The sequence below is a fragment of the Methylosinus sp. R-45379 genome (assembly GCF_001644125.1).
Taxonomy (GTDB): Bacteria; Pseudomonadota; Alphaproteobacteria; order Rhizobiales; family Beijerinckiaceae; genus Methylosinus.
Genome location: NZ_LUUM01000255.1, coordinates 1 through 57,218 on the forward strand (window position 1 = coordinate 1; position 57,218 = coordinate 57,218).

The 57,218-nt window shown below is 65.8% G+C and carries 46 protein-coding genes (1 of these 46 running past the window's edge); 20 read left to right on the plus strand and 26 right to left on the minus strand.

Features of this window, described 5'->3' with window-relative positions; translation table 11 throughout:
* Positions 1-60: 60 nt before the first annotated feature.
* Genes fusA through rpsL form a run of 3 tightly spaced genes read right to left on the minus strand, consistent with a single transcriptional unit; the run spans position 61 to position 3,026 of the window.
* Positions 61-2,136 (minus strand): elongation factor G, encoded by a 2,076-nt coding sequence (gene fusA, locus A1351_RS13210; protein WP_026599371.1) that lies wholly within the window; start codon positions 2,134-2,136, stop codon positions 61-63.
* 35 nt (positions 2,137-2,171) lie between these two features.
* Positions 2,172-2,642: a 30S ribosomal protein S7 gene (rpsG, locus tag A1351_RS13215; RefSeq protein ID WP_018266642.1), complete on the minus strand. Its 471-nt coding sequence runs from the start codon at positions 2,640-2,642 to the stop codon at positions 2,172-2,174.
* A 12-nt stretch (positions 2,643-2,654) separates the two neighbouring features.
* A complete protein-coding gene (gene rpsL / locus A1351_RS13220; RefSeq protein ID WP_003610013.1) occupies positions 2,655-3,026 on the minus strand; it encodes a 30S ribosomal protein S12 in 372 nt (123 codons plus the stop codon).
* Positions 3,027-3,517: 491 nt separating this feature from the next.
* Here rpsL and A1351_RS13225 point away from each other — a divergent pair, with 491 nt between their 5' ends.
* A complete protein-coding gene (locus A1351_RS13225; RefSeq protein WP_026599372.1) occupies positions 3,518-4,561 on the plus strand; it encodes a CoA ester lyase in 1,044 nt (347 codons plus the stop codon).
* A 108-nt stretch (positions 4,562-4,669) separates the two neighbouring features.
* On the plus strand, positions 4,670-5,002 hold the full coding sequence (gene hspQ / locus A1351_RS13230) for a heat shock protein HspQ (RefSeq protein WP_024881014.1): 333 nt from the start codon (positions 4,670-4,672) through the stop codon (positions 5,000-5,002).
* Between the two features lie 242 nt (positions 5,003-5,244).
* Here the strand turns inward: hspQ and A1351_RS13235 are convergent, their stop codons facing one another.
* Complete coding sequence (locus A1351_RS13235; RefSeq protein WP_024881015.1) at positions 5,245-5,970, minus strand: invasion associated locus B family protein; 726 nt, start codon at positions 5,968-5,970, stop codon at positions 5,245-5,247.
* 310 nt (positions 5,971-6,280) lie between these two features.
* Here A1351_RS13235 and A1351_RS13240 point away from each other — a divergent pair, with 310 nt between their 5' ends.
* Both A1351_RS13240 and A1351_RS13245 read left to right on the plus strand, forming a co-directional pair.
* Positions 6,281-8,101: an extracellular solute-binding protein gene (locus A1351_RS13240; RefSeq protein WP_064033202.1), complete on the plus strand. Its 1,821-nt coding sequence runs from the start codon at positions 6,281-6,283 to the stop codon at positions 8,099-8,101.
* Positions 8,098-9,126 (plus strand): AMP-dependent synthetase, encoded by a 1,029-nt coding sequence (locus tag A1351_RS13245; RefSeq protein ID WP_245267391.1) that lies wholly within the window; start codon positions 8,098-8,100, stop codon positions 9,124-9,126. Before A1351_RS13240 ends, A1351_RS13245 begins: the two co-directional genes overlap by 4 nt.
* On the opposite strand, the gene A1351_RS13250 is transcribed toward A1351_RS13245, so the two are convergent.
* Genes A1351_RS13250 through A1351_RS13260 form a run of 3 tightly spaced genes read right to left on the minus strand, consistent with a single transcriptional unit; the run spans position 9,120 to position 10,989 of the window.
* Complete coding sequence (locus tag A1351_RS13250) at positions 9,120-9,548, minus strand: DUF1810 domain-containing protein (RefSeq protein ID WP_024881018.1); 429 nt, start codon at positions 9,546-9,548, stop codon at positions 9,120-9,122. The two genes, A1351_RS13245 and A1351_RS13250, sit on opposite strands and share 7 nt — an antisense overlap.
* 38 nt (positions 9,549-9,586) lie before the next feature.
* Positions 9,587-10,648, minus strand: coding sequence for a quinone-dependent dihydroorotate dehydrogenase (locus tag A1351_RS13255; RefSeq protein WP_064033203.1), 1,062 nt, complete (start codon positions 10,646-10,648; stop codon positions 9,587-9,589).
* Positions 10,645-10,989, minus strand: coding sequence for a DUF952 domain-containing protein (locus A1351_RS13260; RefSeq protein WP_024881020.1), 345 nt, complete (start codon positions 10,987-10,989; stop codon positions 10,645-10,647). Before A1351_RS13260 ends, A1351_RS13255 begins: the two co-directional genes overlap by 4 nt.
* Before the next feature lie 203 nt (positions 10,990-11,192).
* Between A1351_RS13260 and A1351_RS13265 the strand changes: the two genes are divergently transcribed.
* Positions 11,193-12,422 carry a multidrug effflux MFS transporter gene (locus A1351_RS13265; protein ID WP_024881021.1) on the plus strand — a complete coding sequence of 410 codons (1,230 nt, stop codon included), beginning with the start codon at positions 11,193-11,195 and terminating at the stop codon, positions 12,420-12,422.
* Positions 12,419-12,706: a hypothetical protein gene (locus tag A1351_RS13270; protein ID WP_024881022.1), complete on the plus strand. Its 288-nt coding sequence runs from the start codon at positions 12,419-12,421 to the stop codon at positions 12,704-12,706. Before A1351_RS13265 ends, A1351_RS13270 begins: the two co-directional genes overlap by 4 nt.
* A gap of 106 nt (positions 12,707-12,812) precedes the next feature.
* Here the strand turns inward: A1351_RS13270 and A1351_RS13275 are convergent, their stop codons facing one another.
* Positions 12,813-13,802 carry a bifunctional riboflavin kinase/FAD synthetase gene (locus A1351_RS13275; protein WP_024881023.1) on the minus strand — a complete coding sequence of 330 codons (990 nt, stop codon included), beginning with the start codon at positions 13,800-13,802 and terminating at the stop codon, positions 12,813-12,815.
* 344 nt (positions 13,803-14,146) lie between these two features.
* Between A1351_RS13275 and A1351_RS13280 the strand changes: the two genes are divergently transcribed.
* Positions 14,147-14,677 (plus strand): restriction endonuclease, encoded by a 531-nt coding sequence (locus tag A1351_RS13280; RefSeq protein WP_024881024.1) that lies wholly within the window; start codon positions 14,147-14,149, stop codon positions 14,675-14,677.
* Here the strand turns inward: A1351_RS13280 and A1351_RS13285 are convergent.
* The 4 genes from A1351_RS13285 to A1351_RS13300 form a co-directional block, all read right to left on the minus strand.
* The gene (locus A1351_RS13285) at positions 14,652-15,539 is read right to left on the minus strand and encodes a transglutaminase family protein (protein WP_024881025.1); all 888 of its coding nucleotides are present in this window, start codon (positions 15,537-15,539) and stop codon (positions 14,652-14,654) included. The genes A1351_RS13280 and A1351_RS13285 overlap by 26 nt on opposite strands.
* On the minus strand, positions 15,536-18,055 hold the full coding sequence (locus tag A1351_RS13290; protein WP_064033204.1) for a circularly permuted type 2 ATP-grasp protein: 2,520 nt from the start codon (positions 18,053-18,055) through the stop codon (positions 15,536-15,538). Before A1351_RS13290 ends, A1351_RS13285 begins: the two co-directional genes overlap by 4 nt.
* Positions 18,045-21,380 carry a DUF2126 domain-containing protein gene (locus A1351_RS13295; RefSeq protein WP_064033205.1) on the minus strand — a complete coding sequence of 1,112 codons (3,336 nt, stop codon included), beginning with the start codon at positions 21,378-21,380 and terminating at the stop codon, positions 18,045-18,047. Before A1351_RS13295 ends, A1351_RS13290 begins: the two co-directional genes overlap by 11 nt.
* Before the next feature lie 177 nt (positions 21,381-21,557).
* Positions 21,558-22,751: a GGDEF domain-containing protein gene (locus tag A1351_RS13300; RefSeq protein WP_024881028.1), complete on the minus strand. Its 1,194-nt coding sequence runs from the start codon at positions 22,749-22,751 to the stop codon at positions 21,558-21,560.
* Positions 22,752-22,894: 143 nt separating this feature from the next.
* Between A1351_RS13300 and A1351_RS13305 the strand changes: the two genes are divergently transcribed.
* From A1351_RS13305 to metH, 3 genes are read left to right on the plus strand one after another with little or no spacing between them, the layout of a single operon-like run.
* Positions 22,895-23,908, plus strand: coding sequence for a metalloregulator ArsR/SmtB family transcription factor (locus A1351_RS13305; RefSeq protein WP_024881029.1), 1,014 nt, complete (start codon positions 22,895-22,897; stop codon positions 23,906-23,908).
* Entirely contained in the window at positions 23,908-24,804 is an 897-nt protein-coding gene (metF, locus tag A1351_RS13310) for a methylenetetrahydrofolate reductase [NAD(P)H] (RefSeq protein WP_157096305.1), read from the plus strand. Before A1351_RS13305 ends, metF begins: the two co-directional genes overlap by 1 nt.
* A complete protein-coding gene (gene metH / locus A1351_RS13315) occupies positions 24,801-28,523 on the plus strand; it encodes a methionine synthase (protein ID WP_064033206.1) in 3,723 nt (1,240 codons plus the stop codon). Before metF ends, metH begins: the two co-directional genes overlap by 4 nt.
* Positions 28,524-28,543: 20 nt before the next feature.
* Here the strand turns inward: metH and A1351_RS13320 are convergent, their stop codons facing one another.
* Both A1351_RS13320 and A1351_RS13325 read right to left on the minus strand, forming a co-directional pair.
* A complete protein-coding gene (locus A1351_RS13320; protein ID WP_064033207.1) occupies positions 28,544-29,626 on the minus strand; it encodes a hypothetical protein in 1,083 nt (360 codons plus the stop codon).
* A gap of 370 nt (positions 29,627-29,996) precedes the next feature.
* Positions 29,997-30,446, minus strand: a complete 450-nt coding sequence (locus tag A1351_RS13325; protein ID WP_024881032.1) for a GatB/YqeY domain-containing protein — start codon at positions 30,444-30,446, stop codon at positions 29,997-29,999.
* A 135-nt stretch (positions 30,447-30,581) separates the two neighbouring features.
* On the opposite strand from A1351_RS13325, the gene carA reads away from it, so the two are divergent.
* From carA to A1351_RS13340, 3 genes are read left to right on the plus strand one after another with little or no spacing between them, the layout of a single operon-like run.
* Positions 30,582-31,772, plus strand: coding sequence for a glutamine-hydrolyzing carbamoyl-phosphate synthase small subunit (gene carA / locus A1351_RS13330; RefSeq protein WP_064033208.1), 1,191 nt, complete (start codon positions 30,582-30,584; stop codon positions 31,770-31,772).
* A gap of 16 nt (positions 31,773-31,788) precedes the next feature.
* The gene (locus tag A1351_RS13335) at positions 31,789-32,082 is read left to right on the plus strand and encodes a nucleotidyltransferase family protein (RefSeq protein WP_064033209.1); all 294 of its coding nucleotides are present in this window, start codon (positions 31,789-31,791) and stop codon (positions 32,080-32,082) included.
* Positions 32,082-32,444, plus strand: coding sequence for a DUF86 domain-containing protein (locus A1351_RS13340; RefSeq protein ID WP_064033210.1), 363 nt, complete (start codon positions 32,082-32,084; stop codon positions 32,442-32,444). The genes A1351_RS13335 and A1351_RS13340 overlap by 1 nt, the downstream gene beginning before the upstream one ends.
* Positions 32,445-32,466: 22 nt before the next feature.
* On the opposite strand, the gene pgeF is transcribed toward A1351_RS13340, so the two are convergent.
* The 7 genes from pgeF to A1351_RS13375 form a co-directional block, all read right to left on the minus strand.
* A complete protein-coding gene (gene pgeF, locus A1351_RS13345) occupies positions 32,467-33,255 on the minus strand; it encodes a peptidoglycan editing factor PgeF (protein ID WP_083967317.1) in 789 nt (262 codons plus the stop codon).
* Entirely contained in the window at positions 33,252-34,334 is a 1,083-nt protein-coding gene (locus A1351_RS13350) for a class I SAM-dependent methyltransferase (RefSeq protein ID WP_064033211.1), read from the minus strand. The genes pgeF and A1351_RS13350 overlap by 4 nt, the downstream gene beginning before the upstream one ends.
* Positions 34,331-35,152 (minus strand): prolipoprotein diacylglyceryl transferase, encoded by an 822-nt coding sequence (lgt, locus tag A1351_RS13355; protein WP_064033212.1) that lies wholly within the window; start codon positions 35,150-35,152, stop codon positions 34,331-34,333. Before lgt ends, A1351_RS13350 begins: the two co-directional genes overlap by 4 nt.
* Before the next feature lie 137 nt (positions 35,153-35,289).
* Positions 35,290-36,336 carry an aldo/keto reductase gene (locus tag A1351_RS13360; RefSeq protein ID WP_064033213.1) on the minus strand — a complete coding sequence of 349 codons (1,047 nt, stop codon included), beginning with the start codon at positions 36,334-36,336 and terminating at the stop codon, positions 35,290-35,292.
* Positions 36,336-38,543, minus strand: coding sequence for a 3-hydroxyacyl-CoA dehydrogenase NAD-binding domain-containing protein (locus A1351_RS13365; RefSeq protein ID WP_064033214.1), 2,208 nt, complete (start codon positions 38,541-38,543; stop codon positions 36,336-36,338). The genes A1351_RS13360 and A1351_RS13365 overlap by 1 nt, the downstream gene beginning before the upstream one ends.
* A gap of 25 nt (positions 38,544-38,568) precedes the next feature.
* A complete protein-coding gene (locus A1351_RS13370) occupies positions 38,569-39,777 on the minus strand; it encodes an acetyl-CoA C-acetyltransferase (RefSeq protein WP_064033215.1) in 1,209 nt (402 codons plus the stop codon).
* Between the two features lie 92 nt (positions 39,778-39,869).
* On the minus strand, positions 39,870-41,660 hold the full coding sequence (locus A1351_RS13375; protein WP_064033216.1) for an acyl-CoA dehydrogenase C-terminal domain-containing protein: 1,791 nt from the start codon (positions 41,658-41,660) through the stop codon (positions 39,870-39,872).
* A gap of 402 nt (positions 41,661-42,062) precedes the next feature.
* Between A1351_RS13375 and A1351_RS13380 the strand changes: the two genes are divergently transcribed.
* The 6 genes from A1351_RS13380 (at position 42,063) to A1351_RS13405 (ending at position 52,468) form a co-directional block, all read left to right on the plus strand.
* Positions 42,063-46,247 (plus strand): SEL1-like repeat protein, encoded by a 4,185-nt coding sequence (locus A1351_RS13380; RefSeq protein WP_064033217.1) that lies wholly within the window; start codon positions 42,063-42,065, stop codon positions 46,245-46,247.
* 290 nt (positions 46,248-46,537) lie between these two features.
* The gene (locus A1351_RS13385) at positions 46,538-46,936 is read left to right on the plus strand and encodes a DUF2946 family protein (RefSeq protein WP_157096302.1); all 399 of its coding nucleotides are present in this window, start codon (positions 46,538-46,540) and stop codon (positions 46,934-46,936) included.
* Positions 46,937-47,054: 118 nt separating this feature from the next.
* Complete coding sequence (locus tag A1351_RS13390) at positions 47,055-47,555, plus strand: RNA polymerase sigma factor (RefSeq protein ID WP_024881044.1); 501 nt, start codon at positions 47,055-47,057, stop codon at positions 47,553-47,555.
* Between the two features lie 78 nt (positions 47,556-47,633).
* A complete protein-coding gene (locus A1351_RS13395; protein WP_064033219.1) occupies positions 47,634-48,581 on the plus strand; it encodes a FecR family protein in 948 nt (315 codons plus the stop codon).
* A gap of 160 nt (positions 48,582-48,741) precedes the next feature.
* Positions 48,742-51,288: a TonB-dependent siderophore receptor gene (locus A1351_RS13400; RefSeq protein ID WP_064033220.1), complete on the plus strand. Its 2,547-nt coding sequence runs from the start codon at positions 48,742-48,744 to the stop codon at positions 51,286-51,288.
* A 313-nt stretch (positions 51,289-51,601) separates the two neighbouring features.
* Entirely contained in the window at positions 51,602-52,468 is an 867-nt protein-coding gene (locus A1351_RS13405; protein WP_064033221.1) for an ATP-binding protein, read from the plus strand.
* Here the strand turns inward: A1351_RS13405 and A1351_RS13410 are convergent, their stop codons facing one another.
* The 5 genes from A1351_RS13410 to A1351_RS13430 form a co-directional block, all read right to left on the minus strand.
* A complete protein-coding gene (locus A1351_RS13410; RefSeq protein ID WP_064033222.1) occupies positions 52,469-53,539 on the minus strand; it encodes an ATP-binding protein in 1,071 nt (356 codons plus the stop codon).
* Between the two features lie 203 nt (positions 53,540-53,742).
* On the minus strand, positions 53,743-54,411 hold the full coding sequence (locus tag A1351_RS13415) for a hypothetical protein (RefSeq protein ID WP_024881050.1): 669 nt from the start codon (positions 54,409-54,411) through the stop codon (positions 53,743-53,745).
* A gap of 161 nt (positions 54,412-54,572) precedes the next feature.
* On the minus strand, positions 54,573-54,809 hold the full coding sequence (gene rpsR / locus A1351_RS13420) for a 30S ribosomal protein S18 (RefSeq protein ID WP_018266677.1): 237 nt from the start codon (positions 54,807-54,809) through the stop codon (positions 54,573-54,575).
* Entirely contained in the window at positions 54,809-55,255 is a 447-nt protein-coding gene (rpsF, locus tag A1351_RS13425; protein WP_024881051.1) for a 30S ribosomal protein S6, read from the minus strand. Before rpsF ends, rpsR begins: the two co-directional genes overlap by 1 nt.
* 216 nt (positions 55,256-55,471) lie before the next feature.
* Positions 55,472-56,686 (minus strand): S9 family peptidase, encoded by a 1,215-nt coding sequence (locus tag A1351_RS13430; protein ID WP_083967319.1) that lies wholly within the window; start codon positions 56,684-56,686, stop codon positions 55,472-55,474.
* A 185-nt stretch (positions 56,687-56,871) separates the two neighbouring features.
* Here A1351_RS13430 and A1351_RS13435 point away from each other — a divergent pair, with 185 nt between their 5' ends.
* Positions 56,872-57,218, plus strand: partial view of a L,D-transpeptidase gene (locus A1351_RS13435; protein ID WP_198022777.1) — the 5' portion only. Its footprint extends 232 nt past the window's final position; 347 of the gene's 579 nt are visible here — the first part of the coding sequence; it begins with the start codon at positions 56,872-56,874; its stop codon lies beyond the right edge, outside the window.

Here is a 57,218-nt window from a genome sequence, read left to right on the forward strand (position 1 = left end):
GAATTTTTCCTTGGCCATGGCCACACTCCTTTAGAGACTGATTCCGCGACGTTGAGACGATCAGGCGTATTTCGCCTGAACCTTCTTCGACTCCGCCTCGGGGACCTGGTCGTAGTGGTCGAATTGCATCGTGTAGTTCGCGCGTCCCTGGGTGAAGGAACGCAGCTGATTGACATAGCCGAACATATTGGCGAGCGGCACCATCGCATCGACGACGACCGCATTGCCGCGCATGTCCTGACCCTGGATCTGCCCGCGCCGCGAGTTGATGTCGCCGATGACCGAGCCCGTATATTCCTCGGGCGTCACCACCTCGACCTTCATGATCGGCTCGAGCAGCACCGAGCCGCCCTTCTGCAGCGCGTCGCGGAAGGCGGCGCGCGAAGCGATTTCGAAGGCGAGCACCGACGAGTCGACGTCGTGGAAGCCGCCGTCGATCAGCGTCGCCTTGACATCGACGACCGGGAAGCCCGCGAGAATGCCGGATCCCATCACGCTGTTGATGCCCTTCTCGACGCCGGGGATATATTCCTTCGGCACCGAGCCGCCGACGATCTTCGACTCGAAGACATTGCCGGCGCCGGCTTCGTTCGGCTCGAAAATAATGATGACGCGGGCGAACTGGCCCGTGCCGCCGGTCTGCTTCTTATGCGTGTAGTCGATCTCGACGCGCTTCGTCAGCCGCTCGCGATAAGCGACCTGCGGCGCGCCGATATTGGCGTCGACCTTATAGGTGCGCTTCAGAATATCGACCTTGATGTCGAGATGCAGCTCGCCCATTCCCTTCAGAATGGTCTGGCCGCTCTCCTGATCGGTCGAGACGCGGAAGGACGGGTCCTCGGCGGCGAGCTTCTGGAGCGCGATGCCGAGCTTCTCCTGATCGGCCTTCGACTTCGGCTCGATGGCGATCTCGATGACCGGCTCCGGGAACTCCATGCGCTCCAGAATCGCCGGCTTCAGCATGTCGCAGAGCGTGTCGCCGGTGCGGGTCTCCTTGAGGCCAGCGAGAGCGACGATGTCGCCCGCATAGGCTTCCTTGATGTCCTCGCGGTTATTGGCGTGCATCAGCAGCATGCGGCCGACGCGCTCTTTCTTGTCTTTGGTCGAGTTGAGCACAGTCGTGCCCGAGTCGATCTTGCCGGAATAGACGCGGCAGAAGGTGATGGTGCCGACGAAGGGGTCGTCCATGATCTTGAAGGCGAGCATGGAGAACGGCTCGCTATCGGACGGATTGCGCACCAGCTCGTCGCCCGTGTTCATATCGACGCCCTTGATCGCCTCGCGATCGACGGGCGACGGCAGATAGTCGACAACGGCGTCGAGCAAAGGCTGCACGCCCTTGTTCTTGAAGGCCGAGCCGCAGAACACCGGATGGAAGGCGGTATAACGCACAGCCTTGCGGACGAGGCGCTTCAGCGTCTCTTCGCTCGGCTCCTGGCCGTCGAGATAGGCGGCCATGGCGTCGTCGTCGAGCTCGACCGCCGCCTCGATCAGCGTGGTGCGATACTCTTTCGCCTTTTCGACGAGATCGGCCGGGATCTCTTCGTCGTGATATTTCGCGCCGAGACCCTCGTCGTCCCAGACCACCGCCTTCATGCGGACCAGATCGACAATGCCCTTGAACAGATTCTCAGAGCCGATCGGCAGCTGCAGGCAGACCGGCTTGCCGCCGACCTTGGTGACAATATCGTCGACGCAGCGATAGAAATCGGCGCCGATCTTGTCCATCTTATTGACGAAGACGACGCGCGGAACCGCATATTTGTCGGCCTGACGCCACACGGTCTCGGTCTGCGGCTCGACGCCCTGATTGCCGTCGAGAACGCAGACGGCGCCGTCGAGCACGCGCAGCGAACGCTCCACCTCGATGGTGAAGTCGACGTGGCCGGGCGTGTCGATGATGTTCAGGCGCTTGCCGTTCCAGAAGGTCGTCGTCGCGGCGGAGGTGATGGTGATGCCGCGCTCTTGCTCCTGCTCCATCCAATCCATCGTCGCGGCGCCTTCATGCACCTCGCCGATCTTATGGCTCTTGCCGGAGTAATAGAGAATACGCTCCGTCGTCGTCGTCTTGCCCGCGTCGATGTGGGCCATGATGCCGAAGTTGCGATAGTCTTCGATGGGATGGCTACGGGGCATTTGAGATGTCCTCGATCAGAGGGCGACGAAAAGGGTTACCAGCGATAGTGCGAGAAGGCGCGGTTCGCTTCCGCCATGCGGTGCGTGTCCTCGCGCTTCTTCACCGCATTGCCGCGGTTGTTGGAGGCGTCGAGCAGCTCCGCCGAAAGACGATCGACCATCGTCTTGTCGTTGCGGGCGCGCGCCGCCGTGATGATCCAGCGGATCGCCAGCGCCTGACGGCGCTCGTTGCGAACCTCGACCGGCACCTGATAGGTGGCGCCGCCGACGCGCCGCGAACGAACCTCGATGGCCGGCGCGACATTCTCGAGCGCCGATTTGAACACCTGCAGAGGATCGCTCTTGGCCTTGGCCTCGATGATGTCGAAGGCTCCGTAGACGATCGCCTCGGCGACCGACTTCTTGCCGTCGTACATGATCGAGTTCATGAACTTGGTGACGACGGAATCGCCGAACTTGGCGTCCTCGATGATTTCCCGCTTCTCGGCGCGATGGCGACGCGACATGTCTCTCGCTCCTTACTTCGGACGCTTCGCGCCGTATTTCGAACGGCGCTGCTTACGATCCTTGACGCCCTGCGTGTCGAGCACGCCGCGCAGAATGTGATAGCGGACGCCCGGAAGGTCCTTCACGCGGCCGCCGCGGATCATGACCACCGAGTGCTCCTGGAGGTTATGGCCCTCGCCGGGGATGTAGCCGATGACCTCGAAGCCATTGGTCAGGCGCACCTTGGCGACCTTGCGGAGAGCCGAGTTCGGCTTCTTCGGCGTCGTCGTATAGACGCGCGTGCAGACGCCGCGCTTCTGGGGGCAGGCCCCGAGATGGCGGGACTTCTCGCGGTAGGTCTTCGGTTGCCGCGGCTTGCGGATCAACTGGCTGATCGTCGGCATTCCAGTTCCTTCGCTCCAGATCCTGAGCGCTCGTCCTCGCGCGCCCGGCGAATTGGCGAATAATAGATACCCCGCTCGCATTCGCTAGAACGCAAGCGAGCTGAGCGCCCTCGGCCCTCCGGCCCAAGGCGCTCCTCATGCAGAGGACCCCGTTTCCGGGGTCGTGCCTTCCTGGAGGACGCTCGCGCGCCCCATGATTACCAACTGCTTGGCAGTCTCAGGTGAGGCCGACAGCGTTTAAGTTCGAAGGGTTGCGAGCGCGGCGCTTGCAACGACGTGAACTTACTGCCTGTCGAAAGTGGGCGGAACCTAATGGCGCGTTACCGCCGCGTCAAGCGCAGATTGTGTCATGTAGAAGAAAATTAGTGGTTCGCGGAAATCGAGGCGAAAGCCGCGCCTTAGAGAGAACGCGAGCGCAGGCGCGCCCTATTCCCTCCGCGGAAAAGACCGGCTATCGCTGCGGCCACTCCCTTACGAGAAAGAGCCGCACGATGAAACTCCCCAACCAATTCTATCGCCCGCTCGCCATTGGCGCGCCGGCGCCCTTGCGTGAGCTTCCGGTCAAGGTCGAGCGGATGATCCATTTCGTTCCGCCCCATTTGGAGAAGCTGCGCGCCAAGGTGCCCGAGCTCGTCCGCCAAGTGGACGTGGTGCTCGGCAATCTCGAGGACGCCATTCCCGCCGACGCCAAGGAAGCCGCCCGCAAAGGCTTCATCGAGATGGCGAAATCCACGGAGTTCGGCTCCACCGGCCTGTGGACGCGCATCAATTCATTGAACTCGCCCTGGATTCTCGACGATCTGATCGAGATCGTCGCCGCCGTCGGCAATAAGCTCGATGTGGTGATGCTGCCCAAGGTCGAAGGCCCCTGGGACATTCATTATCTCGATCAGCTGCTCGCGCAGCTCGAAGCCCGCAATGGCGTGACCAAGCCCATTCTCATCCATGCAATTCTCGAGACGGCCGAGGGCGTGAAGAATGTGGACGCCATCGCCGCGGCGAGCCCGCGCATGCATGGCATCAGCCTCGGCCCGGCCGATCTCGCCGCCTCGCGCGCGATGAAGACGACGCGCGTCGGCGGCGGCCATCCCGATTATCGCGTGCTCGCGGACGCCGATCCGGGCCAGGGCCTGCGCCCGTCCTATCAGCAGGATTTGTGGCACTACACCATCGCCAAGATGGTCGACGCCTGCGCCTCGGCGGGCATTAAGGCGTTTTATGGCCCCTTCGGCGATTTCTCCGATTCGCCTGCCTGCGAATCGCAGTTCCGCAACGCCTTCCTGCTCGGCTGCGCGGGCGCCTGGTCGCTGCATCCGACGCAGATCGCCATCGCCAAGCGCGTCTTCTCGCCCGATCCGGCGGAAGTGGCCTTCGCCCGCCGCGTGCTGGAGGCGATGCCCGACGGCACCGGCGCGGTGATGATCGACGGCCGCATGCAGGACGACGCCACCTGGAAACAGTGCAAGGTCGTCGTCGATCTCGCCCGTCAGGTCGCCGCCAATGATCCGGATTATGCGGCGATCTACGGTTTCTGAGCGCTGCGCGCGGGCGGCCGTCCGCCCGCGCTTTACAGCGTTGACGCCAATGGCGGCGCTGCGCTACCGTTTCTGTCGGTTTGAAGCGTAACAACGGCGTCGATCGATATGACGAGAGAATGTAGCGCCAAATTCACGATCGGGCAGGTCGTCAAGCACCGTCGCTATCCGTTTCGCGGCGTGATCTACGATGTCGACCCCGAATTCGCCAATACGGAAGAATGGTGGCTGTCCATTCCGGAGGAAGTGCGGCCGCGCAAGGACCAGCCCTTCTACCATTTGTTCGCCGAGAATTCGGAGACGGAATACGTCGCCTATGTCTCGGAACAGAATCTCCTGCCCGACAATTCCGGCGATCCGGTGCGCCATCCGCAGGTCGAGGAGACCTTCGAGCGCTCCTCCGACGGCTATTATCGCGTGAAGTCGGCCAAGCGGCACTGAGAGACGGCCGCTAGAGAGGCGTCGTTGCTCTGGATTCCCGGTCGGGCCTGCGGCCTGCCGGGCGTGACGGCGTCATCGCGATTTCGAACCCACTTCCGTCATTGCGAGCGAAGCGAAGCAATCCAGAGCCGCTGGGCGGCCCCTGGATTGCTTCGTCGCTGCGCTCCTCGCAATGACGGCCGAGGGGACGAGCCCCGGCGCTCGCCCCCATCGGGAGATCGAAACGCCGGCGCCTGCGAATGTCACTTCCCGGCGGGCGCGGCCGGCTTCTGCTGGCTCTCGAGCTTCTTGCGCTCTTCGTCGGCCTTCTTCTGCAGCTCTTCCTGCAGCTTCTTCTGCTGCTCCTCGAGCACCTTGGGGTCGACGGGCGGGCCGTCATAGGACTTGCCGAAACCCGTCAGCGGCAGAAGGAAGGTCACTTCATTGTTGACCTGATTCTTGACCACTATGGTCATCTTGTCGGCTTTCTTCATCTGGTCGATGAGCGCCGTCTTGACCTTGGCCTGCGCGAAGCAGCCATTGGGGAAGCAGATCTCGAACTCGCCGGCGTCCAGCGCGCCGGCGCCGACGGCGAAGCGGAAGCCCGGCTTCAGCAGCAAGCCCGGCGGCAGCAGCAGACGGATGATCTTGCTGTCGTCGCCCTTGGGGTCATAGACGGCGAGCGCCAGCAGAGGCTGATCGGCCTGAGCGCCGAAATCGCGCGTCGTGTAGCAGATTTCCTTCTTCGACTGCTGATCCGCGCCGCAGACCTTGGTCCACTCCGGCTGCACGGGGACGAGATCGGCCTTGATCGGCCCTTGCGGAGCCTGCTGCTGCGCGGGCGCGCCCGGCTGCGCCGGAGCGGTGGGGGCAGGGGCTGGAGCCGCGGGCCTTGGGGCCGGCTTCTGCTGAGCCTGCGCCACGCCCGCCGAAACGAGGAGAGCCCCCGTCAGAACCGCAGCGACGATCCGCGGAAATTGAATTGGCATAAGTCGTCCTTTCGAGTAGTGCACGATCGAGTGGGCGCACGGGGCGTCATTCGCGCGAGGAAAGAGCCTCTTACCTCCCCGTCCTCGGTCTTCGCCCTGGGACGGGGCGAAAGGTAGACGGCTAGCCTCATACAAAATCGACGCGCCGAATTCCAGCGGCCTGCGCGAGCCTCGAGCGAGACCGCCCCGCGCCGGGAGACGAGACGCCCAAGCCTATGCAGCCCTCGTATTTCCAAGAACATATGTGAATACCCCGAGTCCGTCGGAGACGTCTTGTCCCGGTCCACCCGCCCTGGAATATGGTCCACCCATGACGATTCGAGCGATTCGCGCCGCAATTCTCGCCACGCTTTTCCCCTTGTTCTTCGCAGGGGCGCAAGGCGCGAGCGTCATCGCCGCCGAGAGCCACGGCCTCGCCATGCATGGCGAGCCGGCTCTGCCGGCCGATTTCGATCATCTCCCCTATGCCGATCCGCAGGCCAAGCCGGGCGGACGGCTGCGAATCGGCCTGCAGGGCGCCTTCGACAGCCTCAATCCCTTCAACCTCAAGGCCGGCTCCACCGCGCAAGGGCTCGAGGGCAATGTCATTCAGCGGCTGATGGCGCGCTCGCTGGACGAGCCCTTCACCGTCTATGGCGTGCTGGCGCGCTCGATCGAGGTCGATGATTCGCGCGAGCATGTGACCTTTCGTCTCGACCCGCGCGCCCGCTTCTCCGATGGCGCGCCGCTGACCTCGGCGGATGTGCGCTTCTCCTTCGATCTGCTGAAGGCCAAGGGCCGCCCGCAGCAGCGCAGCGCCTATGGGCTGGTGAAGCGCGTCGAGACGCCGGACGCGCAGACGATCAGCTTCGATCTCACCGGCGCCAATGATCGCGAGCTGCCGCTGATCCTCGGCTTTTTGCCGGTGCTGCCGAAGCACGCGACCGATGTCGAGCATTTCACCGACGCCACGCTGAAGCCGCCGATCGGCTCCGGCCCCTATGTGGTCGAGGAGGTGGAGCCCGGCGCGCGGCTCGTGCTGAAGCGCGATCCCGCCTATTGGGGCAAGGACCTGCCCATGCAGCGCGGGCTCTATAGTTTCGATCAGATCGACGTGAATTATTTCCGCGACGCCAATTCTCTGTTCGAGGCTTTCAAGGCCGGCGTCGTCGATTATCGCGAGGAGGCGAACACCACGCGCTGGGCCAGCGGCTATGATTTCCCCGCCGTGCGCGACGGGCGCGTCGCCGTGGAGACTCTGCCGAGCCCCGGCCCCAAAGGCATGGAAGGCTTCGTCTTCAACACGCGGCGGCCGATGTTCCAGGACGCGCGGCTGCGCGAGGCGCTGGGCCTGATGTTCGATTTCGAATGGATCAACGCCAATCTCTATTCCGGCCTCTACACGCGCACCAAGAGCTTCTTCGACGAATCGGAGCTCGCCTCCACCGGCCGCCCGGCGAGCGAGGCGGAGCGCGCGCTGCTCGCCCCCTTCCCCGGCGCCGTGCGCGAGGACATTCTGGAAGGGCGCTGGCGCCCGCCCGTCCATGACGGCACCGGCCGCGACCGCGAGCCCGCCCGCCGCGCGCTGGAGCTGCTCGGCGAGGCCGGCTACAAGCTCGTCGACAATCGGCTGGTGAAGAACGGCGATCCCCTCTCCTTCGAGATCATGGTCGCCAATCGCGATCAGGAGCGTCTGGCTCTGTTCTTCGTCTCCTCGCTGCAGCGCATCGGCGTGACGGCGAGCGTGCGCCTCGTCGACGAGGTGCAATATCAGCGTCGCCGGCAAAAGTTCGAATTCGACGTGATGTTCGGAACCTGGACCGCCTCCGCCTCGCCCGGCAATGAGCAGCGCATGCGCTGGGGCTCCGCAAGCGCCACGCAAGAAGGCTCCTATAATCTCGCGGGAGCCTCCTCTCCGGCGATAGACGCGCTCATCGCAGCGCTGCTGTCTGCGCGCGGGCGCGAGGATTTCGTCGCCGCCGTGCGCGCCTACGACCGCGCGCTACTCTCCGGTTTTTACATCGTGCCGCTCTATCACTCCTCGACGCAATGGATCGCTCACTCGACGAAAATCGCGAGGCCGTCGAAATTGCCCCGCTACTCTCCCTTGTTTGGCGCCACGCTCGAAACTTGGTGGAGGACGGAGCCGTGACGCTCGCCGATAGTTCCGGCCGCGCGCTCTCCCGCGCGCATCCGCTGACCATGTTCGGCCTCGACGCGCTGATCGCCGGCGCGGCGCGGCTGCGCCCCATGCGCCTCGCCGCCGCCGACGCCTCGACCGGCGCGGCGATCGACCACGCCGAGCTCGACCGCCGCGTCGCCGCCTTTCGCGCCGATCTGCGCAGCTTCGATTTTCAGCCCGGCGAGCGCATCATGCTCTTCGCCGCGCCGACCAGCGCGACTCTGATCGCGCTCATCGGAATCATCTCCGCCGGCCTCGAGCCCGTGGCGGCGCCGCTCGGCCTCTCGGTCGGCGCGCTGGCGGCGGGCGCGCGCGCCGTCGCGGCAGCGGCGCTCATCGCGCCGGCCTCGATCGGCGGCGAGAGCCTCGAGGAGCTGGTCTTCGGCGTCGCCTCGCAAGCGCCTTCGATAAGGCTCATCGGCTCGCTCGACGGAACCATAGACGGCGCAGTCGATTTCGGTCCGCGCTCGCGCAGCGAGAATGATTCGTCCGCCTCGACGCGCGCCGCGCCGGGCAAAAAAGTGCTGATCGCCGCGCTGGACCAATATGGCGCGCCACATTTCCACGAGCAGGCGGGACTCGTCTCCAGCGGCCTCGGCCTCATCGCCAAGGCGCATGTCAATGGCTCGGCGCCTCTGCTGTCGCTGGTCTCCCCGGGCTCGATCGGCGGCCTCGTCGCCGGGCCGCTCGCCGCGCTGCTCTCCGGCGCAGCGCTGCATTTCCTCGCGCCTTTCGACGGCGCCGATTTCCTCGCGACGCTCGACGCGCTCGGCCCGCTGCGCCTCGTCGCGCCGCGCGCGGCGATGGCTGATCTCGATGCGGCCGGCCTGCTGACGAGCGGCGCGCTGCTCGCCTGCGTCGCCGTCCATCGCGCCGGCGAGGACGAGCCCGCCTTCGAGCCCTCGCATCCCTATTCCTGCCCGATCATCGAGATCGGCGCGGACGGCGCCCTCCGTGCGCCCGCGCGCCCCGTGGCAGGCCGCGCCGCTTACTGAGCGAGGCGGCTCGAGGTCGCCGCGTCCCGCGCGCCGCCGCAGCAGCGCGCGATCGCTTCCGCGAACAGCGTTTCCTGCGGCGCCGCTTCGGCGAAGAGCGTCATGGAGGATTTGAATTTGAGATCGTCCGGCGCGCCGAAAACCCCGGCGAGCGGACGCTTTGCGGCGAGAACCAGACGCGTGCAGGCGCGCAGCCTCTCGCCCAAAATCTCATGCGCGAGAAACGCGCGCGCCTCCGCCGCCGAGCGGATCGCATAGCGCATCGCCATAGGGCTGGAGCCCAGCCCCTCGATCTGCGGAAAGACGAACCACATCCAATGCGTTCGCTTGCGCCCGGCGGCGAGCTCCGCCATCGCCGCCTCGATGACGGGAGCCTGCGCCTCGATGAAACGGCGTAGATCGAAGGGATCGTCGTCCGACATGCTTCGCCTCCGTCGGCGCGGGAAGGCCCGCTCTCCCGCTATTTCGCGCGCGCCCGCCGCCCGACGAGCGCCGCCAGCGCTACGCCCTCGCGCTCCAGCGTCTCCAAAATCCCGCTCTTGATGCGCCCGACCAGCCCCGGCCCCTCATAGACCAGCGCGCTATAGAGCTGCACCAGGCTCGCCCCCGCCTCGATTTTGGCGAGCGCCGCCGCCGCCGAATCGACGCCCCCGACGCCGATGAGCGGAAACTGCCCCTCGACGCGCAAAAAGGTCTCGGCGAGCATTTTCGTCGAGAGATCGAAGAGCGGCGCGCCCGAGAGCCCGCCCGCCTCTCTCGCGAAAGGCGAGGCCAAACTCTCCGGCCGCGCCAGAGTGGTGTTGGAGACGATCATTCCGTCGATCTCTCGCGCGCGCGCGACGCTCACCACATCGTCGAGCTGCTCGAGCGAAAGATCCGGCGCGATCTTCAACAATACGGGGCGCCGGCGCCTGGCCCGCTCGCGCGCCGAGAGCACCCGCGCCAACAGCTCGGAGAGCGCCGTCTTCTCCTGCAGATCGCGCAGGCCTGGCGTGTTGGGCGAGGAGACATTGATGGTGAAATAGCTCGCCAGCTCGGAGAAGGCCGCAATGCCGCGCTCATAATCGGTGATGCGGTCGGCGGCGTCCTTATTGGCGCCGATGTTGACGCCGACGATTCCGCCACGCGAACGTCGGGCGAGCAGCCGCTCATAGGCGAGCGTATGGCCGACATTGTTGAAGCCGTAGCGATTGACGATTCCGCGATCCTCGGCCAGCCGAAACACGCGCGGGCGGGCGTTGCCGGCCTGCGGCTTCGGCGTCAGCGTGCCGACCTCCGCAGAGCCGAAGCCCATGGCCAGCATGGCGTCGGGAACCTCGGCATTTTTGTCGAAGCCGGCGGCGAGGCCGATCGGATTGGGAAAATCGAGGCCGAAGGCGCGCGCAGCGAGGCGCGGATCGTCGCGCGGGGGCTTCGGCGCCGGCATCAGCTGCAAGGCCGCGATCGTCGCCTGATGCGCCGTCTCCGGCGGCAGGCGGCGGAACAGCGCGGTGGCGAGATCGCCGAAGAAAACCTCGATCATTCGAGGAGCCCCGCGAAATCATGGCCGCCATCCTCGCGCATCGGCAGGGCCGCCACTCTGGCGACGCGCTCGACGGGCAAAGTTCCATAGAGGTGCGGGAAGAGATCGCCGCCGCGCGAGGGCTCCAATTTCAGCGCGTCGCCGAGAGGCTCGGCCTCCACGGCGACGAGCAGAAGATCGGCGACGCCGTTGAAGTAACGCGCCGCCGTCTCCTCGACCTGCGCGCTGGTCGAGAAATGAATGTAGCCGTCGGCAAGATCGATCCCGGCGCCGGCGAAAACGCCCGCCGCCTCGGCCTCACGCCAGAGGGAAGCGGGGAGGAGCTTGTAGATGAGTGTCATGTCGGAGAGATAGCAGGCGTTCGGGGCGCCGCGGTAGGGGGTCGAATGAAGGGCTTGACCGCCGCCGACACAAAGATATATCTTAGATCGATCAAAATATGAACGATCCTTCATCTTCAAACTTCGGCTCGATCCAATCCTCGAGCCTTCGAACCCGGCGCGAACGCAAAACGAGCGCCGAACGAACAGGTGAAACTCCACTCATGCAAGACACATCTTCCAGGCGCATCGCGCCCATTCTCGGAGCGCTCGGCGCTCTTGGGCCGCTGTCGATCGATATGTATCTGCCGGCCATGCCGCAGATCGCGGCGAGTCTGAATGTCGGCGAAGGACAGGTGCAATTCAGCCTCATGTCCTTCTTCGCCGGCCTCATGATCGGCCAGCTCTTCTACGGCCCGATCTCCGACTCCATCGGCCGCAAGCCGGTCATCTATGCCGGGCTCCTGCTGTTCATCATCGGCTCCATCGGCAGCATCACCGCCGCAACGGCCGAGCAGCTCGCCGCCTGGCGCTTCATCCATGGGCTCGGCGGCTCGGCCGGCATGGTGATGGGCCTCGCCATCGTGCGCGACCGGTACACGGGGCAGATGGCCGCCAAGCTCATCGCGATGATGATGCTCGTCTTCGGCGTCGCGCCGATTCTCGCGCCTCTATTGGGCTCGGCGATCATCGCCGTCGCGCCATGGCAGGCTCTGTTCGGCGCGCTGGCGCTGTTCGGCGTCGCCGATCTCGTCCTCGTGTGGATCGCATTGCCGGAGACGCGCATGGAAGAGCTTCGCGCCGCCAGCCGCCCGCTCGACGCCGCGCGAAACTACGCGCATCTTCTCGCCAGCCGCCGCTTTCTCCCCTATGTGGCGGTGACGGCATTCTCGCAGGCTGGATTTTTCGCCTATCTCGCCGGCTCGTCCTTCGTCTTCATTTCGCTGCATGGCCTGACGCCCGCCGCCTATAGCGCTATCTTCGCCGTCAACTCCATCGGCCTGATGGCGGCCGCGCAGACCGCGCCGTGGCTGATGGGCCGTTTCCAGCCGCAAACGATCGTGCGCGCCTCTGTCGTGATCTATGCGGCGACGGCTGTCTTGCTGGCGGCGGTCGATATGGCCGGCGGCGCGAGTCTCGCCATGCTCGCCGTGTCGCTCTTCATCATCATCGCCGCCAGGGCTGTCGTCATGCCCATTTGCAGCGTCATGGCGCTCGAATCCTATGGCGCGATTTCCGGCACGGCCTCGGCGCTGCTCGGAGCGCTTCAATTCGGCGCCGGAACATTCGCGTCCTTCATCGTCGGCGCAACGGCCAATGGCGCCGCACTGCCGATGATCGCCGCTATCGCCGCTTGCGGAATCGCCGCATGTATCGTGGCGTTCGCCGCCTTTCCCAAGCCGGCTTCCGCTCTTTCGCAGGAGCGGCGCCCGGAGCCCGCGTCGGCCCCATGACCCCAGCCCAATTCCACGCCTCCCTCGCCGCAGAGACGCCCCCTGCCCTCTCGCCGCCGCTGCTCGCGCTGTGGAAAAACGCCAAAGGCGATTGGGACGGCGCGCATAAATGCGTCGATAGCTCCGGCGAGGCGGACGCCATGTGGGTGCATGCGTTTCTGCATCGGGCGGAAGGCGATCTCGGCAACGCCGCCTATTGGTATGCGCGCGCTGGCAAGCCGTCCGCGACCGGCCCGCTCGGGCAAGAATTCGAAGCGATTCTCGCCGCTCTGCTAGGGCGATAAGGACCAGCCCCTCACCCTGAGGAGCCGGCGAAGCCGGCGTCTCGAAGGGTCGGACGCCCCGCCTTCTGGATCATCCTTCGAGGCTTTTTGCTGCGCAAAAAGCGCCTCAGGATGAGGGGGCTGTATGTCTCGCGGCCAGAATCTCGCGCGCCTTCGCCGCGTCGTCCCGCATTTGCGCGGTGAGCGCGTCGAGCGAGGGGAACTTCGCCTCGCCGCGAATGAAGCCGATGAAGGCGACCTCCACCGTCTTGCCGTAGAGATCCCCGTCGAAATCGAAGACGAAGACCTCGAGCAGCGGCGCGCCCTCCGCCTCCACCGTGGGCCGGCGGCCGAAATTGGCGACGCCCTCGCGCACCACGCCGTCCGCCTCCAGCGTCACCGCGTAAATGCCGTGGCGCAGCTTGTTAGAGGGGTCGAGCGCGATATTGGCGGTCGGAAAGCCCAGCGTGCGGCCGAGCTGGCGGCCTCGGGTCACGACGCCCTCGACGAAATAAGGATGGCCGAGCAGTTTCGTCGCCAGCGCGACGTCGCCGGCGGCGAGCGCCTCGCGCGTCGCGGTGGAGGAGACGGCCTCGAGGCTGCCGGCCTCGTCCTGCGTGATTCGCGGCACGATCTCGACGATGAAGCCCAGCCGCTCGCCCTCGGAGCGCAAAAACTCGGGATTGCCGGCGCGCTTGGCGCCGAAGCAGAAATCATAGCCCGCCACCGCCGCCGAGACGCCGAGCCGCTTGCGGAGAATCTCCTGCGTGAACTCCTGCGGCGGACGCGCGGCGAAGTCCTTGTCGAAGGTGAGGATCACCATGCCGTCGAGGCCGAGGCGGGCGAGCAGCGCAGCCTTGGCGTCCGGCGGCGTCAGCCGGAAGATGATCGATTTGCCGGCGAAGCAATCGGCCGGATGCGGCTCGAAAGTGAGCAGCGCGCAGGGCTTTCCGAGCTTTTGCGCCAGAGCCTGCGCATGGGCGATCACGCCGCGATGGCCGCGATGCAGCCCGTCGAAATTGCCGATGGCGACAACGGCCCCCTCGAGCCCCGGCGGCGGAGCGAGCGGATCGCGGGCGACGATGAAAGGATGCGCGGAAGACAAGGCGGCGTCCAAGGCTTTGTGCGGTGCAGGAGCCGGCTCACTTTGGTTCGGATGACGCGTCATGTCCAGAGCGAGAGGGTCGCAGGGCGTTCGAGACCGCTGCGCAACCCTTCCCCTCATGCTGAGGAGGCTCCGCAGGAGCCGTCTCGAAGCGGGAGGGGGAGGCTCCAGTAGACAGCGCAATGAAGCCGCCCACGTCCTTCGAGACGCCCGCTTCGCGGGCTCCTCAGGATGAGGGCGTCTTCACCCGATCGTCTCGGAACCGCAAGAGCCTCTTCTTCGCGGCAAATTAACCTTTCTCCCCTTGCATCACGGCGCCGCCCCTTTCGGCCGGGCGAAAGGCGATCTCGAAAGCGATGACGCGCAGCAGAAAGAGACGATGCCTCGCCTTTATCATCGTCCTCACCGCCGCCGCAGGCGCGCTCTGGCCGCATGTCGCCGGCGCCGCGGCGATGGCGCTCGCTTTTGTCGGCGTATTGCATCTCGCCGTGCTCGCCTATGAGGAGATCGCCTTTCCGCAATATAGCGAGGCGATGAGCCCGGAGGATTACGAGCATTTCTGCGCGGCGCTGCTGCGCGAGGCGAGATGGAGCGCGCGGGTCACGCGGCTCAGCGGCGATCAGGGCGTCGATATCGTCGCGGAGAAGCGAGGCCGCAGGATCGTCGTCCAGTGCAAGAAATATTCGAAGCCAGTCGGCAACAGGGCCGTGCAGGAGATCGTCGCCGCCATCGCCCATGAGGAGGCCGAGCGCGGCATAGTCGTCGCCACCAAGGGCTATACGGCGAGCGCAGTGCAGCTCGCCGCCTCCAATGAGGTGCTGCTGCTGCATCATTGCGAGCTGACGAAGATCGACCGCCTGCTCAGGCGACCTCTTCTATCGGCGTGACGCTGACGCGCACATCGAGCTTCTGCTTGCCGGCGGCGAAAATGACGCCGTCGATCGGCGAGACATCGGCGTAATCGCGGCCTCGCGCGATGACGACATGATCGTTCATAGCCAGAATGGCGTTGGTCGGATCGACGCCGAGCCAGCCGAACTCGCGCCCGCACCAGACGGAAATCCAGGCGTGCGAGGCGTCGGCCCCCTCGAGCTTCACCGCCCCTGGCGCCGGAATGGTGCGGATATAGCCGCTGACATAGGCCGCCGGCAGGCCGAGCCCGCGCAGCGCCGCGATCATGATGTGGGTGAAATCCTGGCAGACGCCGCTGCGCTTGTCGAAGGCGCGCGCCAGCGGCATTGCGACATGGGTGGCGTTCGGATCGTAGAGAAAATCGCGATGGATGCGCCGCATCAGCTCGACCGCGCCGGCCAGCATCGGCCGGCCGGGCGGAAAGCTCTCGCGCGCATAGGCCGTCGCTGGCTCGTAGAGCGGCGCGAGCCGGCTCGGAAAAATGAAATGCGCCGGCGCGTCGGGGCCGAGCGAGGGCGTCTCCAGCGCTTGGCGGCGGACGACCTCCCAAGGCGGCGTCAGCGCCTCGGCGGGCGGGGCGGCGCGCTCGACACGCACGCGCGCGCTCATTGCGATGCCGAGCTTCACATGGGGGGCGTCGAGCTGCGCCTCGGCGACGCGATTGCCGTAGAAATCGACGCGCTCGCGCCAGTCGTGCGGCGCAGGCGTGATGTCGATGCGGCCGAAGACGACGCGCTGGCCGGCGTCATCGCGCGGCAATAAGCGCAAAGCGCAGCGCGCCGCGGCGACGGGCGCCTCGTAGCTATAGGTCGTCACATGGGTGATGTCGTAGATCACGCTAACCGGATCGGCTCTTCGAAATGGGCCGCATTGGAGCCCTGGAGGAAGTAGCGGGCGGCGAGCGCATCCGCAAGGCTCATCAAGCGCTGCTCCAGGGTGAAGATTTTGGCGGCGTCCAGCTCGGCGGCGTTCGCCACCTCTATCTCGGCGCGCAATTTCACGGCGAGACGGCGCGGCGCCTCCAGCAATCCGTCGTGACGCAGCGTCGGCAGAGAGGAGAGATGCTCCTCTATCTTGGCCACCTGAAAGCCGACCGAGCGCGGATTATAGGGATCGAGCACAGCCATATCGAGCACGGGCGCGAGAGCGGCGCCGGCGAGATAGCGGGAGCGATAGGTGATCTGCGAATCGATCAGCTCGAGCAGAGTGTCGAGACTGTCGATGGTCGCGCCCTCGTCGGCGAATTGGCGGGAGAAGCGGCAGGCGTTGATCGCCCGCTCGACCCGCTTGCCGAGATCGAGAAAGCACCAGCCGGCGACGCGGTTGAAATTCTCGTCGATGAGGCCGGAGAGCGCCGCCAATATATGCAGCGATTGCTCGACGCCCTCGAGCACTTCCGGCTCCGAGGCCGGGCCGTGCGAGAAATCGTCGAGCCGCGCCTCCAGCAGGCGGACGAGATGCCAAATATCCTGCGACAGGCGCTCGCGCACGATCGAGGCGGCGTGCTTGGCCGCGCGGGCGATGGAGAGGGCGGAGCCTGCCGTCTCGGCGCCGCTGGCGGCGGCGAGGGCGAGCTCGGCCGCCGAGAGGCGCGGGTCGCGCGTCGGCGCAGCGCCCCAGGCGAGCAGCACGCGCTCCAGCCGCTCGATCGGCTGGCGGCCGCTGTAATTGGGAGCGTCCGCCTCGGTCAGGCGATTGCAGAGCGAGCGCACCAGCCGCAGCGTCGCCTCGGCCCGCTCGAAATAGCGGCCCATCCAGAAGAGATTGTCGGCGGCGCGGCTCGGCAGATCGCCGACCATGCGGACGATCTCTATGTCGTCGCTCGTCGGCAGGAGAGTGGAGTTGCCGGTCGGCCGATCGCCGAGCACCCAGACATCGGCCGATTGCGCGCCCGCCCCCATGGAGATGGCGCGCACATCGAGACGATCCGACACGCGGCAGAAACCGCCCGGCATCACGCGCCAGCCATCCGCCGTGGCGGCGGCGAAGACACGCAGCGCGAAGGGGCGCGGAACCAGCGCGCCATCCTTCCAGACCGGCGTCGTGGAGAGCTGCACGACCTCCTGGCCGACATAATCCATGCCGCGGGCGCGCATCGCCTCGGTGAGACGCGCCCGCTCGGCGGCGTCGAACTCGGCCCCTAGCGCCACGCGGCGGCCGGGAAAGCCGGCGAGATGCTCGCCGAAGGCGGGGGCGACGGCGCGGTCCTCGAGCGAGCCGAGCACGGCGTCGCGGGCCTCGTCCTGCCCGCACCACCAAGTGGCGATATTGGCGAGGCGCAGATCCTCGCCGAGCAGCCGGCGCGCGATGGCCGGCAGGAAAGAGAGCAGAGCGCGCGATTCGATGAGGCCGGCGCCCGGCATGTTGGCAATGGTGACATTGCCCTCACGAATCGTGTCGAGCAGGCCCGGCACGCCGAGCTGCGAGGCGGCGTTCAGCTCCAGCGGATCGCACCAATCGGCGTCGACCCTGCGCCACACCACATCGACGCGCTTCAGCCCGGCGATGGTGCGCACATGCAGCTTGCGCTCGCTGGTGACGAGATCGGCGCCCTCGACCAGCAGTAGGCCGAGATAGCGCGCGAGGCTCACCTGCTCGGAATAGGATTCGCTGAACGGGCCGGGCGTCAGCAGGCAGATGCGCGGGTCCTTCTGCTGCGCGGCCTTGGCGAGGGCGGCGCGGAAATCGCGGAAGAAAGGCGCGAGCCGCTCGACCTTCATGTCGCGGTAGAGGCGCGGGAAGGTGCGCGCCATCACCAGCCGATTCTCCAGCGCATAGCCGGCGCCCGAGGGCGCCTGGGCGCGATCGCCCAGCACCCACCAGCGCCCGTCCGGACCCCGGCCGATCTCGGCGGCGTAGAAGCGCAGCCAGCGGCCGCCGGGCGGAGTCGCGCCGCTCATGGCGCGGACATAATCGGGCGAGCCGGCGACGACCGCCGCCGGCAGCGCGCCTTCTTTGACGAGGCGCTGCTCGCCATAGACGTCGCGCAGCACCATGTCGAGCAGCTCGGCGCGCTGGGCGACGCCGGCGGCGATCTCCCGCCATTCGGCCTGCGGCAGCAGCAGCGGCAACCGGCTCAACGGCCAAGTGCGCTCCTTGGTCTCGCCGAGCACGCGATAGGAGACGCCCATGTCGCGGATGCGCCGCCCGGCGGCGGCGAAGCGATCGTCTATATCCTCGCGGCTGAGGCCCCCGAGCGTGTCGAGCAGGCTCGCCCAATGGGCGCGCACGCGCCCGTCCGGCCCGACGAGCTCGTCCGGCACGCCGTCCAGCGGCGCATAGCGGGCGATCCAGGAGGCGACGCGACGCGACGCTTCTCCCGTGCTCGCATCGATAAACCGCTCAGCCGGCACAACTCCTCCGCAGGTCCAAAGTCAGCGGGAACTCGCCCGCCGGCTCCTCGCGCGGCGGCCGCACCCTGCCGGGCGTATGGCCGTGATCCTGGAACCGCGACAGCCTGCGAGCCTCCGCCTCATGCGAGTTTACCGGAAAAGTGTCGTAGCTGCGACCGCCCGGATGCGCCGTGTGATAGACGCAGCCCCCTAACGAGCGCTCGCTCCAGCTGTCGATGACATCGAAGGTCAGAGGCGCGTGATCGGGGATGGTCGGGTGCATGCCGGAGGGCGGCTGCCATGCCTTGAAGCGCACGCCCGCGACCGCCTCGCCCGAGGCGCCGGCGCTGGCCATCGGCACACGGCGGCCGTTGCAGGCGATGACATGCCGGCCGGGGACGAAGCCCTTGGCCTTCACCTCGACGCGCTCCACCGAGGAATCGACGAAACGCGCGGTGCCGCCGGCGACGCCTTCCTCACCCAGCACATTCCAGGGCTCCAGCGCCTGCCGGATTTCCAGCTCCACTCCGCCATGCTCGACGCGTCCGGCGAGCGGGCAGCGGAACTCCTTCTGCGCCTCGAACCATTCCGGCTCGAAAGCGTAGCCCGCCCCCTGCAGATCACCGAGCACGTCGAGGAAATCGCGCCAAACGAAATGCGGCAGCATGAAGCGGTCGTGCAGCGCCGTGCCCCAGCGCACGAAGCCGCCGCTCTGCGGCTCGCGCCAGAACCAGGCGACGAGCGCGCGCAGCAGCAATTGCTGCGCGAGGCTCATGCGCGCGTCGGGCGGCATCTCGAAGCTGCGGAACTCGACGAGGCCGAGCCGGCCGGTCGGCCCATCCGGCGAATAGAGCTTGTCGATGCAGATTTCGGCGCGATGCGTGTTGCCGGTGACGTCCACGAGCAGATTGCGGAACAGCCGATCGACGAGCCAGGGCGGGAAATTCGTTTCGCCCGCCGGCGGCACATTGGAGATGGCGATCTCCAGCTCGTAGAGCGCGTCGTGCCGCGCCTCGTCCACGCGCGGGGCCTGGCTGGTCGGGCCGATGAAGAGGCCCGAGAAGAAATAGGAGAGCGCGGGATGGCGCTGCCAATAGAGCATGAGGCTCTTCAATATGTCCGGACGGCGCAGGAAGGGCGAATCGAAGGGCGTCCGGCCGCCGAGCACGACATGATTGCCGCCGCCCGAGCCGGTCTGGCGCCCGTCGATGAGGAATTTGTCGGCGGTGAGCCGCGACTGCCGCGCATCCTCATAGAGGCCGGTCGTCGTCGCCACGGCGTCGCGCCATGTGTCGCCCGGATGGATGTTCACCTCGATGACGCCGGGATCGGGCGTCACCTTGATGACCTCGAGGCGCGGATCGACGGGCGGCGGATAGCCCTCGATATGGATGGGAAGGTCCATCGCCTTCGCCGTCGTCTCCACCGCCGTCAACAGCTCGAGATAACCCTCCAGCGTTTCGACCGGCGGCATGAAGACGCAGAGCGCGCCCTCGCGCGGCTCGATGGCGAGCGCCGTGCGCACCGCGCCCTCGACGATGACCTGCTCGCTGGGCTCCTGGCGGTCCTTCGGCTCCTGACGTTTCTGGAGTTCCTGGCGGTTCTGCAGCGCCCGGCTCTCGTAGATCTTCCGGAAAAGGGCGGGGTCCGGCAGCGGACCGCGCGGCTCGGTCGGGTCCTGCGGATAGGAGTAGGGATAGGCGCTCGGCGGCACCCAGGGCAGCGAGCTGATCGGCAGGCGCAGGCCGATCGGCGAATCGCCCGGCGCCAGAAAGAGCCGTCCGCGCCGCAAAGGCCAGCGCTCCGAGACCCAACGACGCCGGTCGGCGCGCGCGTTCCAGCGCTGCACCGGCAGAACATAGCCCACCGGATTGGCCAGGCCGCGCTCGAAGGCGCGCAACATGCGGACGCGCTCCTCGGCGTCGTCGATCTTCGAATCGAACGGATCGACATTGATGGGCAGCGCGCCCTCCTTCAGCAGCCAGTGCGAGGGGTCCTCATAGGCGGGGATCACATAGCCCCGCTCGAGACCGAGCCGCTCGGCGAGATCGACGGTGAACGCCTCGCTCTGCTGCGCCGTCGGCGCCGAGGACGCGCCGATGCGGGCGGCGAGCTCGGGATCGCGCCAGACGGGCAGGCCGTCCTTGCGCCAATAGATGGCGAAGGCCCAGCGCGGCAGGCTCTCCCCCGGATACCATTTGCCCTGCCCGTAATGAAGGAAGCCGCCCTTGGCGAAGCGTTGCTGCAGGCGGCGCACGAGATCGTCGGCGCGCGCCTTCTTGGTGGGGCCGACGGCGGCGATCGTCCATTCCGGCGCCTGGAAATCGTCGATGGAGACGAAGGTCGGCTCACCGCCCATGGTGAGGCGCACGTCTTGCGCCCGCAAATCCTCGTCGACCTTCTCGCCGAGCGCGTCGAGACGCGCCCAGGCTTCGTCCGAGAAAGGCGCGGTGATGCGCGGCGCCTCGCGAATGCGCTGCACCCACATCTCGAAGCCGAACTGGACCTCCGCCGGCTCGACGAGGCCGGAGAGCGGCGCCGCCGAGCGATAATGCGGCGCGCTGCATAGCGGCAAATGACCTTCGCCGCAGAAGAGGCCCGAGGTGGCGTCGAGGCCGATCCAGCCGGCGCCGGGGATATAGACCTCGGCCCAGGCGTGCAGATCGGTGAAATCGTGGTCGGTTCCCTTGGGACCCTCGATCGGATCGACATCCGCTTTCAATTGGATGAGATAGCCGGAGACGAAACGCGCCGCGAGGCCGAGGCTGCGGAATATCTGCACGAGCAGCCAGGCCGAATCGCGGCAGGAGCCCGTGCCGGCGGCGAGCGTCTCGTCCGGCGTCTGCACGCCGGGCTCCATGCGGATCACATAGCGAATGTCGCGCTGCAGCCTGGCGTTGAGATCGACGAGAAAGGGAACGATCGCCATCGCCTGCGACGGACGCACGCTGTTCACGAACGCCTTGGTCAGCGGCCCGAGCGGCTCCACCTCGAGGCAGGAGGCGAGCTCGGTCCGCAGCTCCTCCGGATAGGCGAAGGGGAAGGTCTCTGCATAGGGCTCGACGAAAAAGTCGAAGGGATTGTAGACGGCGATCTCGGCATGGAGGTCCACCTCGATGCGGAACTCCTCCGCCTTCTCCGGAAAGACGAGGCGCGCCAGCCAATTGCCGTGCGGGTCCTGCTGCCAGTTGATGAAATGATTGGCCGGCGCGATCTTGAGCGAATAGCTCGGCACGCGGGTGCGGCAATGCGGAGCGGGCCGCAGCCGGATCACCTGCGGCCCGAGCGCGACCGGCCGATCATATTTGTAATGGGTGAGATGGTGGAGCGCGACCTTGATCGACACGGAGCTGCTTCGCCTCCTCATAACGACGCCGGGAAAGCGGCGACAGGCGATTAGCTTACGCGCTCGGCGGCGTGTCAATCGCGCGCGCCGAAAAGCTCGGCTCTTTGCCGGAAATTGCCGCATGACGCATTCTGCCGGGGCGGCGGGCGCCGCGGCTTTCGGCGCCCGCTCTCCCCGTCACGAATCATTGGCGGCGGAGGGCGGGAGCGGCGCGTCCGCGAAGACGACGCCGCCGCGGCCGCCGCGCTTCATCTGGTAGAGCGCCGCATCGGCGCTGGCGATGAGCTGCTCGAGAGCGGCGCCGTCGCGGGGCGCGAGCGCGACGCCGATGCTCACGCCGATCTGAATGCTGCGGCCCTCGATCTCATAGGGGGCGCCGAGAACGCGGATGATGCGGCGGGCGAGCAGCAGCGCCTCGTCCGGGTGGCGGACGCCGGTCTGGACGATGACGAACTCGTCGCCGCCGAGCCGCGCCGCCGTATCCTCCCGCCGCACCATGGTCAGCAGACGCGAGGTGGCGGCGCAGAGCAGGAGATCGCCGGTCAAATGGCCATAGGCGTCGTTGACGGCCTTGAAACGGTCGAGGTCGAGGCAGTGAATCGCCAAATATTCATTCGGTCCGAGGCGCGCCGAAGCCTCGTCGAAACGGTCGCGCAGCTCGACGCGATTGGCGAGGCCGGTCAAATCGTCATGACGCGCCATTTTCGCGAAATCGAGCTTGGAGATGATTTGCCGGCGCGTCGCCGCATGCGTGTCGGCCGCCCAAAAGAGACCGACGACGGCGAAAGCGGAAAGAAGCACCGCCTGCAGGACGAAGCCCAAGAGAACGTGGATGTCGCTCGCCTCCATCGCGCGATCGACGAGGCCGATGACCGTCGGCGTCGCCGACAAGGCGAGGCCGATCGCGCAGAGAAGCGGGCGGAAGGCGACATTGGACACGACCCCGCCGGCGAAGACGAAGGCCAGCCCGGATGTCAGCATCGGCACCAGCGACGAGTCGGGCGGATGCGCTATCATCAGGCCGCGCGCGTTGATCGCGCCGAGCAGAGCGGCGAAAGAGAAGAGGCCGATGGCGTAGCGGCGCTCCCAGACCCGCGCCTCATCGGCGAGAATCGTCGCCTGCGCCACGCGCCTCCGATAGGCGAGAACCAGGAAAACGCTCGTTATGTCGACGGCGATTCCGGCCAGCGTCAGAGCGAGGAGCAATGCATCCTGCTTGCGCGAGGCGAGCAGCAGGCCGACGCAGGCGAGCGCCATGCCCATGAACGCCACCGGCATGACCGGCCGGGCGACCATATCGACCAGCTCGACATAAGCGGCGTCGGGAAGCGGCGCCGAATTTCGAGACGTATGTCCTAGCCGACGCCACATGCTCACCCCAACGCGGTCTCATCTATGGCCGCCGGCTCGCATTTCCAGCTCGGCGCACTGGACGGGCCGCGTCTTGATTTCCCGCGAGACGACGCATATAGATATCTTTATATCTAATCAGCGAAGCCCGTGGCCGACGCGAAATGACCGATATGAGGCGACCTCTTCTTCTCGAACCCGCGCTCGCCGCCCTCAATGCGGCGGGCGAGGAGACGCGTCTGCGCCTGCTCGGCCTGCTGGCCGAGACGGAGCTGACAGTGAGCGAGGCCGTGGCCATTCTCGGCCAGTCGCAGCCGCGCGTGTCCCGCCATTTGAAGCTGTTGGTGGAAGCCGGCCTGGTGGAGCGCCGCCGCGAGGGCGCCTGGGCCTTCTTCCGCCTCGCCTCCGCCGACGCGCCCGGCGAGATCGCCCGCAGCGTCGTCTCCTGGCTCGATCCGCTGGACCCCCGCATCGCCGGCGATCGCGCCCGTCTCGCCGAGGTGCGGCAGGCCCGCGCCGACGCCGCCGCCCGTTATTTCGCCGAGCATGCGCCCGAATGGGACGCGATCCGCTCGCTGCATGTGCCGGAGGCGCAGGTGGAGGCCGCCATGCGCGAGGCGGTGGGCGAGAAGCCGCTGCGCCGCCTGCTCGATCTCGGCGCCGGCGCCGGCCGCATGCTGGAGCTATTCGCCCCGCAGGCGGAGCAGGCCGTGGGCGTCGATCTCTCTTCCGCAATGCTCGGCGTCGCGCGCGGACGGCTGGAAAAAGCCGGCGCGCGCAATGTGCAGCTGCGCCAAGGCGACATGTATGCGCTGCCGATAGAACGGGGCAGCTGCGATCTCGTCATCGTGCATCAGGTTCTGCATTATCTCGACGATCCCGGCCGCGCCTTGCGCGAGGCGGCGCGCACGCTCGCGCCCGGCGGCAGGCTGCTTGTCGTCGATTTCGCGCCGCATCGCGAGGAGACCTTGCGCGACGAGCATGCGCATCGCCGCCTCGGCTTCTCGCAGCAGGAGGTCACGACTCTGCTGGAGCAGGCCGGGCTCGAGATTCTGCGCCATCGCGATCTCGCGCCTTCCGCCGACGACGGCGCGAAGCTCACCGTTTCCCTGTGGCTGGCGCAAGATCCTCGCGTCATCGCCGATCCCTTGCCCAAAGCCAGCTTCGAGACCGCATGATGTCCGACAATCGCAGCCTGTGGCCTCCGGGCCATTTCGATATTTCTTACGAATTCTTCCCGCCGAAGACGCCGGAGATGGAGGCGCAGCTCTGGGATTCGATCGCGCGGCTCGCGCCTTTGAAGCCCAAATTCGTCTCCGTCACTTACGGCGCCGGCGGCTCCACGCGCGAGCGCACGCATAATATCGTCGCGCGCCTCGCCGCCGAGACCGATATTCTGCCCGCCGCGCATCTCACCTGCGTCTCCGCCGCGCGCGCCGAGATCGACGAAATCGTGCGCGGCTATTGGAACGTCGGCGTCCGCCATATCGTGGCGTTGCGCGGCGATCCGCCGACCGGCGTCGGCACGCGTTTCGAGCCGCATCCGCAAGGCTATCGCAGCTCCACCGAGCTGGTGCGCGGCATTCGCGCCATCCGCGATTTCGAGATTTCCGTCTCCACCTATCCAGAAGGCCATCCCGAGAGCCGCACGATCGACGACGATCTCGACGCGCTCGAGGCGAAGATCGACGCCGGCGCGACGCGCGCCATCACGCAATTCTTCTTCGAGAACGACGTCTATTTCCGCTTTCTCGACAAGGCGCGCGCGCGGGGAATCAAAATTCCCATCGTGCCCGGCATCATGCCGGTGCAGAACTTCAAGCAGACGGCGAATTTCGCGCGCAAGGCGGGCGCGAGCGTGCCTGATTGGCTCGCGCATCGCTTCGAGGGATTGGACGATGATCCCGTCACGCGCCGGCTCATCGCCGCCGCTGTCGCCGCCGAGCAGGTGCTCGGCCTCGCCGAAGGCGGCGTGAAGGAATTCCATTTCTACACAAACAATCGCGCCGATCTCGTCTTCGCGATCTGCCATCTTCTGGGCGTGCGCCCCGTCACCGAGAAAGTCGCAGCATGAGTTTCGACAAGAACCACGGACCGAAGATTCTCGCAGCGCTGGAGAAGGCGGCGAGCGAGCGCATTCTCGTGCTCGACGGCGCCATGGGCACGATGATCCAGCGCCACAAATTCACCGAGGCCGATTTTCGCGGCGAGCGCTTCAAGGATCATGCGAAGGATTTGCGCGGCGACAATGATCTGCTGACGCTGACGCAGCCGGCGGCGATCAAGGCGATTCATCGCGCCTATCTCGAAGCCGGCGCCGACATTATCGAGACCAACACTTTCTCCTGCACCTCTATCGCGCAGGCCGATTACGGGCTCGAGCACATCGTCTATGAGCTCAATTACGAAGGCGCGCGCCTCGCTCGCGCAGCGGCCGATGAAGTCGCGCGCGAGACGGGCGTGCCGCGCTTCGTCGCCGGCTCCATGGGGCCGACCAATCGCACCGCCTCCATCTCGCCGGATGTCTCCAATCCCGGCTTTCGCGCCGTCACCTTCGACGATCTGCGCGCCGCCTATCTCGAGGAGGCGCTCGGCCTGTTGGAAGGCGGCGCCGATATTCTCTTGATCGAAACCATTTTCGACACGCTGAACGCCAAAGCGGCGATCTATGCCGTGGAGGACGCATTCGAGAAGGTCGGCACGCGCTTTCCGGTGATGATCTCCGGCACCATCACCGATCTCTCCGGCCGCACGCTCTCCGGCCAGACGGCGGCGGCCTTCTGGAACTCGATTCAGCACGCGAAGCCTTTCTCCATCGGCTTCAATTGCGCGCTCGGCGCGCGCGAAATGCGCCAGCACATCGCCGAGGTCGCGCGCATCGCCGACACGCGAATCTGCGCCTTCCCCAACGCCGGCCTGCCCAATGAATTCGGCCTCTATGACGAGAGCCCGGAATATATGGCCGAGCTGGTCGGCGAATTTGCGAAATCCGGTCTCGTCAATGTGGTCGGCGGCTGCTGCGGCACGACGCCGCCGCATATCGCCGCCATCGCCGGCGCCGTGAAAGGCGTCGCGCCGCGCGCGATTCCGACCATAGCGCCGCTGCTGCGCCTCGCCGGCCTCGAGCCTTTCACGCTGACGAAGGACATTCCTTTCGTCAATGTCGGCGAACGCACCAATGTCACCGGCTCGGCGAAATTCCGCAAGCTCATCACCGCCGGCGATTACGCCGCGGCGCTGGATGTGGCGCGCGATCAAGTGGCCAATGGCGCGCAGGTCATCGACATCAATATGGACGAGGGCCTGCTCGATTCGAAAAAGGCGATGGTCGAGTTCCTCAATCTGCTCGCCGCCGAGCCCGATATCGCGCGCGTGCCGGTGATGGTCGATTCGTCGAAATTCGAGGTGATCGAAGCCGGCCTGCAATGTCTGCAGGGCAAGGGCGTCGTCAACTCCATCTCGCTGAAGGAAGGCGAGGAGAAATTCATCGAGGCCGCGACCAAGGTGCGCCGCTATGGCGCCGCCGTCGTCGTCATGGCATTCGACGAAGCGGGACAGGCCGACACTTTCGCGCGCAAGGTGGAGATCTCCGGCCGCGCCTATAAGATCCTCGTGGAGCAAGTAGGCTTTCCGCCGCAGGACATCATCTTCGATCCAAATATTTTCGCGGTCGCGACGGGCATAGAAGAACATTGCAATTACGGCGTCGACTTCATCGACGCCGCGCGCGCGATCAAGACGACGCTGCCGCATGCGCATGTCTCCGGCGGCGTGTCCAATCTCTCCTTCTCCTTCCGCGGCAATGAGCCGGTGCGCGAGGCGATGCACTCCGTCTTCCTCTATCACGCCATTGCGGCGGGGATGGACATGGGCATCGTCAACGCCGGCCAGCTCGCCGTCTATGAGAAGATCGACCCCGAGCTGCGCGAAGCCTGCGAGGATGTGGTGCGGAATCGCCGTCCCGACGCGACAGAGCGCCTCGTCGAGATGGCCGAGCGCTTCAAAGGCGCGGGCGCGAAGACGGCGGAGAAGGATGCGGCGTGGCGCGAGGCCAGCGTCGAAAAGCGTTTGGAATATGCGCTGGTCAATGGCGTCGCCGATTATATCGAGCAGGATGTGGAAGAGGCGCGTCTCTCGAGCACACGTCCGCTCGATGTGATCGAAGGTCCGCTGATGGCCGGCATGAATGTCGTCGGCGATCTCTTCGGCCAGGGCAAAATGTTCCTGCCGCAAGTGGTGAAATCCGCGCGCGTGATGAAGCAGGCGGTGGCGCATCTCCTGCCCTTCATGGAAGAGAACAAGGAGACGCGCTCCACCGCCGGCAAGATTCTTCTCGCGACGGTGAAGGGCGACGTCCACGACATCGGCAAGAACATCGTCGGCGTCGTGCTCGGCTGCAATAATTTCGAGATCATCGATCTCGGCGTGATGGTGCCGACCGCCAAAATTCTCGAGACGGCGAAAGCCGAAAAGGTCGATATCATCGGCCTCTCCGGCCTCATCACGCCATCACTCGACGAAATGTGCTTCGTCGCCTCGGAGCTGGAGCGCGAAGGTTTCGACGCGCCGCTGCTCATCGGCGGCGCGACGACGAGCCGCGTGCATACGGCGGTGAAGATCAGCCCCAACTACACCAAGGGTCAGGCCGTCTATGTGACCGACGCCTCGCGCGCGGTGGGCGTCGCCCAGGCGCTGATGTCGCAATCTTCGCGCGCCGATTATGTCGCCAAGACGCGCGAGGAATATGAGAAGGTCGCCGACGCTCATGCGCGCGCGCAAGCCGACAAGCAGCGCGTCTCCCTCGCTTCCGCGCGCGCCAATGCGCTGAAAATCGATTGGGCCGCCTATGCGCCGCCCAAGCCGACCTTCCTCGGCGCGCGCGTCTTCGCTTCCTATGATGTCGCGGAGCTGGTTCCCTATATCGATTGGACGCCCTTCTTCCAGACATGGGAATTCAAGGGCCGCTATCCCGCTCTGCTCGACGATCCCGAGCGCGGGCCGGCGGCGCGGCAATTGTTCGAGGATGCGCAGGCGATGCTGACGCGCATCGTGGAAGAGCGCTGGTTCAATCCCAAGGCGGTCATCGGCTTCTGGCCCGCCAACGCCGTGGGCGACGATATCGCGCTCTATACGGGCGAGGGCCGCGTCGAGCGGCTGGCGACGCTGCATACGCTGCGCCAGCAGCTCACGCGGCGCGACGGCAAGCCCAATGTCGCGCTGAGCGATTTCGTCGCGCCGGAGGGCGACGGCAAGGCCGATTACCTCGGCGCCTTCGTCGTCACCGCCGGCGCGCAGGAGGCGAAAATTTCCGAGCGCTTCGCCCGCGCCAACGATGATTATGGGGCGATCATGGTGAAGGCGCTGGCCGATCGCCTCGCCGAAGCTTTCGCCGAGCGCATGCATCAGCGCGTGCGCCGCGAGTTCTGGGCCTATGCGGCGGATGAGACGCTGACGCCGGAGCAGCTGGTCGGCGAGGATTATCGCGGCATTCGCCCGGCGCCGGGCTATCCGGCCCAGCCCGACCATACGGAGAAGGCGACGCTCTTCGATCTGCTGGAGGCGACGAAGCGCACCGGCGTCACGCTGACGGAGAGCTTCGCCATGACGCCGGCCTCATCGGTCAGCGGACTCTATTTCGCGCATCCGCAGGCGCATTATTTCGGCGTCGCCAAAGTGGAGCGCGATCAGGTCGAGGATTACGCCGCGCGCAAGGGCGTCTCCGCCGCCGAGATCGAGCGCTGGCTCGCCCCCGTGCTCAACTATGAGACCCGCGTGGCCGAACCAGCGGAGTGAGGCGCGGGTTGTAGCCTCGATCAAAAATCGAAGCCTCCGCCATTGTCCGCCTTCTCGCGTGCGGCCGGCGTGTTCGTCATCAGCCAGATATCGACGCGGCGGTCGGAAGGAACTCCGAGCGGCCGCGTCGCTCGCGCAATCTGCGCGGACGACGGCGTCACGCGCGGGCCAGAGACGAGCGCAATAATATTGTCTCGATCGGGCGCCTTCGCGCCCGCTTTCCAACAATCCTCGTCGAGACGCGCTCTCACGGCCTCGACGCGCGCCCGCGCGAGACCGGCATTGGCCTCGTAACGCGCTTTCGTCTCGCCTGACAAAGGAAGACGGTCCGTCGCCCCGACGATCAAGACGACCCCCGCGCCATCCGGCGGCGTGGCGCTTTTCCATCGCGCGCAAATGCTCTCGAGGTCGCGCTCTGCCGCGCGCAAAGCATCGTCCTCGAACCCTTCTTGATCGAAGGAGGCGCGGCCTTTCTTGAAATTCGTGATCGCGCCCAGCCGAGTAGAGACAAAGCGATCCCCCACCTTGGGCTCGACAGGGACCTGCAATTCGAATTGCGCTTTGACGAGGTTTTCGAAATTCGCCTTCAGAAAACTATCGACCTTCAGATTTTTCACGACCGCCGCCTGGATGCCGCCCGCCATCGCGAATAGCGCGAATCCCGCCGTCGTCGGCGCGACGCCTTTGCGCAAACCGATGAGGACGCTTCCCGCCAAAATCGACGCGAGCGTCAACGCGAAGGATGCGTCGAAATTGTAAGGATCGTAAAGCGCCTTCCGCTGCACGCATTCGACCGCGGGACATCTCGGACTTTCGATCGGAACGGCATTGCCCGAGGACCGGCTCACCGGGGCGACCAGCACGAACACGACGAGGATGACCAAGCCGGCAACGAGCGGAACCGCCGCCTGAAAATCGAGCGCGGCGCCGACATCTTTGGTTTCTATCGAGCCCAGCGTCCTGTAGAGCTGCCAGTCATGCGCTTCTGGATCGCCATGCGCGGTCGCCGCCAAGCCCGCCTCTATGGCTTCCACCCGCTTGCCGGCCTTCATCACCACCGCCCTGTGGTAGAGCAACCAAATCGAAAAGGCGGCGTAGACCATGATGGCGAGTCCGACGAACTCGATCCTATCGACAGAGATAAATCGAGAGTAGACCGCTGCAGCAGAACCAGCGACAACGGTCCCAAAAAACCCTTTGACGCGAAATGCGAGGTTCTCATGCCTCGCGATAATTCCTTGGAGGATTCTTATTTCTTCGATTGCTGCATTCTTGCGGTCCATTCGCATCGCCCGCTCACGAATTACAATAAAAATAACACCATATGCCGATTACAGAATAAATACCGCTTTTGAATATAATGGAAGACATTTTTCACGCAGAACAGCGCCCCGACTCTTCACGAAGAGAAGAAAATCGGTGCGCTGTGAAAGCTTTACGCCCTGGGCGAAGCCGCCGAGCGCCTTGATCGACTCAGCCCCCGAGCGCCGCCTTGACCGCGGCGCTCGCCTTGCCGAAATCGATGCGGCCCGTGTATTTCGCCTTGAGCGCGGCGACGACCTTGCCCATATCCTTGATCGAGGCGGCGCCGGTCTCGGCTATGGCGGCCTTTATCGCCTCGGCGACCTCGGCCTCGCCGAGCTGCTGGGGCAGATATTCCGTGATCACCGCGATCTCGGCGCGCTCCTTCTCGGCGAGCTCGGGGCGGCCGCCCTTCTCGTAGATTTCCACCGATTCCTGGCGGCTCTTCACCATTTTCTGCAGCAGAGCGAGAATATCGTCGTCGCCGAGCGTCTTGCCCGTGGCGCGCGCCTCAATGTCGCGATCCTTGAGCCCCGCTGTGATCATGCGGATCGTCTCGACCTTCTGCTTTTCGCCGCTCTTCATCGCCGCCTTGAGGTCGGCCGTGAAACGTTCGCGCATTGTATTTCCACTTCGCAGTGAAATGTTCTAGACGTGCTTGCGATCTGAAAGGATCGCGGCAATCTAGATTTTTCGAGGGATGGCGGGCGCCCGATGGCGGCGCGCCGGCGGATGAGGGTGAGGCATAGAGCGCGGATGAGCCCGGATCAAGACGCAGCGACGGGTTGGACGGTTCCGGTCCACACGGGGGTTCTGGTTCTCGCCAGCGGCGAGGCGATTTTCGGCTTCGGCTTCGGCGCCGTGGGCTCGGCCGTCGGCGAGGTCTGCTTCAACACCGCCATGACCGGCTATCAGGAAATCCTCACCGATGCTTCCTACGCCGGGCAGATCGTCACCTTCACCTTTCCCCATATCGGCAATGTCGGCGTCAATGACGAGGATGTCGAAACCGTCGATCTCGACAACCGGGCCGGCGCGCGCGGCGTCATCGTGGCGGCGCCCTCGGGCGATCCGTCCAATTATCGGGCGCTGCGGCCGCTCGGCGAATGGCTCGCCGCGCGCGGGATCATCGGCCTCTGCGGCATGGACACGCGCGCGCTGACGACGCTGATCCGCGAGAAGGGCATGCCCAACGCCGTCATCGCCTATGCGCCGGACGGCGTCTTCGATCTCGCGGCGCTGCGCGCCGAGGCCGCCGCCTGGCCGGGCATAGACGGCATGGACCTCGTGCCCTCCGTCACCGCGCCCGCGCGCTATGATTGGGACGAGACCGTCTGGCGGCAGGACTCCGGCTATGGCAAGCGCGACGGGATCAAATTCCGTGTCGTCGCCGTGGATTATGGCGTGAAGCGCAATATTCTGCGGCTGCTGGCTGAGGCCGGCTGCGAGGTGATCGTCGTGCCGGCCACGACCAGCGCGCAAGAGATCCTCGCGCTCTCGCCGGATGGCGTGTTCCTCTCCAACGGCCCGGGCGATCCGGCCGAGACCGGCAAATACGCCGTGCCGACCATTCGCGAGCTCTTGGCGGCGAAGGTTCCCACCTTCGGCATTTGCCTCGGCCATCAGATGATGGCGCTCGCCGTCGGCGCGAAGACGCAGAAAATGCCGCAGGGCCATCATGGCGCCAATCATCCGGTGAAGGATTTTACCACCGGCAAGGTGGAGATCGTCTCCATGAACCATGGTTTCGCCGTGGATCGCGACAGCCTGCCGGCCAATGTCGCCGAGACGCATCGCTCGCTGTTCGACGGCTCCAATTGCGGCATCGCGCTGGCGGACCGCCCGGCCTTCTCCGTGCAGCACCACCCCGAGGCCTCCCCCGGTCCGCAGGACAGCCATTATCTCTTCGCGCGCTTCGTCGATATGATGGAGAAGGCGCGGGCGTGAGCCTATAGCGAAAGCCATGAGACGCGACGAGGCCATGGACCGACTGAGAGCGCACGAAGCCGAACTGCGGCGGCTCGGTGTGCTCAGTCTCTATATGTTCGGCTCCACCGCTCGCGACGAAGCCGGCTCGACATCGGATGTCGATTTGTTTTTCGACTATCGAAAAGGCGAGTTCGGCCTTTTCGAACTGATGGACCTAAAGGATTATGCGCGCGACCTTCTCGGGACCCCAGTCGACATCATGACTCGCGACAGCTTGCACAAGGCGTTGCGGGAACGGATCGAAGTAACCGCGTTGCGTGTGTTCTGATGGCGATCCCATCGAATGTTCCGCGCCTACAGGACATCCTCGAAGCTATAGAGCGCATTCACGAGTGCATGGCGGAGGCCTCGCTCGACGATTTCGAAGCCGATTGGCGACGACAATGGCTCGTCGAACGCGGCGTCGAGATCATTTCCGAAGCCAGCCGGCATCTCGATGATGAGCTGAAAGCGCGTCATCCGGAAATTCCTTGGCGCAAGGTGGCCGGCATCGGCAATGTGCTCCGGCACAGCTACGAGACAGTCGCCGCCGCAGTCCTATGGAAGCTCGCGCAGAGCGACCTCCAACCATTGGAGAAAGTCTGCCGCGCGGAACTCGAATCCTTACGAAAAAAGACTGTTTCTGATTAACAGGCGTAGCGATGACGGCCCCTCACCCGATCGCGATCGCCGACACCAGCCGCCCATAATCCGGCTCCTTGCGATGCACGCTGCGGCGATAGCTGAAGCAGCGCGCCTCGTCCGCATAAGTGTCGATGCGCAAATTCTCAAAGGAAGCGACATTCGCCGCCTCGACGCGCCGCGTGATGAAAGCGGGCAGATCGAACATGGAATGCCCCTCGCGCGCCGAAGGCGTGAAGAAACGCGCGAAGCCCGAATCCTCCGCCAAAAATCGTTCGACGAACTCGCCGCCCACCTCGTAGCTCTCGCGGCCGATCGCCGGGCCGAGCGCGACATGAATATCGGCGCGATGCGCGCCGCGCGTCTCCATCACCGCGATCGTCGCCTCTATCATGCCGGTGAGCGCGCCCTTCCATCCCGCATGGCAGGCGCCGATGACGACGGCGCGCGCATCGGCGAAGAGCAGCATGCCGCAATCGGCGCCGGTGACGCCGAGCGCCAAGCCTTCGACATTGGTGACGAGGCCATCGCAACGCGGCCGCTCCGTCTCGGTCCAGGGCTCAGCGACAAAGAGCGCGTCGCGCGAATGAATCTGATAGGGCACGAGCAGCCGATGCGTCTCCGCGCCGAGCCGCTGCGCCATACGCGCGCGATTCTCGGCGACGCGCGCGGACTCATCGCTGGAGCCGACTCCGCCATTGAGCGAAGCGTAGACGCCCTCCGACACGCCGCCCGCGCGCGTGAAGAAAGCGTGGCGAACGCCCGGCAGAGCGAGATTGCCGGCGCCGAGAGCGCCCGGCGCCTCCATCGTCTCGGTCATTGGAAAAACCCTGGCAGAAGCGGCATGTCTGGATGCGTCACGGCGATGACCTTGAACAATTCGCCCATGTCGCGCTTGGGATCGCCGGCGCCGATGAGACGCTCCAGCGCAATGTCGATCTCGGCGCTCTGCTCTGTGGTCGCGCGTTTCTTCAACGCTTCGGCGCGCTCGACGACGCCGAGCTGGCGCAGAAAGGCGCCCTGCGTCACCGGCCCTTGCACTTTCGCGCCGGCGGCCGTCGCGGCGCGCGCCAGCGCGGCGAAATCGACATGGGTGGTGAGATCGGCCTCGCCCGGCGCCTCCAGCGGATCGACATAGGCGTGACGCGACACCGCCTGCAATGTCTCGCCCAGCGCCGTCTGCGTATAGCCATAGTCGATGACGAGCAGCACTCCGCCTTGCGCGACGAGACGCGCGGCGATATCGCGCATGATGCGCGCGCCGATCGCGCCGATCTCTATGATCGAGCCCTCCGGCGCCGCGACGGTCAGATCGGCCTCGACGCTTTCGCCAACGCCGAAAGCGAGCGCGTCATTCTCGTCCATGCCGACGAGCCGCTCGCTCCAGCCGCGCTCCGTCTGCACGAAATGGCGCACCGGCAGCGCGTCGAAAAACTCATTGGCGATGATGATCGCCGGCCCTTCTGGAATGCGCGCGACATCCGCGCTCCAGGAGACTTGCGCCGGCGCATTGGCGAGCGTCTGCCGCTGCCGCGCCTCGAGCACAGGGCTCGTCTCGACGAGATGAACATCCAGAGCGGAGAGAAAATCCGGCGCGATGCGCGCGACGCGCAGCGCATCCGCCATCAGCGTGCCGCGGCCCGGACCGAGCTCGACGAGGCGCACCGGTGAAGGCGAATGCGCGGCGCGCCACGCCTCCTGCGCGAAAAGGCCGATGAGCTCGCCGAACATTTGGCTGATCTCCGGCGCGGTGATGAAATCGCCGCCCGCGCCGAATGGATCGCGCGTCGTGTAATAGCCCTTGGTGGGGTGCGACAGAGCGAGCGTCATGTAGCGCTCGAGCGTGATCGGCCCCTCTTGCGCGATGAGCTCGACGATATCTTGGCGCAGAGCGCTCATGCTTCGACTCTCTGCGGGCGCAGCGCATAGAGGATGAGCCCGGCGCCGATCACGATCATCGGCGCGGACAGCGCCATGCCCATTGTGAGGCCATTGTCCAGCGCCTCCGACAGCGGATCCGGCTCGCGGAAGAATTCGCTGACGATGCGCGCCGCGCCATAGCCGACGCCGAAGAGTCCGGTGGCGAGGCCCGGCCGCTTCAGCGCGCCGCGCTGCGCGGCGATGGCGAGCAAAATATAGAGCGCGACGCCCTCGAGCCCCGCCTCATAGAGCTGGCTCGGATGGCGCGGCGCATCGCCGGCGCCGGGAAACACCATGGCCCAAGGAACATCGCTCTCGCGGCCCCACATCTCCGGCTTGATGAAATTGGCGAGGCGGCCGAAGAAAATGCCGATCGGCGCGACGGTCGCGCAAATATCGCTGATGGTGAGCGCGAGAATCTTCTCGCGCCATGCAAACAGCGTCATCGCCACGATCGCGCCGATGAGCCCGCCGTGAAAGGCCATGCCGCCTTTCCAGGTTTTGATGATCTCTTCGGGATGCGCGAAGTAGAAAGCGCGCTCATAGAAGAGCACATGGCCGAGCCGTCCGCCGATGATGACGCCGAGCGCGACATAGACGAGGAGATCGTCCAGGCTCTCGCGTGAGGGATGCGCGATCTCGCCCCACAAATGCTCGCGCGAGACGAGGCGGCGCGCATAGAGCCAGCCGAGCGCGAGCCCGGCGATATAGGCGAGCGCATACCAGCGTATGGGCAGCGGTCCGAGCTCGACCAGAACCGGGTCGATCATCGGAAAGGGAAGCGCGAGAATAGGCATGACGACTCGTCGTTGCATCCGATGGCGGCGAGATTAGAGCGCTTTTGGCGCAAACGGAATCGCCGCTGCGCTCGGAAAGCGCCTCGAAGCGAAAAATCAGCCGGGATTTCGGCTCCGAAAGGGCAAAAGGCCCCCGGTCACTTCGCCTCGAAGGGACCGGGGCGGCGAAAAGCGCCCTGACGCTCCAGCATCCACCCGGGATATTCCGCGGGGAGCGCGCTCACCGCATCGAGCCGCGCGAGATCGTCGGCTGTGAGCTGCAGCTTCACTGCGGCAAGATTTTGCTCGAGCTGATCGATGCGCCTGGCGCCGATGATGACGCTGGTGACGAAAGGCTTGGCGAGAACATAGGCGAGCGCCACTTCGGCGACGCTGACGCCGTGCTTCGCGCCGATCTCGCGCATGGCGGCGACGCAGGCCCAGGCGCGATCCTTTTCGACGGGCGGGAAATCGAAGGAGACGCGGCGGCCCTCGGCGCCCTCCGGCGCGCCCGGCCCATATTTGCCCGAGAGCAGGCCGCCGGCGAGCGGCGACCACACCATGAGGCCGAGTTTTTCTTCTGCGAGCAGCGGGACGATCTCGCGCTCGAGATCGCGGCCGGCGATGGAATAATAGGCCTGCACCGTCTCATAGCGCGCAAAGCCCAGCCGCTCCGAGACGCCGAGCGCCTTGGCGATGCGCCACGCCTGCCAATTGGAGAGGCCGATGTAGCGCACCAGCCCGCGCGAGACGAGATCGTCCAGCGCGCGCAATGTCTCCTCTATCGGCGTCACGGCGTCATTGCCGTGGATCTGATAGAGATCGATATGATCGGTCTGCAGGCGCTCGAGGCTCGCCTCGACGCTGTCCATTATATGTCCGCGCGAGGCGCCGCGATCATTGGGGCAGGCGCCGGTCTCGCCATAGAATTTGGTGGCGATAACGACATCCTTGCGCTTCACGCCGAGATCGACGAGCGCCTGCCCCACCATTTTCTCCGAGCGGCCGAAGGAATAGACATCGGCCGTATCGATGAAATTGACGCCGGCCGCAAAAGCGCGCTCGACGATGCGCGTCGCCGCCTGCTGATCGACATCGGCGATCGCGCCCCAGATTCCAGCGCCGCCCGCCTCGCCGAACGTCATCGCGCCGAGGCAAATTTCCGAGACGAAAAGGCCAGTGCGGCCGAGCTGATTGTATCGCATCACGCCGCCTTCGCCTGCGCGCCATATTTGCCGTAGAAGCTCTCGCCCTTCTTCGCCATCTCGCGCAGCTCGGCGGGCGCTGCGAAGCGCTCGCCGAATTTCTGCGCGAGCGCTTCGCAAATGGCGACGAAGGCCGCCGTTCCGACGCCGTCGATGTAAGACAAAGTGCCGCCGGTGAAAGGCGCGAAGCCGAAGCCGAGAATGGAGCCGACATCCGCTTCGCGCGGATCGGTGACGACGCCCTCGAACAAGACGCGCGCCGCTTCCACCGCCTGCACGGCGAGGAAGCGCTGCTTCAGCTCTTCCACATCGATGGCGTCTGGATCGAGCTTCTTGTCGGCGAGCGCGGACAGGCCCGGCCACAGGCTCTTCTTGCCGCTCGCCGGATAATCATAGAAACCCTTGCCGTTCTTGCGGCCGAGACGCCCTTCCTGCTCCACCATGAAATGCAGCACGCGCTCCTGCGTCGGATCGACGGCGGCTGCGCCGAGATCCTTCTTGGTCGCGAGATGGATTTTCCAGGCGAGGTCGAGCGCGATCTCGTCATTGAGCGAGAGCGGGCCGACCGGCATTCCGGCCATGCGCGCGGCGGTCTCGATCATCGCCGGCGGCACGCCTTCGGTGAGCATGATCTGCCCTTCGCGCACGAAATTCAGCACGCAGCGATTGGCGTAGAAGCCGCGTGAATCATTGACGACGATCGGCGTCTTCCTCAGCACGCGCACGAAATCGAGCGCCGTGGCGACGGCGCGGTCATTCGTCTTCTTGCCGCGGATCACCTCGACGAGCAGCATTTTCTCGACCGGCGAGAAGAAATGAATGCCGACGAAATTCTCGGGGCGAAGCGACGTCTCGGCCAGCGAGCTGATCGGCAGAGTGGAGGTGTTGGACGCGAAGATCACATCCGGCCCGACCACCGCTTGCGCTTTCTTCGTCACTTCCGCCTTCACGCCGCGCTCCTCGAACACGGCTTCGACAATGAGATCGGCGCCGGCGAGCTTCTCATAATCGGGCGTCGCGGTGATGCGCGCGAGCAGCGCCTCCTTGTCCGCCGCAGTGGCGCGGCCGCGCGACACTTGGCCGGAGATGAGCTTGTCGATCACCGCCTTGCCCTTGTCGGCGCTCTCCTGATCGCGATCGATCAGCACCACCTCTATGCCGGCGAGCGCGCTGACATAGGCGACGCCCGCGCCCATGAAGCCGGCGCCGAGCACGCCGATCTTGGCGAATTTCGCCGGCGGAATCTCCTTCGGCCGATGCGCGCCCTTCTCCAGCTCGTTCTTGGAGAGGAAAAGCGAGCGGATCATCGCTGCCGCTTGCTTGGAGCGCAGAATATGCGCGAACCAGCGCGCCTCGACGCGCAGGCCGAGATCGAAGGGCAATTGCAGCCCCTCGAACACGCTGTGCAATATGGCCTTGGCGGCCGGATAATTGTCGAAGGTCTCGCGGCGGTAGATGGCGTTGGCGGCCGGCCACACCATCATGCCGCCCGGCGAGAACACGCGGCCCGACGGCGGCTTGAAGCCTTCGACGTCCCAAGGCGCCTTGCCCTTGCCGCCATTGACGATCCACGCGCGCGCCCGCTCGACAATCTCAGTCTCCGGCGTGAGCTCGTGAACCAGTCCGGCGGCCTTGGCTTTGGACGCCTTCAATTGCTCGCCCTTGAACAGCAATTGCAGAGCGTCTCCGGTCTGCATCAGCCGCGCGACGCGCTGCGTGCCGCCGGCGCCGGGGAAGAGGCCGACTTTGATTTCCGGCAGGCCGACCTTGGTCTTGTCGGAGTCGGAGAGCACGCGATAATGGCAAGCGAGCGCGAGCTCGAAAGCGCCGCCGAGACAGGCGCCGTGAATGGCGATGGCGAAGGGTTTGCCATTGGTCTCGAGCTTGCGATAAAGCAGCGACAGTCTGCGCGCGCCCTCGAAGAACTGCTTCATCGCAGCCTCTTCGCCCTGCTCGCGCACGGCCTTGGCGTATTCCACCGCGCTCTTCTGCAGCATGGAGAGATCGGCGCCGCCGGAGAAAGCCGGCTTGCCCGATGCGATCACGCAGCCCTTGATCTCAGGATTGCTCGCCACTTCGTCGATGACTTTTTCCAATTCGTCCATCACCTCGAAAGTGATGACGTTCATCGAGCGGTCGGGGCTGTCCCAGGTGAGCAGAGCGACGCCGTCGGCGCCGGTCTCGAAACGGAAATTGACGAGGTTCATCGGGTCGCTCCCGCAGGCTTGAAATTCACACGCGCTCGATGATCGTCGCGGTTCCCATTCCCGCGCCGATGCAGAGCGTCACCAGCGCCGTGGACTTGCCGCTGCGCTCCAATTCGTCGAGCACCGCGCCCACCAGCATCGCGCCCGTCGCGCCGAGCGGATGGCCGAGAGCGATGGCGCCGCCATTCACATTCACTTTGGAATCGTCGAGGCCGAAAGCCTGCATGAAGCGCAGCACCACAGCGGCGAAAGCCTCGTTGACCTCTATGAGGTCTATGTCGGAAAGGCTCATGCCGGCCTTGGCGAGCAGCTTCTTCGTCACATCCACCGGGCCGGTCAGCATCAGCGCCGGCTCCGAGCCGATATTGGCGAAAGCGCGCACCCTCGCGCGGGGCTTCAGCCCATGACGCTCGCCCGCTTCCTTCGAGCCGAGCAGCACAGCGGCAGCGCCGTCGACAATGCCGGACGAATTGCCGGCATGATGCACATGGTTCAACTTCTCGACGTCGGGATGCGCCTGAATGGCCACGGCGTCGAAGCCCGCCTGCTCGGCGAAAAACGCGAAGGACGGCTTCAGCGCGGCGAGCGACTGCATATCGGTCGCGGGGCGCATATGCTCGTCGCGATCGAGAATGGTAAGGCCGTTGACGTCCTTCACCGGCGCGATGGATTTGGCGAAGCGCTTCTCCTCCCAGGCGCGCGCGGCGCGCTGCTGCGACTGCACCGCATAAGCGTCGACATCGTCGCGCGAGAAACCATATTTCGTCGCGATGAGATCGGCGGAGACGCCTTGCGGCATGAAGTAAGAGGGAATGGCGATGGTCGGATCGACGGGCCAGGCGCCGCCGGAAGCGCCGATGCCGACGCGGCTCATGCTCTCGACGCCGCCGCCGATCGTCAGCTCATGCTGGCCGGACATGATCTGCGCAGCGGCGAAATTCACAGAGTCGAGGCCGGAAGCGCAGAAGCGATTGATCTGCACGCCGGGAACCCCATAGCCATAGCCGGCGGAGATCGCCGCGGCGCGGGCGATGTCGCCGCCCGCCTCGCCGACCGGATCGACGCAGCCGAGGATCACATCATCGACCGGCGCGCCGCCGAGATTGTTCCTCTCCTTCAGCGCGGAAAGAGCGGTGACGGCGAGGCCGAGGCTCGACACCTCATGCAGCGAGCCGTCGGGCTTGCCGCGCCCGCGCGGCGTGCGCACGGCGTCGTAGATATAGGCTTCGGGCATGAAGCAACTCCGTTGCTGGGCGAATAGCGAATAGGGAGTAGCGAGTAGCTCGCCTCTCTCTATTCGCTACTCCCTATTCGCTATTCGCGTCATCAAAACATCTCCGCCGGCAGGCTCATCAACGTATCGACGCCCGCCGTGATGCGCGCCAGACGAAAGCCCGTCTCGGGCAGCATCTTCTCCATATAGAATTTGCCCGTCGTGAGCTTGGCGTCGAGCCAGGCGCCGTCGCCGGGCGCCTCCTTTTTCTTGGCGAGCGCCGCGCGGGCGATGCGCGCCCATGTGTAGCCGAGCGCCACGCGGCCGAAGAGATGCATGTAATCATAAGATGCGCCGGCGCCATTGTCGGGCTTGGCGAGCGCATTCTGCATCAGCCAGATCGTGGCCTTTTGCAAATCGCCGAGCGCGACCTTCAGCGGCTCCACGAAGGGCTTCATCTCGTCGGAGCTCTCATGGGCGATAAACTCGCTCACCTCGGCGAAATAGGCCATGGCGGCGCGGCCATTGTCCTTGGGCAATTTGCGGCCGACGAGATCGAGCGCCTGAATGCCATTGGCGCCCTCATAAATCATGGTGATGCGCGCGTCGCGCACGAATTGCTCGACGCCATTCTCGTCTATATAGCCGTGCCCGCCCCATATCTGCTGCGCCTTCACCGCGCTCTCGAAGCCGAGATCGGTGAGCACGCCTTTCAGCACCGGCGTCAGCAGCCCGAGACGATCCTCCGCGATCTGACGCGCCTTGGCGTCCTCGGACCGATGCGCGATATCGCTGTCCAGCGCGGTGGCGAGAGCGAGGCCGCGCGCCGCCTCGTTGAAGGCCTTCATCTCCATGAGGCCGCGCCGAATATCCGGATGCACGATGATGGGATCGGCGCCGCCGCCGGCGTTCTTCGCGCCGGTGAGCGCGCGTCCTTGCAGGCGCTCCTTGGCGTAGGCCGCCGCATTCTGATAGGCGACCTCCGATTGCGCGAGACCTTGCACGGCGACGCCGAGCCGCGCCTCGTTCATCATCACGAACATCGCATTGAGGCCCCGATTGGGCTCGCCGACGAGAAAGCCCCTGGCGCCGTCATAATTCATCACGCATGTGGCGTTGCCGTGAATGCCCATCTTATGCTCGAGCGCGCCGCAGCGCACCGCATTGCGCGCGCCGAGAGTCCCATCGGGATTCACCTCGTATTTCGGCACGATGAAAAGGGAAATGCCCTTCACCCCGGCCGGCGCGCCGTCGATGCGCGCGAGCACGAGATGAATGATATTCTCGGAAAGATCATGCTCGCCGGCGGAGATGAAAATCTTCTGCCCGCTGATGGCGTAGGAGCCATCCTCGCGCGGGCTCGCCTTGGTGGTGAGCAGGCCGAGATCGGTGCCGCATTGCGGCTCAGTGAGATTCATCGTGCCGGTCCAGCGGCCCGCCGCCATGGGCGGCGCGAAGAGGCGCTTCTGGTCCTCGTTACCATGGCGCAGCAGCGCGGCGAGCGCGCCTTGCGTCAGGCCCGGATACATTGCGAAGGACATGTTGGCCGCCGAGGCGAACTCGTTCATCACCACGGCCAACGTATAAGGCAGGCCCTGTCCGTCATATTCGGGCGGAACCGCCAGCCCCACCCAGCCGCCGGCGACGAACTCGCGATAGGCCTCCTTGAAGCCCGCGGGAGTCGCGACATCGCCCGAGGCGTCGAGACGGCATCCCTCCTCATCGCCGCTGCGGTTCAAAGGCTGCAGCCGCTCCTCGCAGATTTTGCCCGCCTCGCCGATGATCTGCGCCAGAACGTCGGGCGTGGCGTCGGCGAATCCGGGCAGATTGCCATAGCGCTCGAAATGCAGGACGTCGTTCAAGAGGAAGAGAGTGTCGTCCACCGGGGCCTTGTAGATCGGCATGAGAGCCCTCCCTGCGCGGATCGCTTAGGTGATATCTCGATATAGGCGTTTTCCCGGCGCTCGGCCGGCTCATCGACGATCATGCGCCTGTCTCGGTTACGAAAACGCAACGTCGAACGCGTTTGGACGCCGAAAGACAAGTCGTTCATAATGCGTGCGAATCAGGGGTTCGTTAGGTGCGTCCTGCGCAGCAATAGGTAGAGAGCCGGCCCCTCCTGCGCAATAGGGGAGCCACGCGGTCGGCTCCACGCAAGCGTTAACCATTTATTTACCTTCTTCGAAGGAAAGTCCCCGGCGACGGCGTACCCCGCCCTCACAGCGTTCCGGCGCGATTCGCGCCTCTCGAGTCGTCGCTCGTCCAGTTTTCCCCAGCCAACACGGGTCGAGCCCGCCGGATATCCGATGACAGAGGCATTTCCCTGGAGCTTCAAGGGTATAGATCACGAAACCCGCGATGTCGCGCGCGCCGCCGCACGACGATCGGGCAAGAGCCTTTCCGCTTGGCTCGATGATGTGATCCAAGAAAAAGCCAATTTCGACGACCGCTCTTCCGCCGTCGATGACGAGGAGCCGAACGCTCCGGCGCGCCGACGCGCGCTGCGCTCGCGTCTCTACGGACGCAATGATCGCGGCCGCATGCGCCGCGACGCCGCGCCGAGACGCGACATGCGCGACGAGGAGACGGAAGACGATTTCCGCTCGCTCGCGCCGCGCGGCCGCGCCGAGGTCGACGCCAAAGCCATCGTCGACGACGCCGTCGCGCTCTTCGAGCGGCGCTCCGCCGAGAGCGAGCGCAAGACGGCCAACGCCCTCTCCGGCCTCGCCAAGCTGATCGACCGCAATCATACGAGCCGCGCTCGCCTCGGCGACGATATCGGCGCGGTGATGGATCGGCTCGGCCACATAGAGGAGCGCATCGCCACCCGCCCCGACGAGAGCGTGCGGCCGATCCGCAACGCGCTGGCGCGGCTCGAGGCGCGCATCGACAGCCTCTCCAACGACGATCGCGCCTATGAGTTCGAGAATGCGCTCGGCTCGCTCGATCAGCGGCTCGCCGAAATTGCGGCGCGGCTGGACGAGGAAGCCGAGGAGCGCCGCGCCGTCGAGCTACGCCGGCGTCAAGAACGAGAAAAGCAAGAGCGCGAGAATTCGGAGCGCGAGCAGCAGCAGGAACGCGAGAGACTGGAGCGCGACAGCCGGCAGGAGCGCGAGCGTCGCGCCGCCACACGGCGTCCGCTGTCGGAGGCCGTCGCCGAAATCACCGAGCGCCAGCGCGCGCTCGAGGACCAGGCGGGCGGCGATTTCGTCGCCAGAGCGGCGATCGAAGCGCGGCCGGCGATCTTCGACGGTCTCGCCGAATCGATCGAGGCGCTGTCGCGTCAGCTGATGTCGGCCCGCGCCGAGCAGAGCATTCAGGGCGAGCAGCAGGCGGCCGTCGTCGCCCAGATCGACCTTTTGCGCTGCGATCTCGAAGGCCTCTCCCGCGCGCTCGTCGATCTCGCGCCGCGGGCCTCCGTCGCCGCCGTCGAATCGGCGCTGCGCGAGCTGACCGAGCGCGTCGAGGCGCAGCGTCTCTATGGCGTCGAGGAGATGGTGCTGGCGCCGGTCGAGCGCCTCACCGCCGATCTCGCCTCCATCCTGCGCGAGCTCGATCCGAGCCGCATCGTCGCCGTCCTCTATGAGGAAGTGCGCACGCTGAACGACAAGCTCGCCGAGCATCACGCCGCCGGCGGCGCCGATCGCGCCGCCATAGACGCGATCGCCGGCGAGACGCGCGAGATTCACGAGCTGCTGAAGGCGGTCGCCCGCCGTCCTCTGCCGATCGAGAAGCTCGAGGCCGGCATCGCCGCGCTGACCACGCAGGTCGACGAGCTGAGCGCTGCCGGCGCCAATGTCGCCACGGCCAAGGATGTGAGCGAGCTGATCCAGAGCATTCGCTCCATCGTCTCGACCGAGATCGGCGGCTCCTTCGCCGCGCTCGAGCGCCGGCTCGAATATTTCGCGGCCAAGCTCGACAACATCTCGACGAAATCGGGCGGCGGCAAGCGCTTCGACGAGATCAACGAGCGCATCGAGCAGGTCCACAAATCGCTCGCCGCCCGCATCGAGCGCAGCGGCTCGGGCGTCGACGCGAGCAAGGTCGAGCAGCTCTTCGCCTCCTTCGCCAAGAAGATCGACGCGGCCGCGCAATCCAAGATCGTCGATCCGGTGGGCGAGCTCGGCCGCAAGATCGAGAAGCTCGAGCAGAGGCTCCAGCCCGCCACGGCGGCGCAGAAATCCGCCGATTCCGAGCAGCTGCGCGAGATCGCAGCCGCAATGAACGCGCTGCGCTCCGAGGTCGAGCGCAAGAGCAATGGCGCCGCCGGCGTCGATCCCAATCAGTTCGAGCGGCTGTTCAGCTCCCTCTCCAAGAAGATCGACGCGGCGAGCGAGGCCCGGATCGTTCATCCTGGCTTCGACGAGCTCGGCCGCAAGATCGAGAAGCTCGAGCAGCGGCTCCAGCCCGTCGCCGCCAGCGCGCAGAAATCCGCCGGCTCCGAGCAATTGCGCGAGCTGGCCGAGCGCATCGACCATGTCCACGCCGAGCTGGCCGCGCGCATCGATTCGAGCGCGCGCCGGCGCGGCGACGACGCCAATCTGCAATTGGCGGAGCTGGTCGGGCAGCTGGCGCAGAAGATGGATGCGGCGCTCGATCCGGAGGCCGATCGCAGCGCCTTCGGCGCGCTCGAGCAGCAGATCGGCCGGCTCGCGGAACGGCTCGACCACTCCGACATGAACGCCGATTCCTTCGCCGCCATAGAGCGGGCGCTGGGCGCGCTGTCGACCAAGGTCGAGGAGACGCGCAGCTCCACCATGCGCGTCGCCGAGATCGCCGCGCGCGAGGCGGCGCAGGACGCGCTACGCGATGCGACGGTTCACGGCGGCTTGCAGGACGCGCTGGAGAAGGAGCTGGTCGAGCTGCGTCATTTCCAGGACGAGGCCGGCCATCGCACCAATCAGACGCTCGCCGCCGTTCACGAGACGCTGCAGCGCGTCGTCGAGCGCCTCTCCATGTTCGAGGACGAGCTGACCGATCTGCGCAAGGCCAAGCCGGGCGCAGCGGCGGAGCCGCAGCGCGCCAAGGACGGGACCGATCCCCGCCGCGCCGCGCGCGTGAAATCCGCGGCGCCGGTCGGCGATGTGGAGGACATTCTGCTGGAGCCGGGCGGCCGCCCGCGCCGCGAGCCGATGGTCTCCCGCGACGACGATCGCTCCGGCTCGGTTCAGCAGGATTTCATCGCGGCCGCGCGCCGCGCCGCCCAGCAGGCCGCGGTCGACGCCCAGGCCGCAGCGGCGCAGGGCAAGGCCGCCCAAGGCAAGGCGGCCAAGAAGATCGCCGCCGAGCAGAAGCCGGAGCCCGAGCGCGTCGCCGCGGCGGGCGGCGTCGGCGCGGCGCTGCAATCCCGCCGTCGGCCGCTGCTGCTCGGCGTCGGCGTGCTGGTGCTGCTCTACGGCGCCTATCAGATCGCTCGCGTCACGCTCGACAATCCGGCGCCGCAGGCCTCCGCCATTCAGGCGGAGCCGAACGAAGCGACCGCCTCCGCCGAGCCTGCCGCCAAGGACGCGGCCGCCGAGCCCAAGGATGCGGCCGCCAAGGACGCCGCCTCCAAGGACGCCGCAGCCGCTGAGCCGAGCGCCCCCGCTCCCGCCACGGTCTCGGCCGCCAAGGCGCCGGCCGCCGCGCCGAGGCCAATCGGTCTTCCGTCGCTCGCGCCCGGCGGCTCCGGCGTCGGCTCCTTCGCTCCCGGCCCGCAGGCTCCGGCGCCCGGACGTTTCGGCTCGCAGACGATCGATCCCATGCCGGTCGGCGCGATCGGAACGCCGGCGGCCAATGCGCCCGCCGCGCCGCGGCAGGACGTTTTCAGCGTCATCAAGGAGATCGCCGCAGCCGGCGACGCCAGCGCGCAATATGAGCTCGGCCTGCGCTACTCCGAGGGTCGCGGCGGCGCCCCGCGCGATCCCAAAATCGCCTTCCAATGGTTCGAGAAGGCGGCCGACAAGGGCCTCGCTCCGGCGCAATACCGGCTCGGCTCCATCTATGAGAAGGGCATGGGCGTCGAGCGCGACTACGCCAAGGCGCTCTCCTGGTACAAGCGCGCCGCCGACGCCGGCAACGCCCGCGCGATGCATAATCTCGCCGTGCTGCACGCCGGCGGCGGCGACGGCAAGCCGGATTACGACCAGGCGGCGCTATGGTTCCGCAAGGCGGCCGAATATGGCGTGCGCGACAGCCAGTTCAATCTGGCCATTCTCTACGCCCGTGGGCTCGGCGTTCCGCAAAGTCTGACGCAGTCCTATCTGTGGTTCTCGGCCGCCGCCACTCAGGGCGACGAGGACGCCGGCAAGAAGCGCGACGAGGTCCGCGCCCGTCTCGACACCAAGGACATGGCGGCCGCCAAGGCGCTCGTGGACGGCTTCCGTCCCAAGCAGCCGGACAATGCCGCCAATGACGTGCCGCCGCCCCCCGGCGGCTGGGAGAACGCCAAGGCCCCCGCCAAGCCGGAGACGAAGCCCGCCGCCGGCAAGCCGAAAGTCTCCGCGCTTTGAAAAAGGCGCGATAGAACCGCGATATAGAGAGAAACTTAGATCATAATGGCAGCGTCCACGCTGGACGCGGCCATTTTCGTTTCGCGGAAATGCCTGCGGCCGTAGCGCGGCCTCTATGACACCAGCGCGCCCGGCCGAGGCGGGATATCGGCCGGTCCCCTCGTCTGCAATTGACGGCGGAACCGCCGCTGTGTCGCCGCGGCGACAGAGGGACAAAATTCGACGCCTCGCGCCAGCCGCGGGGCGTTTTGCCTCTTGACGCTCCTTCCGCCATTGCCGACCCTGCCGCCATGGTGAAGTTTCGGCCCGGCCTGTGGCGGTTCGCGCGCGCCCTCCTCACCAGGGGGATGGCGGCGCTGCTGCTGATTCAGATCGTCGCCCTCGCCTTTTCCGAGACTCGTCCCGCGCCAATGGAGCCGGGACTAGCTTCAGCCGCCCGCCTCTGCAGCGTCACGCCCGAAGGCGGCCATGCGCCGACCGCGCCCAACCAGCCCGGCCATTGCCTCTACTGCCCGCTCTCCTGCGCCCATGGCGGCGCCGGGCTCCCGACGCTGGTGGCGGCGACGCTCCTCCTGCTCCTCCCGCGCGACGCCGCGGCGACGGGCCGCGCGGTGGAGATCGACGCGCGGCCGGTGGCCGGAGCGACCGGCTTCCGGCAATTTTCGCGCGCGCCGCCGGCGCTCGTCTGAGCGTCAGCAGGCGGCCAGAGCTCTCCCGGCCCGCAGCCGCCGACCTTCGACAAGCGCATAGCGAGCCGCGCCGAGTCCTCCGCGCCGAGCGGAGCCGCTCCGCCGCCGAAAGGCGATCATGCCCGATCAAAAATCCGAACGTTTTCGCGAGCTGTTTCGCCGCAACAAGCGCGCGCTGCTCGACTATTTCAAACGTCGCGTGGGGCCTGACCACGCCCCGGACCTGCTGCAGGAGACCTTCGTGCGCGCGATTCGCCGCGACGGGTTCGAGAACGTCGCCGATCCGCCGGCATTTCTGAAGCAGATCGCCATCAATCTCTCGCGCGATTTCGCCCGCCGCCGCGACAGCGAGGCCAAATATTTCGTTCCCGGCGACGCGCCCGAGGAGGTCATAGAGCCCGCCGTCGCGCCGGACGCGCTCTATGAGACGGAGGAGCTGGCCAGTCGCCTTCTGGAAGCGATAGAGGCGCTGCCGCCCAAATGCCGGCAGGCTTTCGTCATGCGCCGCTTCGAGGACCTCACCCATGAGGAGATCGCGGCGCGCATGGGCGTCTCCCGCAATATGGTGGAAAAGCACCTGCGGCTCGCCATGGAGCGCTGCCGGGCGGCGCTCGATTGACGGCGCCGACCTCCCCTTTTGCATGTCGGGCGCGTCCTACCCTATGAGAGCCTTGTTCTCGAGCCCTCTGCGGAGACCATGAGCGCGGACCACGCCCCCAGCGAAGCGGAATTGGAGCGACGGCGTACCGCCATCGCCTGGTGGATGCGGCTCGACTCGGGCGCCTCGACGCCGGCGGAGCGCGAGGCCTTCGCCGCCTGGCTGACCGCGGAGGCCGCCAACAAGGCCGCCTTCGACGATATCTGCCGCCTGTGGGGCGATCTGGAAATTCTGCGCCCGCGCCTCCTGCCGGCGGCCCGCGCGTCCAGCCCGCCCCGTCTCACGCGGTTGCGCATCGGTGCAGCGCTGGCCGGCCTCGCTCTGGCCCTCGCCCTCTCCTATGACGAATTGGCGATCCGCTGGCGCGCCGGCCATCTCACCGGAACCGGCGAGCTGCGCAGCCTCGTCCTCGAGGACGGCTCGCGCGTGGAGCTCGGCCCCGATTCCGCTTTGGAGACGAATTTCGTCGGCGGCGAGCGACGCGTGACGCTGCTCCGGGGCGAGGCTTGGTTCGCCGTCGCGCCGGACGTCGCGCGCCCCTTCGTCGTCGCGACGCCGGCCGGGACGGCGACGGCGCTCGGCACCGCCTTCGACGTCTCGATCCAGGGCGCGCGTACCGAGGTGACAGTGACCGAGCATAGGGTCCGACTTTCGGGCGCCGGCCCGAGCGTCATCGTCGAGGAAGGCGCGCAGAGCGCCTTCGCGCCGGGCGTGGCGGCGGTTTCGCCCTATCCGGTCGATACGGATCAGGTGACGGCATGGCGGCGCGGCAAGCTCATCTTCGACGATAAGCCGCTCGCCGAGGTGCTGGCGACTCTCTCGCGCTATCGCCGCGGATATGTGGCGCTCGTCGACCCTAGCCTGCGCGGGCGGCGCGTGACCGGCGTCTTCGAGACCCGCGATCCAGAGGCGGCGCTACGGGCGATTCAAAAATCGCTCGGACTTCGCGCCGTCTCTCTCGGCTTCGTCACGCTGATCGGAGGCTGAGAGGAGCCGCGCAAAAAACTTCATCGAGCGACCTCCTCGCCGGACGCCGAGCCGCGTCCAACTCGGTGAGGGGGACGTTCGAGCCCCCGATAAGATGCGAGGGGCGCCGATGGCGAGACGGGTTTCGAGGCGGAGCGGCGGCGACGCCGGGAGTGCGATCATGGGCGCAACGGCGCTGGCCACAGTGTTGGGCGCATTGGCGATCGGCGGCGCCGACGACGCCCGCGCGCATGCGCAAATTCCCGACAAAGAAATCGTCGAGATCGTCCGCGCCTATTCGATTCCCGCTGGCCGCATGTCGACGGCGCTGACGCGCCTCGCCGATACGAGCGGCGTGCTGATCGTCTACGACACGACGCTGACGCGGACGCTGACGACGCGCGGGCTCGAGGGAACGCATACGCTGAATGCGGCGCTGGAAGAGCTGCTGTCGGGCTCGGGGCTGAATTACGAGGTGGCGGCGGACGGAAAATCCGTGCTGATCGTGCTGGCGCAGAACGATGGCGTGCGCAGCGACGCTGTCGGCGCGGAGGCGCTGCCGCCGATCGACGTGGGGGCGGAGGCGAGGACGCCGGCGGAGCGACGGGGTCGCGACTATGGCGGCGCCGGCGCCGGACAGGACCCCTACAACAAAAGCTATGTGCTGCCGAACGCCTCGACGGGCACCAAGACCGACACGCCGGTGATGGAGACGCCGCTGAACATTCAATCGGTGACCCAGCAGGTGCTGCGAGATCAGCAGGCGATCACTATCGAGCAAGCGCTGCAGAATGTCAGCGGCGTGGCGGTCGGCGGCGGCGGCGCTTTCGGCGGCGGCACGCCCTACGGCGACATCAATTTGCGTGGTTTCGCCAGTGACGTTTATTTCCGCAACGGGTTCCGCATGGGTCCCAACGGCAGCGGAATCGACGGCATCTCCACCATCCAGCTCGCCAATATCTCGAGCATAGAGGTGCTCAAGGGTCCCGGAGCCACGCTCTACGGGCTGCTCGAGCCCGGCGGCGTCGTCAATATCGTCACCAAAGAGCCGCTGAACGCGCCCTATTATTCAATCGACCAGCAGATCGGCTCTTTCGCCAATTACCGCACCACCATCGATGCAACCGGACCCGTCACCAAAGACGGGGACTGGCTCTATCGGCTGAACATGTCCTACCAGAACAATGGCGCGCCATTCGGCTCACCGATCGAGCTCATTCACGGCCAGGATATTTTCATCGCGCCGACGCTCAAATGGAACATCGATGCGGCGACGTCTGTGAAGCTCGAAGTCCAATATGATGAAAATCGCAGCGCGATCACTTTCGGCTCCACTCCTGCATTCAACGGGCAGTTCTTGTCGTTGCCGCGCAATCGAAATTATAGCGAGCATTCTCCAGACACGCTGAAAACCTTCTTTTCGGCGCTCACCTGGTCACACCAATTCGACAACGACTGGTCGATCAAGCAGCAGATCGCCTTTAAGCGCGCGGAAGACGCTAGCTCCTTCCGACTGCCCGCCTTCGTCCAAGATACCGGAACCAGATATCTCGTCGAGCGATACAGCGGAGAATCCGCCAGACAGCAAACCGCTTTTTCGACCAATGTCGATGTCGTCGGACATTTCGACACTTTCGGAGCGAAGCACACTTTGCTACTCGGCGGCGACTTCTACAGGTCCAGCACCGGAAGCCAGAACTTCATCAACTTCACGTCGTTCTCGGAAATCGACCTCTTCAATCCAGTCCATCCCGGCACGCCGTTTCTCGCCGCCCCGGTCCCTTCCGGCGCGGTCTCCAATCTGCAGGACACGGCGGGCTTTTATCTTCAGGATCAAATCAAGCTGCCGTATGATTTCTCGATCCTGGCGGGCGCGAGATATCAATATATCCAGCAAAAGAGCGCGTCCGGCCTGACCGCCGACGCATTGACGCCGAGCGACAAGGTGACGACGGCCGAAGCCGTGACGCCACGCTTCGGTCTGTTGTGGCGGCCGGAACAATGGGTCAGCGTCTATGGCCATTACGCCGACGGCTTCGGCGCGGGCGCCGGCCGGATCTTCCCCGGAACGCCGGCGGCCCCGAGCAAAGCGCAGGAATTCGAGGCCGGCGTCAAGCTCGAATGGTTCGACGGGAGGCTGCGGGCGACCGCCGATTACTTCAATCTCGCCAAGACCAATGTCCCCTCGACCGATTATGCGCATCCGGGTCTCGGCTTCGTTGTCTTGACCGGCGAGGTGCGCAGCAAGGGAGTGGAAGTCGACATTCAGGGCGAGATTTTGCCCGGCTGGAGCATGATCGCGACCTACACCAATCAAGAGGTGCGCACCACCAAGGACGAAAATCCGGCCCAGATCGGCCAACGGTTCGGACGCGATCCGAGAAATATGGCGAGCCTCTGGTCGACCTATGAGTTCCAGACCGAAATGCTGAAAGGGCTGAAGATCGGCGGCGGAGCCATCTATCGCGACCGGCAGCCGATTTATGATTTGTCGGGCCTCGGCTTGCAGATGTCCAATCCCGCTTACGCCACGATCAATCTGATGGCGGCCTATAGCTTCACGTTTTCCGGACTGAAGCTCACGGCGCAGGTGAATGTCTCCAATCTCCTGGACACGACTTATTATGCGGAAACGGCTCTCGACCCGACCGCCTCGGGAATGGGATTAGGCTACCGCCTCTATGGCGCGCCGCGGACTATCCTCGGCTCGCTGCGCGCGGAGTTCTGAGCGCGCGCCCTGCCCGGCCGCGCGCCGCACAAAGCCAGTGGCTGGATAGCTGGGCAGGGCTGCTGATGATGTCCTCCTCGTCATCGTCGGACTCACAGGCCTTCAACACCGCGTTGGAGCATATCTTCGCGCAGCAGCTCTTCGCAAAGCCGCGGCCGGGCGCGGCGCCGCTCGAACTCGGGACGCTTGCCGGAGGCCGAGCGATGACGCGCCGCCGCATGCCCGCGCGGATAGCGTGACGACGAGCGCGCATCCGCATCCTCTGCTATAAGCCGCCTCGCCCGCGCCATTCGCGCCGCAGCGAGGAGCCCTCATGTCGGAAGAAACCAAGCTCGCTCTGCTCGAGCGCATCGCCACAGCGCTCGAGCGGCTCGCCCCGCCGCCGCCGCGCGCGGTGGATTTTTCCTGCGCCGAGGCCTTCGTCTGGCGGGCGGCGCGCGGAGAATTCTCGCCCGTCGCAGCGATCAATCGCGTCGATCTCGCGCTGCTCGAGGGCGTCGAGCGGCAACGCGATCAGCTCATCGACAACACGCGCCGCTTCGCGCGCGGGCTGCCGGCCAATAATGCGCTGCTGTGGGGCGCGCGCGGCATGGGCAAATCCTCGCTCGTCAAGGCGGCGCATGCGACGATCGCGCGCGAAAAGGAATGCGTGCGGCCGCTGAAGCTCATCGAGATTCATCGCGAGGACATAGAGAGCCTGCCCATGCTGCTCTCCACCTTGCGCGAAAAGCCGTTCGGCTTTCTGCTGTTTTGTGACGATCTCTCCTTCGATGCGGCGGAGACGAGCTACAAATCCTTGAAGTCCGCGCTCGAGGGCGGCGTCGAGGGGCGGCCGCGCAATGCGCTGTTCTACGCCACCTCCAACCGCCGCCATCTGCTGCCGCGCGACATGATGGAGAATGAGCGCTCCTCCGCCATCAATCCCGGCGAGGCGGTGGAGGAGAAGGTCTCGCTCTCCGACCGTTTCGGCCTCTGGCTCGGCTTCCACAATTGCAGCCAGGCGGAATATCTCGCCATGGTTTTCGGCTATGCGCGCCATCACGGGCTCGACGCGCCGCAGGAGACGATCGAGCGTGAGGCGCTCGAATGGTCGATCACGCGCGGCGCACGCTCCGGCCGCGTGGCGTGGCAATATGTGCAGGACCTCGCCGGGCGGCTGGGCAAGCGGCTCGGCGACTGATCAGCGCGCCTGCGCGTCGCGGATCGGCAGCACGATGAAGAAGGTCGCGCCGACGCCGGGCTCCGCCTCGACGCTGAGGCGCCAGCCATGGCGATCGGCGATCGCCTTGCAGATGGCGAGGCCGACGCCCGAGCCCGGATAATCGACCTTGCTGTGCAATTGCTTCAGCGGCTCGAATATCTTCTGCGCATATTGCGCCTCGAAGCCGATGCCGTCGTCGGCGATGGCGAGGCGGAGCGAGCTCTCATCGCAAAAGCCCTTTATATCGACCGCCGCCGGCCGGCCGGGCTTTCTATATTTGATGGCGTTGGCGAGAATATTCTGCACCAGCCGCTGAAATTGCGTGGCGTCGGCCGTGATGGAGACTTCAGGCAGATCGATCTCCACTCGCGCCTCGGTCTCGGCGATCGTCGGCGACAAGGCCGCCAGCGAAAGCGCGATGGCGTCGCGCAGATCGAGCGAGGCGAGCTCCAGCTCGTCGTTCACGATGCGCGAGAAGGACAGAAGATCCTGCACCAGCGCGCGCGCGCGCAGCGCCGAAAAACGCATCACCTCATTGGCGCGGGCGATCTCGTCAGTATCGCCGCGCCGGATCGCCTCCTCCATCAGATCGCCGAAGACGGCGATCTTGCGCAGCGGCTCCTGAAGATCCTGCGAGGCGACGAAGGCGAAACGCGCGAGCCGCTCATTGACGCGCTCCAGCTCCTGCGCGCGGGCGATGAGCGCGGCCTCCTCGGCGCTCGCATCGCGAAGATCGACGAGCGTCGCTAGAACCAAGCGCTCGCCGCCGCGCGCGATGGCGGAGAAGCGCGCACCGACCGGAAAACGCGCGCCGTCGCAGCGAACGCCCTGCAGGCCGAGGCCAGAGCTTACGTCGACTTGCGACGCCTGCGGCAGAAGGCGGGCGAGCGGCAGGCCGATGATCTCCGCCTCCGCGCCGAAGCCGAACATGCGCCGCGCGCAGGGATTGGCGCCGATGATCGCGCCGCGTTGGTCGACGAGCACGAGGCCCGCGACTGTCTCGTCGAACACGAGGCGACGCCAATCGTCGGCCGTCGCGGCCTCCGACATTCACCCTCCTCTGGTCGCCTCCGGCCGCGCTGCGGTTTCTCCGCGCGCATTGTCGAGCTCTCGTCTCGCCGGATGCAGTCTCCCGCGAGGGATATTGGCCCGTGGCGCCGCCGAGGTAAAGAAGAAATTGAGACTTCATTGCTTTCGAGGAAATGCAGCTTTCGTCGAATTCTATGATAGTTCGATTTAATTGTTAGAAACTCTCAGATTGTCTTCGGCTCCACAGTGGATGAGCGCGCCAGCCGCCCTTCGTCGTCGAGCGGCAAATCGCCGCGAAAAACGGCGAGCAGATTATCCGCGCCATCGCCCAACAGATGTCCCATAGGGCCGGTGTTGCGCCCGCCCTCGGTCTGACCATCGACCAGCAGAGCGGTTCGGCCGGTGCGATAGCAGATGAGGAACACTTCGAGATTGGGAAAATCGTCGCCATAGACGTGGCCGCTGACGCGCAGCCGCTTCGCCATGCCGAAATCGATCCGTGCGTCGATGAAGGTGTCTATGTCTGGAGCGCCGGGAACGAGCGGATTGCCTCCCGCTGTGCTCGCGCGAAATTCGAACAAACTCGGCCCTTCCAGCTTTGTCCGCACGAGGTTGCTCTTCACAACGGCCATGCCTTTGATGACGGAGCCTATGGCGGGATGGAACTCAGTGCCGCTGGAGCCGGCAAATTGATGCACGACGCCAGACTTGTTGAACATCACGGCCGCATAGGTCCGAGAAGTGTCCTTTAATGAGGTGGAGACGCCCCGGTCGTCTCCGGCGAAGTAGCCGAAGCCCATCGTCAGGGGATTGGCCCGGCCGAATTTGGCGAAAGGCGCGTAACGCCGAAAATGCAGCCCGAATACCGGATAGCGCTTGTCGATCTCGCACATGACGAACCTTCGAAAGATAGAACATGAAAATATGCGACTAGGAATTTCGGCAGATAAAATGGCTTTTCCATGAAGCTAGACGCGTATCACCGAGACAAAAAAACGGCCGCGCTCATCGCGCGGCCGTGAATTCCAGCGGACGGGCCGAAAGGCCCGAAGCCTCAGCGGATCACATAAGGCAGAAGGCCGAGGAAGCGGGCGCGCTTGATGGCCTGGGCCAGCTCGCGCTGCTTCTTGGCCGAGACGGCCGTGATGCGCGAGGGCACGATCTTGCCGCGCTCGGAGATGTAGCGCGAGAGCAGACGCGTGTCCTTATAGTCGATCTTCGGGGCGTTGGCGCCGGAGAAGGGGCAGGACTTGCGGCGGCGGAAGAAGGGGCGGCGGGCTGCGGCGCTCATCAGAAAGTCTCTCCTTCGGCGCGGGGTTCGTCACGGCGCGGGCGGCGGTCGCCACGGTCGCCTCTATCGCCACGGTCGGGGCGCGGGCCGCCGGGGCCGCGGCGGTCGCCACGGTCGTCGTCGTCACGCTTGCGCAGCTGGGCGGAGGGGCCTTCCTCCAGCGCATCGACGCGCAGAGTGAGGAAGCGCAGAACGTCCTCGCTCAGGCCCTGCTGACGCTCGACCTCGGCGAGGGCCGCCGGCGGGGCGTCGATGTTGAGAAGGGTGAAATGCGCCTTGCGGTTCTTCTTGATCCGATAGGCGAGGGACTTGACGCCCCAATATTCGGTCTTCGTCACCTTGCCGCCGAGCGAGGCGATGATGCCCTTGAACTGCGTCGTCAGCGCTTCCACCTGCTGGGGCGAAACGTCCTGGCGCGCAAGATAGATATGCTCGTAGAGAGCCATTCTCTTGCCTTTCCTCATCGTCGCGAGCCCGCTCTCGGCGCAGAGCCCTTCGAGCCTTCAAAGGAAAGGCTCGATCGGGAAGTTCGAAGGCGGAGACACTGGAAGACGGGCGAACCCTGCCTGTGGCGGAGCCAAAGGCCTTCCGTTCAGCCCCCGGCCGGAAGCGTCGCGAAGCGCGCTTTATAGCGGCGTGGGCGCAGGATGCAAGGGCCGCGCTCAGCGGCCGTCGAACCAGGCCTTCCATTGCGGGACCGCGGTCGCGAAAGTGCCGCGATGCGTCGTCGGCCCGGTGGAGACGGCCTCGACGACCTTATTGCCGGAGCCGAAAGCCTGCGCATAGGTCATCGCCATGCGGCCGACGCCCTGGGTGATCGCCTCGTCCGCCTCGCCGTAATAGTTGCGAACCGGCGATTTTATCACCCAGCGATAGGCCTGCGTCGCCGCGATGAGCCGGCCGAAGGCCGAATTGGCGAAATAATGCGGATCGAAATAATCCGGCTTGATGAGCTTGCGCAGATCGGTCGGCACGGCCGCAGGGTCGATAGGCTCGCGGTCATAGGCCTTTTTGGCGATGTCGTAATGCTCCTCGGCGAAGAGCGAGCGGGCGAGGCCAGGGACGCCATAGTAGTTCTCATAGGAAAAGGCCGACAGGATGAAGATGCTGTTCAGCCAGACGGCGTCGTTCGGCCGCGGAAAGTCGAGAAAGCCCTCCATGGCGGCGAAGAGATCCAGCGGCGCGCTGGCGGTGGCCGCACCGCGCACGGCGACGCCCGCGCTCTCGAGCTTCTCCAGAAAGGCCATGGTGACGAAGCCCCCTTGCGACCAGCCCGAGAGGAAAAGCTTGTCGCTCTTCAGCTTTAAATGGTCGAGCACGGCATGGCTGGCGACCAGCAGATCATAGCAGGCCTGCTGATGGCTGGCCTTCACCATATAGCCCTCGGGCTCCCGCGAGACGCCGAGGCCGAAATAATCGGCGCCGATCACGGCATAGCCCTGCCCGGCGAATTGCGCGATCATCAGCTGCGTCTCGGGAGATTCCTCGGCGAAGGAGGGCACCTCGTGGCGCCCATAGACCGTGCCATGCTGGTAGGAGACCATGGGAAACGAGGTCTCCTTCGTGTCCGGCACGGCGAGCAGGCCGGAGGCGACGGTCGGGGCGTTGCCCTTCTCCGGTATGACGGAGGAATAAGTGATTCTGTAGAGCCTCACGCCATTGCGCGCCGGCGTGTAGTCCACTTTGACGCCCGCGAATTTCGGCGTGTCGGTCTCCATTATCTGGTTCAGCCGATGGGCGTCCCAGCGCGCCACGAGCTCGTATTTCACGCCGGAAGAAACTTCGACCGGCGCATTTCGCGAGGCGGGCGCCGCCTGCGCGGCCGCGCCGAAGAGCAGCGCCGAGATTAGGATCAGCACACGAAGAGTGATCGGCATGAGGGAGCCTTTTCGGTTTCGGGGGGTAAGGAAGTCGTCGGCGCGCCGAGCGGCGCAAGTGATCTATAGACCGCAATATTTTCCAAATCGCATCCGTCGCCGAAAATGCGCCGTCGGCGTCGTCATCCCATTTCGGCCGCATTTGCTCCCGAGAAACGACGCGGACGTAAACGGAACGGAGAGCAATGGGCATGATCTCGAGCTGGGCGCGCTGCGCGGGCGCTATCGCATTCGGCCTCGTCCTTTCGGGGAGCGCGCAGGCGGCCAATTTTCTCGATCGCGGCCCGGTCGCGGATTTCGTCAATAATTTCCGCCTGCAGTCGATCCCGAGCCAAGAGGTGGCCTGGAGCCATCCGCAATATAAGAAGGGCACGATCGTCGTCTCCACCAAGGAGCGGCGGCTCTATTATGTGCTCGGCCCCACACGGGCGATCGAATATGGCGTCGGCGTCGGCCGCGAGGGCTTCACCTGGTCCGGCGTGAAGACGATCACCGCCAAGAAGGAATGGCCCGATTGGCGCCCGCCCGCCGC

What these genes read in the sequence shown, in the direction of transcription:
- fusA (WP_026599371.1), bottom strand. Translation starts at nt 2,136, where the DNA reads ATGCCCCGTAGCCATCCCATCGAAGACTATCGCAACTTCGGCATCATG.
- rpsG (WP_018266642.1), bottom strand. Translation starts at nt 2,642, where the DNA reads ATGTCGCGTCGCCATCGCGCCGAGAAGCGGGAAATCATCGAGGACGCC.
- rpsL (WP_003610013.1), bottom strand. Translation starts at nt 3,026, where the DNA reads ATGCCGACGATCAGCCAGTTGATCCGCAAGCCGCGGCAACCGAAGACC.
- A1351_RS13225 (WP_026599372.1), top strand. Translation starts at nt 3,518, where the DNA reads ATGAAACTCCCCAACCAATTCTATCGCCCGCTCGCCATTGGCGCGCCG.
- hspQ (WP_024881014.1), top strand. Translation starts at nt 4,670, where the DNA reads ATGACGAGAGAATGTAGCGCCAAATTCACGATCGGGCAGGTCGTCAAG.
- A1351_RS13235 (WP_024881015.1), bottom strand. Translation starts at nt 5,970, where the DNA reads ATGCCAATTCAATTTCCGCGGATCGTCGCTGCGGTTCTGACGGGGGCT.
- A1351_RS13240 (WP_064033202.1), top strand. Translation starts at nt 6,281, where the DNA reads ATGACGATTCGAGCGATTCGCGCCGCAATTCTCGCCACGCTTTTCCCC.
- A1351_RS13250 (WP_024881018.1), bottom strand. Translation starts at nt 9,548, where the DNA reads ATGTCGGACGACGATCCCTTCGATCTACGCCGTTTCATCGAGGCGCAG.
- A1351_RS13255 (WP_064033203.1), bottom strand. Translation starts at nt 10,648, where the DNA reads ATGATCGAGGTTTTCTTCGGCGATCTCGCCACCGCGCTGTTCCGCCGC.
- A1351_RS13260 (WP_024881020.1), bottom strand. Translation starts at nt 10,989, where the DNA reads ATGACACTCATCTACAAGCTCCTCCCCGCTTCCCTCTGGCGTGAGGCC.
- A1351_RS13265 (WP_024881021.1), top strand. Translation starts at nt 11,193, where the DNA reads ATGCAAGACACATCTTCCAGGCGCATCGCGCCCATTCTCGGAGCGCTC.
- A1351_RS13270 (WP_024881022.1), top strand. Translation starts at nt 12,419, where the DNA reads ATGACCCCAGCCCAATTCCACGCCTCCCTCGCCGCAGAGACGCCCCCT.
- A1351_RS13280 (WP_024881024.1), top strand. Translation starts at nt 14,147, where the DNA reads ATGACGCGCAGCAGAAAGAGACGATGCCTCGCCTTTATCATCGTCCTC.
- A1351_RS13300 (WP_024881028.1), bottom strand. Translation starts at nt 22,751, where the DNA reads ATGTGGCGTCGGCTAGGACATACGTCTCGAAATTCGGCGCCGCTTCCC.
- A1351_RS13305 (WP_024881029.1), top strand. Translation starts at nt 22,895, where the DNA reads ATGACCGATATGAGGCGACCTCTTCTTCTCGAACCCGCGCTCGCCGCC.
- metF (WP_157096305.1), top strand. Translation starts at nt 23,908, where the DNA reads ATGTCCGACAATCGCAGCCTGTGGCCTCCGGGCCATTTCGATATTTCT.
- metH (WP_064033206.1), top strand. Translation starts at nt 24,801, where the DNA reads ATGAGTTTCGACAAGAACCACGGACCGAAGATTCTCGCAGCGCTGGAG.
- A1351_RS13320 (WP_064033207.1), bottom strand. Translation starts at nt 29,626, where the DNA reads ATGGTCTACGCCGCCTTTTCGATTTGGTTGCTCTACCACAGGGCGGTG.
- A1351_RS13325 (WP_024881032.1), bottom strand. Translation starts at nt 30,446, where the DNA reads ATGCGCGAACGTTTCACGGCCGACCTCAAGGCGGCGATGAAGAGCGGC.
- carA (WP_064033208.1), top strand. Translation starts at nt 30,582, where the DNA reads ATGAGCCCGGATCAAGACGCAGCGACGGGTTGGACGGTTCCGGTCCAC.
- A1351_RS13335 (WP_064033209.1), top strand. Translation starts at nt 31,789, where the DNA reads ATGAGACGCGACGAGGCCATGGACCGACTGAGAGCGCACGAAGCCGAA.
- A1351_RS13340 (WP_064033210.1), top strand. Translation starts at nt 32,082, where the DNA reads ATGGCGATCCCATCGAATGTTCCGCGCCTACAGGACATCCTCGAAGCT.
- pgeF (WP_083967317.1), bottom strand. Translation starts at nt 33,255, where the DNA reads ATGACCGAGACGATGGAGGCGCCGGGCGCTCTCGGCGCCGGCAATCTC.
- A1351_RS13350 (WP_064033211.1), bottom strand. Translation starts at nt 34,334, where the DNA reads ATGAGCGCTCTGCGCCAAGATATCGTCGAGCTCATCGCGCAAGAGGGG.
- lgt (WP_064033212.1), bottom strand. Translation starts at nt 35,152, where the DNA reads ATGCCTATTCTCGCGCTTCCCTTTCCGATGATCGACCCGGTTCTGGTC.
- A1351_RS13360 (WP_064033213.1), bottom strand. Translation starts at nt 36,336, where the DNA reads ATGCGATACAATCAGCTCGGCCGCACTGGCCTTTTCGTCTCGGAAATT.
- A1351_RS13365 (WP_064033214.1), bottom strand. Translation starts at nt 38,543, where the DNA reads ATGAACCTCGTCAATTTCCGTTTCGAGACCGGCGCCGACGGCGTCGCT.
- A1351_RS13370 (WP_064033215.1), bottom strand. Translation starts at nt 39,777, where the DNA reads ATGCCCGAAGCCTATATCTACGACGCCGTGCGCACGCCGCGCGGGCGC.
- A1351_RS13375 (WP_064033216.1), bottom strand. Translation starts at nt 41,660, where the DNA reads ATGCCGATCTACAAGGCCCCGGTGGACGACACTCTCTTCCTCTTGAAC.
- A1351_RS13380 (WP_064033217.1), top strand. Translation starts at nt 42,063, where the DNA reads ATGACAGAGGCATTTCCCTGGAGCTTCAAGGGTATAGATCACGAAACC.
- A1351_RS13385 (WP_157096302.1), top strand. Translation starts at nt 46,538, where the DNA reads ATGGTGAAGTTTCGGCCCGGCCTGTGGCGGTTCGCGCGCGCCCTCCTC.
- A1351_RS13390 (WP_024881044.1), top strand. Translation starts at nt 47,055, where the DNA reads ATGCCCGATCAAAAATCCGAACGTTTTCGCGAGCTGTTTCGCCGCAAC.
- A1351_RS13395 (WP_064033219.1), top strand. Translation starts at nt 47,634, where the DNA reads ATGAGCGCGGACCACGCCCCCAGCGAAGCGGAATTGGAGCGACGGCGT.
- A1351_RS13400 (WP_064033220.1), top strand. Translation starts at nt 48,742, where the DNA reads ATGGGCGCAACGGCGCTGGCCACAGTGTTGGGCGCATTGGCGATCGGC.
- A1351_RS13405 (WP_064033221.1), top strand. Translation starts at nt 51,602, where the DNA reads ATGTCGGAAGAAACCAAGCTCGCTCTGCTCGAGCGCATCGCCACAGCG.
- A1351_RS13410 (WP_064033222.1), bottom strand. Translation starts at nt 53,539, where the DNA reads ATGTCGGAGGCCGCGACGGCCGACGATTGGCGTCGCCTCGTGTTCGAC.
- A1351_RS13415 (WP_024881050.1), bottom strand. Translation starts at nt 54,411, where the DNA reads ATGTGCGAGATCGACAAGCGCTATCCGGTATTCGGGCTGCATTTTCGG.
- rpsR (WP_018266677.1), bottom strand. Translation starts at nt 54,809, where the DNA reads ATGAGCGCCGCAGCCCGCCGCCCCTTCTTCCGCCGCCGCAAGTCCTGC.
- rpsF (WP_024881051.1), bottom strand. Translation starts at nt 55,255, where the DNA reads ATGGCTCTCTACGAGCATATCTATCTTGCGCGCCAGGACGTTTCGCCC.
- A1351_RS13430 (WP_083967319.1), bottom strand. Translation starts at nt 56,686, where the DNA reads ATGCCGATCACTCTTCGTGTGCTGATCCTAATCTCGGCGCTGCTCTTC.